This is a genomic window from Streptomyces sp. WM6386 (genome assembly GCF_000972385.1).
Lineage (GTDB): Bacteria > Actinomycetota > Actinomycetes > Streptomycetales > Streptomycetaceae > Streptomyces.
This window is the reverse complement of the sequence record NZ_JXTE01000060.1, coordinates 1-57,671: the sequence shown is the minus strand read 5'-3', so window position 1 is coordinate 57,671 and position 57,671 is coordinate 1. Positions and strand designations below refer to the sequence as shown.

General features: G+C 70.6%; 54 protein-coding genes (1 of these 54 running past the window's edge). 22 read left to right on the top strand and 32 right to left on the bottom strand.

Features of this window, described 5'->3' with window-relative positions; genetic code table 11:
• The coding region annotated (locus TN53_RS30290) for an acyl-CoA dehydrogenase family protein (RefSeq protein WP_046261913.1) crosses the window boundary (this coding region is incomplete at its 5' end): on the top strand, positions 1-101 show 101 of its 379 nt. Its footprint begins 278 nt before the window's first position.
• Here TN53_RS30290 and TN53_RS30285 read toward each other — a convergent pair.
• The gene (locus TN53_RS30285) at positions 79-1,713 is read right to left on the bottom strand and encodes a cytochrome b (protein ID WP_046261912.1); all 1,635 of its coding nucleotides are present in this window, start codon (positions 1,711-1,713) and stop codon (positions 79-81) included. The genes TN53_RS30290 and TN53_RS30285 overlap by 23 nt on opposite strands.
• Before the next feature lie 116 nt (positions 1,714-1,829).
• Positions 1,830-2,558, bottom strand: coding sequence for a vWA domain-containing protein (locus tag TN53_RS30280; RefSeq protein WP_046261911.1), 729 nt, complete (start codon positions 2,556-2,558; stop codon positions 1,830-1,832).
• A 145-nt stretch (positions 2,559-2,703) separates the two neighbouring features.
• On the opposite strand from TN53_RS30280, the gene TN53_RS30275 reads away from it, so the two are divergent.
• Both TN53_RS30275 and TN53_RS30270 read left to right on the top strand, forming a co-directional pair.
• Positions 2,704-3,618, top strand: coding sequence for a rhomboid family intramembrane serine protease (locus TN53_RS30275; RefSeq protein ID WP_046261910.1), 915 nt, complete (start codon positions 2,704-2,706; stop codon positions 3,616-3,618).
• A complete protein-coding gene (locus tag TN53_RS30270; protein ID WP_046261909.1) occupies positions 3,615-4,523 on the top strand; it encodes a chitosanase in 909 nt (302 codons plus the stop codon). Before TN53_RS30275 ends, TN53_RS30270 begins: the two co-directional genes overlap by 4 nt.
• A gap of 237 nt (positions 4,524-4,760) precedes the next feature.
• On the opposite strand, the gene TN53_RS30265 is transcribed toward TN53_RS30270, so the two are convergent.
• The 3 genes from TN53_RS30265 to TN53_RS30255 all read right to left on the bottom strand — a co-directional run bounded on the left by TN53_RS30265 (position 4,761) and on the right by TN53_RS30255 (position 11,915).
• Positions 4,761-6,221, bottom strand: a complete 1,461-nt coding sequence (locus TN53_RS30265; RefSeq protein ID WP_046261908.1) for a glutamate synthase subunit beta — start codon at positions 6,219-6,221, stop codon at positions 4,761-4,763.
• Complete coding sequence (gene gltB / locus TN53_RS30260) at positions 6,214-10,812, bottom strand: glutamate synthase large subunit (RefSeq protein ID WP_046261907.1); 4,599 nt, start codon at positions 10,810-10,812, stop codon at positions 6,214-6,216. Before gltB ends, TN53_RS30265 begins: the two co-directional genes overlap by 8 nt.
• Before the next feature lie 371 nt (positions 10,813-11,183).
• Positions 11,184-11,915, bottom strand: coding sequence for a VIT1/CCC1 transporter family protein (locus TN53_RS30255; RefSeq protein WP_046261906.1), 732 nt, complete (start codon positions 11,913-11,915; stop codon positions 11,184-11,186).
• A gap of 270 nt (positions 11,916-12,185) precedes the next feature.
• Here TN53_RS30255 and TN53_RS30250 point away from each other — a divergent pair, with 270 nt between their 5' ends.
• From TN53_RS30250 to TN53_RS30220, 7 genes are read left to right on the top strand one after another with little or no spacing between them, the layout of a single operon-like run.
• Positions 12,186-13,277, top strand: a complete 1,092-nt coding sequence (locus tag TN53_RS30250; protein WP_046261905.1) for an ADP-ribosylglycohydrolase family protein — start codon at positions 12,186-12,188, stop codon at positions 13,275-13,277.
• Positions 13,274-14,563: an ADP-ribosylglycohydrolase family protein gene (locus TN53_RS30245; RefSeq protein ID WP_234441727.1), complete on the top strand. Its 1,290-nt coding sequence runs from the start codon at positions 13,274-13,276 to the stop codon at positions 14,561-14,563. Before TN53_RS30250 ends, TN53_RS30245 begins: the two co-directional genes overlap by 4 nt.
• Positions 14,564-14,570: 7 nt before the next feature.
• Positions 14,571-15,737: an ADP-ribosylglycohydrolase family protein gene (locus TN53_RS30240; protein ID WP_046261903.1), complete on the top strand. Its 1,167-nt coding sequence runs from the start codon at positions 14,571-14,573 to the stop codon at positions 15,735-15,737.
• Positions 15,725-17,089, top strand: a complete 1,365-nt coding sequence (locus TN53_RS30235; protein WP_046261902.1) for an ADP-ribosylglycohydrolase family protein — start codon at positions 15,725-15,727, stop codon at positions 17,087-17,089. Before TN53_RS30240 ends, TN53_RS30235 begins: the two co-directional genes overlap by 13 nt.
• The gene (rbsK, locus tag TN53_RS30230; RefSeq protein ID WP_046261901.1) at positions 17,086-17,979 is read left to right on the top strand and encodes a ribokinase; all 894 of its coding nucleotides are present in this window, start codon (positions 17,086-17,088) and stop codon (positions 17,977-17,979) included. The genes TN53_RS30235 and rbsK overlap by 4 nt, the downstream gene beginning before the upstream one ends.
• Positions 17,976-19,178 (top strand): CaiB/BaiF CoA transferase family protein, encoded by a 1,203-nt coding sequence (locus tag TN53_RS30225; RefSeq protein ID WP_046261900.1) that lies wholly within the window; start codon positions 17,976-17,978, stop codon positions 19,176-19,178. The genes rbsK and TN53_RS30225 overlap by 4 nt, the downstream gene beginning before the upstream one ends.
• A complete protein-coding gene (locus TN53_RS30220; protein WP_046261899.1) occupies positions 19,175-19,999 on the top strand; it encodes an HpcH/HpaI aldolase/citrate lyase family protein in 825 nt (274 codons plus the stop codon). The genes TN53_RS30225 and TN53_RS30220 overlap by 4 nt, the downstream gene beginning before the upstream one ends.
• Positions 20,000-20,062: 63 nt before the next feature.
• Here TN53_RS30220 and lgt read toward each other — a convergent pair whose 3' ends face one another.
• From lgt to hisI, 11 genes are all read right to left on the bottom strand, one after another.
• Positions 20,063-21,013, bottom strand: a complete 951-nt coding sequence (gene lgt, locus TN53_RS30215; protein WP_095046812.1) for a prolipoprotein diacylglyceryl transferase — start codon at positions 21,011-21,013, stop codon at positions 20,063-20,065.
• A 101-nt stretch (positions 21,014-21,114) separates the two neighbouring features.
• Positions 21,115-21,888, bottom strand: coding sequence for a DsbA family protein (locus TN53_RS30210; RefSeq protein ID WP_046261897.1), 774 nt, complete (start codon positions 21,886-21,888; stop codon positions 21,115-21,117).
• 98 nt (positions 21,889-21,986) lie between these two features.
• Complete coding sequence (gene trpA / locus TN53_RS30205; protein ID WP_046261896.1) at positions 21,987-22,805, bottom strand: tryptophan synthase subunit alpha; 819 nt, start codon at positions 22,803-22,805, stop codon at positions 21,987-21,989.
• The gene (trpB, locus tag TN53_RS30200; protein ID WP_046261895.1) at positions 22,802-24,085 is read right to left on the bottom strand and encodes a tryptophan synthase subunit beta; all 1,284 of its coding nucleotides are present in this window, start codon (positions 24,083-24,085) and stop codon (positions 22,802-22,804) included. Before trpB ends, trpA begins: the two co-directional genes overlap by 4 nt.
• A 116-nt stretch (positions 24,086-24,201) precedes the next feature.
• Positions 24,202-24,393, bottom strand: coding sequence for a tryptophan biosynthesis modulator TrpM (trpM, locus tag TN53_RS49635; protein WP_095046811.1), 192 nt, complete (start codon positions 24,391-24,393; stop codon positions 24,202-24,204).
• Between the two features lie 22 nt (positions 24,394-24,415).
• Positions 24,416-25,225, bottom strand: coding sequence for an indole-3-glycerol phosphate synthase TrpC (gene trpC, locus TN53_RS30195; protein ID WP_046261894.1), 810 nt, complete (start codon positions 25,223-25,225; stop codon positions 24,416-24,418).
• 138 nt (positions 25,226-25,363) lie between these two features.
• A complete protein-coding gene (locus TN53_RS30190; RefSeq protein ID WP_046261893.1) occupies positions 25,364-25,804 on the bottom strand; it encodes a DUF2752 domain-containing protein in 441 nt (146 codons plus the stop codon).
• Between the two features lie 83 nt (positions 25,805-25,887).
• A complete protein-coding gene (locus TN53_RS30185) occupies positions 25,888-26,124 on the bottom strand; it encodes an HGxxPAAW family protein (protein ID WP_046261892.1) in 237 nt (78 codons plus the stop codon).
• 231 nt (positions 26,125-26,355) lie between these two features.
• On the bottom strand, positions 26,356-26,997 hold the full coding sequence (locus TN53_RS30180; RefSeq protein WP_046261891.1) for a TIGR02234 family membrane protein: 642 nt from the start codon (positions 26,995-26,997) through the stop codon (positions 26,356-26,358).
• A 52-nt stretch (positions 26,998-27,049) separates the two neighbouring features.
• On the bottom strand, positions 27,050-28,528 hold the full coding sequence (locus tag TN53_RS30175; RefSeq protein ID WP_046261890.1) for an anthranilate synthase component I: 1,479 nt from the start codon (positions 28,526-28,528) through the stop codon (positions 27,050-27,052).
• A gap of 11 nt (positions 28,529-28,539) precedes the next feature.
• On the bottom strand, positions 28,540-28,932 hold the full coding sequence (gene hisI, locus TN53_RS30170; protein ID WP_095046810.1) for a phosphoribosyl-AMP cyclohydrolase: 393 nt from the start codon (positions 28,930-28,932) through the stop codon (positions 28,540-28,542).
• Between the two features lie 83 nt (positions 28,933-29,015).
• Between hisI and TN53_RS30165 the strand changes: the two genes are divergently transcribed.
• Positions 29,016-29,651, top strand: coding sequence for a TIGR03085 family metal-binding protein (locus TN53_RS30165; RefSeq protein ID WP_046261888.1), 636 nt, complete (start codon positions 29,016-29,018; stop codon positions 29,649-29,651).
• A gap of 3 nt (positions 29,652-29,654) precedes the next feature.
• On the opposite strand, the gene TN53_RS30160 is transcribed toward TN53_RS30165, so the two are convergent.
• The 10 genes from TN53_RS30160 to hisD all read right to left on the bottom strand — a co-directional run bounded on the left by TN53_RS30160 (position 29,655) and on the right by hisD (position 37,351).
• Entirely contained in the window at positions 29,655-30,905 is a 1,251-nt protein-coding gene (locus tag TN53_RS30160; protein ID WP_046261887.1) for an MFS transporter, read from the bottom strand.
• Between the two features lie 14 nt (positions 30,906-30,919).
• Positions 30,920-31,510 carry an ArsR/SmtB family transcription factor gene (locus TN53_RS30155; RefSeq protein ID WP_046261886.1) on the bottom strand — a complete coding sequence of 197 codons (591 nt, stop codon included), beginning with the start codon at positions 31,508-31,510 and terminating at the stop codon, positions 30,920-30,922.
• A gap of 124 nt (positions 31,511-31,634) precedes the next feature.
• Positions 31,635-32,390, bottom strand: coding sequence for an imidazole glycerol phosphate synthase subunit HisF (gene hisF, locus TN53_RS30150; RefSeq protein ID WP_046261885.1), 756 nt, complete (start codon positions 32,388-32,390; stop codon positions 31,635-31,637).
• Positions 32,387-32,797, bottom strand: a complete 411-nt coding sequence (locus TN53_RS30145) for a RidA family protein (RefSeq protein ID WP_046261884.1) — start codon at positions 32,795-32,797, stop codon at positions 32,387-32,389. Before TN53_RS30145 ends, hisF begins: the two co-directional genes overlap by 4 nt.
• Entirely contained in the window at positions 32,794-33,531 is a 738-nt protein-coding gene (priA, locus tag TN53_RS30140; protein ID WP_046261883.1) for a bifunctional 1-(5-phosphoribosyl)-5-((5-phosphoribosylamino)methylideneamino)imidazole-4-carboxamide isomerase/phosphoribosylanthranilate isomerase PriA, read from the bottom strand. Before priA ends, TN53_RS30145 begins: the two co-directional genes overlap by 4 nt.
• On the bottom strand, positions 33,531-34,181 hold the full coding sequence (hisH, locus tag TN53_RS30135) for an imidazole glycerol phosphate synthase subunit HisH (RefSeq protein WP_046261882.1): 651 nt from the start codon (positions 34,179-34,181) through the stop codon (positions 33,531-33,533). Before hisH ends, priA begins: the two co-directional genes overlap by 1 nt.
• Positions 34,172-34,336: a hypothetical protein gene (locus tag TN53_RS47955; RefSeq protein ID WP_046261881.1), complete on the bottom strand. Its 165-nt coding sequence runs from the start codon at positions 34,334-34,336 to the stop codon at positions 34,172-34,174. Before TN53_RS47955 ends, hisH begins: the two co-directional genes overlap by 10 nt.
• Entirely contained in the window at positions 34,333-34,926 is a 594-nt protein-coding gene (hisB, locus tag TN53_RS30125) for an imidazoleglycerol-phosphate dehydratase HisB (RefSeq protein WP_046261880.1), read from the bottom strand. The genes TN53_RS47955 and hisB overlap by 4 nt, the downstream gene beginning before the upstream one ends.
• Positions 34,923-36,050 (bottom strand): histidinol-phosphate transaminase, encoded by a 1,128-nt coding sequence (locus TN53_RS30120; protein WP_046261879.1) that lies wholly within the window; start codon positions 36,048-36,050, stop codon positions 34,923-34,925. Before TN53_RS30120 ends, hisB begins: the two co-directional genes overlap by 4 nt.
• Positions 36,026-37,351 (bottom strand): histidinol dehydrogenase, encoded by a 1,326-nt coding sequence (hisD, locus tag TN53_RS30115; protein WP_046261878.1) that lies wholly within the window; start codon positions 37,349-37,351, stop codon positions 36,026-36,028. The genes TN53_RS30120 and hisD overlap by 25 nt, the downstream gene beginning before the upstream one ends.
• Before the next feature lie 158 nt (positions 37,352-37,509).
• Here hisD and TN53_RS30110 point away from each other — a divergent pair, with 158 nt between their 5' ends.
• The 4 genes from TN53_RS30110 to ybaK all read left to right on the top strand — a co-directional run bounded on the left by TN53_RS30110 (position 37,510) and on the right by ybaK (position 41,484).
• Positions 37,510-39,069 (top strand): hypothetical protein, encoded by a 1,560-nt coding sequence (locus TN53_RS30110; protein ID WP_046261877.1) that lies wholly within the window; start codon positions 37,510-37,512, stop codon positions 39,067-39,069.
• A gap of 126 nt (positions 39,070-39,195) precedes the next feature.
• Positions 39,196-40,221, top strand: coding sequence for a hypothetical protein (locus tag TN53_RS30105; RefSeq protein ID WP_046261876.1), 1,026 nt, complete (start codon positions 39,196-39,198; stop codon positions 40,219-40,221).
• A gap of 11 nt (positions 40,222-40,232) precedes the next feature.
• Positions 40,233-40,973, top strand: coding sequence for an LON peptidase substrate-binding domain-containing protein (locus TN53_RS30100; protein WP_046261875.1), 741 nt, complete (start codon positions 40,233-40,235; stop codon positions 40,971-40,973).
• Between the two features lie 13 nt (positions 40,974-40,986).
• Positions 40,987-41,484: a Cys-tRNA(Pro) deacylase gene (gene ybaK, locus TN53_RS30095; protein WP_046261874.1), complete on the top strand. Its 498-nt coding sequence runs from the start codon at positions 40,987-40,989 to the stop codon at positions 41,482-41,484.
• Between the two features lie 409 nt (positions 41,485-41,893).
• Here the strand turns inward: ybaK and TN53_RS30090 are convergent, their stop codons facing one another.
• From TN53_RS30090 to TN53_RS30075, 4 genes are all read right to left on the bottom strand, one after another.
• Positions 41,894-42,565: a hypothetical protein gene (locus TN53_RS30090; protein WP_046261873.1), complete on the bottom strand. Its 672-nt coding sequence runs from the start codon at positions 42,563-42,565 to the stop codon at positions 41,894-41,896.
• A gap of 34 nt (positions 42,566-42,599) precedes the next feature.
• Positions 42,600-43,421: an ABC transporter permease gene (locus TN53_RS30085; RefSeq protein WP_046261872.1), complete on the bottom strand. Its 822-nt coding sequence runs from the start codon at positions 43,419-43,421 to the stop codon at positions 42,600-42,602.
• A gap of 106 nt (positions 43,422-43,527) precedes the next feature.
• The gene (locus TN53_RS30080) at positions 43,528-44,502 is read right to left on the bottom strand and encodes an ABC transporter ATP-binding protein (protein WP_046261871.1); all 975 of its coding nucleotides are present in this window, start codon (positions 44,500-44,502) and stop codon (positions 43,528-43,530) included.
• A gap of 107 nt (positions 44,503-44,609) precedes the next feature.
• Positions 44,610-45,821 (bottom strand): NYN domain-containing protein, encoded by a 1,212-nt coding sequence (locus TN53_RS30075; RefSeq protein WP_046261870.1) that lies wholly within the window; start codon positions 45,819-45,821, stop codon positions 44,610-44,612.
• A gap of 224 nt (positions 45,822-46,045) precedes the next feature.
• On the opposite strand from TN53_RS30075, the gene TN53_RS47950 reads away from it, so the two are divergent.
• Positions 46,046-46,210, top strand: coding sequence for a hypothetical protein (locus TN53_RS47950; RefSeq protein ID WP_095046809.1), 165 nt, complete (start codon positions 46,046-46,048; stop codon positions 46,208-46,210).
• A 78-nt stretch (positions 46,211-46,288) separates the two neighbouring features.
• On the opposite strand, the gene dnaE is transcribed toward TN53_RS47950, so the two are convergent.
• On the bottom strand, positions 46,289-49,828 hold the full coding sequence (gene dnaE / locus TN53_RS30070; protein ID WP_046261869.1) for a DNA polymerase III subunit alpha: 3,540 nt from the start codon (positions 49,826-49,828) through the stop codon (positions 46,289-46,291).
• 201 nt (positions 49,829-50,029) lie between these two features.
• Here dnaE and TN53_RS30065 point away from each other — a divergent pair, with 201 nt between their 5' ends.
• The 5 genes from TN53_RS30065 to TN53_RS30045 all read left to right on the top strand — a co-directional run bounded on the left by TN53_RS30065 (position 50,030) and on the right by TN53_RS30045 (position 55,923).
• On the top strand, positions 50,030-51,355 hold the full coding sequence (locus TN53_RS30065; protein WP_046261868.1) for a DUF2252 domain-containing protein: 1,326 nt from the start codon (positions 50,030-50,032) through the stop codon (positions 51,353-51,355).
• 91 nt (positions 51,356-51,446) lie between these two features.
• Positions 51,447-52,139 carry a hypothetical protein gene (locus TN53_RS30060; RefSeq protein ID WP_046261867.1) on the top strand — a complete coding sequence of 231 codons (693 nt, stop codon included), beginning with the start codon at positions 51,447-51,449 and terminating at the stop codon, positions 52,137-52,139.
• Positions 52,140-52,218: 79 nt separating this feature from the next.
• Entirely contained in the window at positions 52,219-53,031 is an 813-nt protein-coding gene (locus TN53_RS30055) for a thioredoxin domain-containing protein (RefSeq protein WP_046261866.1), read from the top strand.
• A 79-nt stretch (positions 53,032-53,110) separates the two neighbouring features.
• Positions 53,111-54,766: an alkaline phosphatase D family protein gene (locus tag TN53_RS30050; protein WP_046261865.1), complete on the top strand. Its 1,656-nt coding sequence runs from the start codon at positions 53,111-53,113 to the stop codon at positions 54,764-54,766.
• 167 nt (positions 54,767-54,933) lie between these two features.
• The gene (locus TN53_RS30045; RefSeq protein ID WP_046261864.1) at positions 54,934-55,923 is read left to right on the top strand and encodes a zinc metalloprotease; all 990 of its coding nucleotides are present in this window, start codon (positions 54,934-54,936) and stop codon (positions 55,921-55,923) included.
• A gap of 2 nt (positions 55,924-55,925) precedes the next feature.
• Here TN53_RS30045 and TN53_RS30040 read toward each other — a convergent pair whose 3' ends face one another.
• A complete protein-coding gene (locus tag TN53_RS30040) occupies positions 55,926-56,495 on the bottom strand; it encodes a dienelactone hydrolase family protein (protein ID WP_046261914.1) in 570 nt (189 codons plus the stop codon).
• 107 nt (positions 56,496-56,602) lie between these two features.
• Here TN53_RS30040 and TN53_RS30035 point away from each other — a divergent pair.
• On the top strand, positions 56,603-57,671 hold a 1,069-nt coding region (locus TN53_RS30035), incomplete at its 3' end, for a mechanosensitive ion channel family protein (RefSeq protein WP_046261863.1).

Sequence of the window (57,671 nt, the reverse complement as noted above, 5' to 3'; positions counted from 1 at the left end):
TGTCGCTGTGGCTGACCAAGGCCCGCGCCCTGCGGACCGCCTGGGGCAGCCCGGACGAGTGCCGGGCCGCCGTCCTCCTCAGTGGGGGTCGCCGCTGCTGATCTGCCGGTACTCCTGCGCCGTCGGCTTGGGAATCCGCGTCTCGGGCCCGAACATCACATACGCCAGCCGCGCCCGCACCCGCTGGGAGACCGTGACCGGCCGCCGCACACCGTTCGCGTCGACGAGCGGTCCGATCTCGTACGGCGGGTTCTGCTCGTGCTGGGTGAGGGTGTGCAGCTGGTCCTGCGCGAGGGGTTCGTGGATCTCGACGTACTCCCCGTGCGGCAGCCGTTTGATGACGCCCGACTCCCGGCCGTGCAGCACCTTGTCCCGGTCCCGGCGCTGAAGCCCCAGACAGACCCGCTTCGTCACGATGAACGCGAGTACCGGCACGAGGAAGACGGAGATCCGCACGAACCAGGTGATCGCGTTGATGGACAGATGCAGATGGGTGGCCACGATGTCGTTGCCACCGCCGATCAGCAGGACGACGTACAGGCTCAGCCAGGCCACGCCGAGGCCGGTGCGCACGGGAACGTTGCGCGGCCGGTCCAGGATGTGGTGCTCGCGTCTGTCGCCGGTGATCCATGCCTCGACGAAGGGATAGACGCCGATGGCCAGCAGGATCAGCGGGAAGAGCGAGAAGGGGATGAGGACACCCAGCACCAGGGAGTGGCCCCAGGCGCTGATCTCCCATCCCGGCATCACCCGGATCAGGCCCTCGGAGAAGCCGAGATACCAGTCGGGCTGGGCGCCGGTGGTGACCAGGTCGGGACGGTAGGGGCCGAACGCCCACACGGGGTTGATCTGCGCGAGACCGCCCATGAGCGCCAGCACCCCGAAGACGAGGAAGAAGAAGCCGCCCGCCTTGGCCGTGTACACCGGCAGGAGCGGCATTCCCACGACCGTCCTCTCGTCGCGGCCGGGACCCGGGTACTGCGTGTGCTTGTGGTAGAAGACCAGGATCAGATGCGCGACCACCAGGCCCAGCATGATCCCGGGCAGCAGCAGGACATGGATCGGGAACAGTCTCGGGATGATGTCGTGGCCCGGGAACTCCCCGCCGAACAGGAAGAAGGAGAGATACGTCCCGATGATGGGGACCGACAGGATCGCGCCCTGGGCGAAGCGGATGCCGGTGCCGGACAGCAGGTCGTCGGGGAGGGAGTAGCCGGTCAGTCCGGTGAGGATGCCGAGCATCAACAGGGTCCAGCCGAACACCCAGTTGAGTTCGCGCGGCTTGCGGAACGCACCGGTGAAGAACACCCGCATCATGTGCACGAGCATCCCGGTGACGAAGACCAGTGCCGCCCAGTGGTGGATCTGGCGGATCAGCAGCCCGCCGCGCACATCGAAGCTGATGTCGAGCGTGGACTCGAACGCCCGGGTCATCACGATGCCGTTGAGGGGCTCGTAGGAGCCGCTGTAGACGACCTCGACGCCGCTGGGCTCGAAGAACAGGGTGAGATAGATGCCGGTGAGGATGATGACGAGGAAGCTGTAGAGGCAGATCTCGCCGAGCATGAAGGACCAGTGGTCGGGAAAGACCTTGCGCATATTGGCCTTGGCCAGCCCGTACAGGCCGAGCCGCCCGTCCGCCCAGTCGGCGATCCTCTCGCCCTTCGCGGGGGTCCGTCCCCGCGCCTCGTCCACCGATCGCGCGCCGTCCATAGGCCGTCGCCTCCGTCGTCGGATCACCTTCAGAGTGGCACGACGACGCGGCTAAGCCAACGGCGAGCGCAGCCCCGCGAGGGACTCCCGCGCACTCGCCCCGGCGGAGGGCCGGTTCAGGCGCCCGGCGGGATGATCCCCTGCGCTCGCGCGGCCACCAGCCACTTCGGGAACTCGCCGACGATCCGGTCGTACAGCTCGGTGTCGGACACCTTCCGCGGCTCCGCGCCGGCGTGGAAGAACCCGGCGTTGTCGACGGCCCGCTTGTCCGGGACGGCGAGTTCGTCGAGCTTGCGCAGATAGTCGAACTGCTTGCTCCTGGCGTCCCCGAAGCCGATGAACTGCCAGAACAGCGGGAGCCTGGCCGCCTTGCACAGGTACCGTTCCGCGGCGAGCTTGTTGATCGGGCCGCCGTCGGTCTGGAAGACGACGAGGGCGGGTTCGCGCGAGCCGCTGTCGAGGTAGTGGTCGATGACCGCGTCCATGGCCAGGTGGTAGCTGGTCTTGCCCATGTGCCCGAGCCCGGCCACGATCCGTTCGATCCGCCCCTGGTGGTCGGCGAGCGCGATCTCGGTCTCGGCGTCGACCTCGGTGGAGAAGAACACCACCGGCACGGTGCCGTCGTCGTCGAGGTGCGCGGACAGTCCCAGCACCCGGTCGGCGAGCGCCTGCACACTGCCGTCGTTGTAGTACGGCTTCATGGACCCGGAGTAGTCGACGACGAGGTAGACCGCGGCCCGCAGCCCGTCCAGGCCGTGCTTGCGCAGCGAGACCCCTGCGCTCTTGTAGAGGCTTACCAGCGCGGGCGCGGTCTCCTCGACCTTGGTGAGACTGATCGCGGACATCCGAGCTCCCCCTTGCCGTCCCTTCGAACGTGCCGAGCGTACGTCACCGGAGGCCCGCCGCTCGCCCTGTCCCCAGGTGTTCGCTATTTTGTTCGCCGCCGTACCAACCGGCTCATCGATCGTCCCTTGTCCCTAGGAGCCGGCCGTGGAACCCGAGTCCGCCGTCACCACCTGTTACCGCCATCCCCAGGTGGAGTCCCATGTCCGCTGCACCCGCTGCGAGCGGTACATCTGCCCGGACTGCATGCGCGAGGCGGCCGTCGGCCACCAGTGCGTGGAGTGCGTGAAGGAGGGCGCGCGATCCGTCCGCCAGGCCCGTACGGTCGTCGGCGGGCGGGTGTCGGCGGTGCCGCTGGTGACGTACGTCCTGATCGGGCTCAATGTCCTGGCGTACCTCGGTGAGGTGATCCGCCCGGAGATCGTGGACCGGTTCTCGATGCTGACCGCCGGTCTGGTGGGCCCGGACGGCGGCCACTACGTCTACCAGTCCTCCTACCCGTCGGACTTCCACGCCGAGGGCGTGGTGGCGGGGCAGTGGGAGCGGCTGCTGACCAGTGGCTTCCTGCATCTGGAGCCCACCGAGGGAACGTTCGGCCTGATGCACATCGTGATGAACATGTGGTCGCTGTGGCAGCTCGGCCGGGTCGTGGAGCCGATGCTGGGCCGGGCCCGTTATCTGGCGCTGTACCTGCTGTCGACGGTCGGCGGTTCGGTCGCGGTGCTCCTGCTCGCCGACGCGGGCGAGGGTGCCGTCGGCGCCTCGGGGGCGATCTTCGGCCTGGGGGCGGCGTACTACGTCCTGGCCCGCCGCGTGGGCGCGGACATGGGGGCGGTCAACCGCCTCATGGTCTTCCTGCTCGTGTGGCTCGTGGCCTCCGCGGCCTTCACCTCGTGGGAGGGCCACCTCGGCGGCCTGCTCACGGGCGGCGCCGTGACACTGGCGTACACGTATGCTCCCCGCGGACCACGGCGCGGGTTGATCCAGACGGTCGCCTGTGTGGCGCTGGTTGCGCTGCTCGTGGTCCTGGCGATCGCGAAGGTCTCGGAGCTGACCCGGTGAGACGAGCAAGGACTGTGGTGCTGTTCGCGGCCGTTCCCGTCGTCATCACGGCGGCGGCCTGGCTTCTCGCCCCCACGGACTCCGCCGACGCCCCGGGGCGGCCGCCGGTGTCCGCCTCGCAGCTGGCGCGCGAGGAGGCCAAGAGCCGTGCCGAGGAGGAACAGGCGGCGGACGACGAGGCGATCGCCGCCCTGCCGGCCGGGCTGTCCGCGCCCGCCAAGAAGGAGCTGGCCCAGCAGATCGTGGCGAGCGCCGAGAACTCCACCCTCGACTGGCGTTCCGCCTATGGCTACATCGAGGACATCGGGGACGGCCAGGGCTACACGGCCGGCATCATCGGCTTCTGCACCGGGACCAACGATCTGCTCACCCTGGTCGAGCGCTACACGAAGGCCCACCCGGACAACGGTCTGGCCCGCTATCTGCCCGCCCTGCGCGAGGTCGACGGCACGGACTCCCACGAGGGCCTGGACCCCGGCTTCACGAAGGCGTGGAAGGCGGAGGCCGAGGTGGCGGCCTTCCGCAGGGCCCAGGACGAGGAACGCGACCGCGCCTACTTCGACCCCGCGGTCCGCCTCGCCAAGCTCGACGGCCTGGGGACGCTGGGTCAGTTCATCTACTACGACGCCATGGTCTTCCACGGCCCCGGCACCAACTCCACCAGCTTCTACGGCCTGCGCGAACGCGCGATCCACGAGGCCGACCCGCCCTCCGAGGGCGGCTCCGAGAAGGCCTACCTCGACATCTTCCTCGACGTCCGCGAGGAGGCCATGCGCACCAGACACGGGGACATCGACACGTCCCGCGTCGACACCGCGCAGCGGCGGTTCCTGTACGACGGGAAGCTGGACCTGGGTACGCCGCTGACGTGGCAGGTGTACGGGGAGACGTTCGAGGTGCCTTAGGAGGCCCCCCTCGGGGACTTACCAGCTTCACCGACGCCGAACGCCCCCATCTCCAGGGCCGGGTGGGCGCCTGCGCCGAGGACGCCACCGTGGAGTTCGAGGGGCTCGACGCTTCCTGAGCATGCGACGGCGCCTGCCTTCCGTCCGGTCGGGGACTGGGAGGGCAGGCGCCGTCAGTGTTCCGCACGCCTTTGTACGGGACGTTCTATGAGCCGGTTAAGGCTTTTTGACGAACCGTCAGACCATCAGGGAACGGTCCGTCGGACGGATCGGGGCCGGCAGTTCGCTGACACCGGTCAGGAAGCGGTCGACGCCGCGGGCGGCCGAGCGGCCCTCCGCGATCGCCCACACGATGAGGGACTGGCCGCGGCCCGCGTCACCGGCGACGTACACACCGGGGACGTTGGTCTGGAAGTCGGCGTCGCGGGCGATGTTGCCGCGCTCGTCGAGCTCCAGGCCGAACTGCTCGACCAGACCGTTCTCCCGGTCGGTGCCGGTGAAGCCCATCGCGAGAGTGACCAGCTGGGCGGGGATCTTGCGCTCCGTGCCCGGCTTCGAGGTCAGCTTGCCGTCGATGAACTCGACCTCGCTGAGGTGAAGCCACTGGACGTTGCCGTCCTCGTCGCCCTCGAAGTGGGTGGTGGAGACGGAGTAGACCCGCTCGCCGCCCTCCTCGTGCGCGGACGTGACCTTGTAGAGCATCGGGAAGGTCGGCCACGGCTGGTTCGGCGCCCGGTCCTCGCCGGGGCGAGGCATGATCTCCAGCTGCGTGACGGAGGCCGCGCCCTGGCGGTGGGCGGTGCCCACGCAGTCGGCGCCGGTGTCGCCACCGCCGATGACCACGACGTGCTTGCCCTCGGCGGTGATGGGGGGCGCCACGAAGTCGCCCTCCTGCACCTTGTTGGCCAGGGGCAGGTACTCCATCGCCTGGTAGACGCCCTTGAGCTCGCGGCCGGGGACCGGGAGGTCACGGGCGGTCGTCGCACCGGCGGCGATGACGACGGCGTCGTACCGCTTGCGCAGGTCGGTCGCCTTGAGGTCGCGGCCGATCTCGATACCGGTACGGAAGCGGGTGCCCTCCGCGCGCATCTGCTCGATACGGCGGTTGATGTGCCGCTTCTCCATCTTGAACTCGGGGATCCCGTAGCGCAGCAGGCCGCCGACGCGGTCGGCGCGCTCGTAGACGGCGACGGTGTGGCCGGCCCGCGTGAGCTGCTGGGCGGCGGCCAGGCCCGCCGGGCCCGAGCCGATCACCGCGACGGTCTTGCCCGACAGCCGCTCGGGGGCCTGCGGCTCGACGTCACCGCTGTCCCACGCCTTGTCGATGATCGAGACCTCGACGTTCTTGATGGTCACGGCCGGCTGGTTGATGCCGAGCACACACGCCGACTCGCAGGGGGCCGGGCAGAGGCGACCGGTGAACTCCGGGAAGTTGTTGGTCGCGTGCAGACGCTCGCTCGCGGCCGCCCAGTCCTCGCGATAGGCGTAGTCGTTCCACTCGGGGATGAGGTTCCCCAGCGGACAGCCGTTGTGACAGAACGGGATACCGCAGTCCATGCAGCGGCTGGCCTGCTTGCTGATGATCGGCAGCAGGGAGCCGGCGACGTAGACCTCGTTCCAGTCCTTCAGGCGTACGTCGACGGGGCGGGACTTGGCGACCTCACGGCCGTGGTTCAGGAAGCCCTTCGGGTCAGCCATTGATCGCCGCCTCCATCATCTTCTCGGTGATCTCGGTCTCGGAGAGACCGGCCTGCTCGGCGGCGGCCTTGGCGGCGAGCACTGCCTTGTACGTGCTGGGGATGATCTTGCTGAAGCGCTCCACGGACGTCTCCCAGTCGACGAGCAGCTTCTCGGCGACCGTGGACCCCGTCTCCTCGGCGTGGCGGCGCACCACGTCGTGCAGCCACTGCTTGTCGGCCTCGTCCAGCGCCTCTACGGCGCTCACGTTGCCGGCGTTGACGTTGTCGCGGTCCAGGTCGATGACGTACGCGACACCACCGGACATACCGGCCGCGAAGTTACGGCCCGTCTCGCCCAGGACCACCGCGTGACCGCCGGTCATGTACTCGCAGCCGTGGTCGCCCACGCCCTCCGAGACCACCAGCGCACCGGAGTTGCGGACGCAGAAGCGCTCACCGGTACGGCCGCGCAGGAACAGCTCGCCGCCGGTCGCGCCGTAGGCGATCGTGTTGCCCGCGATCGTCGAGAACTCGGCGAGGTGGTCGGCGCCCCGGTCCGGGCGGACGACGACCCGGCCGCCGGAGAGGCCCTTGCCGACGTAGTCGTTGGCGTCGCCCTCCAGGCGCAGCGTGACACCGCGCGGCAGGAAGGCACCGAAGGACTGGCCCGCGGACCCGGTGAAGGTGATGTCGATGGTGTCCTCGGGCAGGCCCGCACCGCCGAACTTCTTCGTCACCTCGTGGCCGAGCATGGTGCCGACCGTGCGGTTGATGTTGCGGATGGCGACCTGGGCGCGCACCGGCTGGGCGTCGGTGGCGCTGGACGCGGCCAGGGCGTCGGCGGCGAGCTTGATGAGCTCGTTGTCGAGCGCCTTCTCCAGGCCGTGGTCCTGCTCGATCACCTGGTGCAGAGCGGAGCCCTCGGGCAGCTCGGGCACGTAGAAGAGCGGAGCCAGGTCGAGGCCCTGCGCCTTCCAGTGGTTGACCGCGCGGGTCACGTCGAGGGTCTCGGCGTGGCCGACGGCCTCCTCGATGGTGCGGAAGCCCAGCTCGGCGAGGATCTCGCGGACCTCTTCGGCGATGAACTGGAAGAAGTTCACGACGTACTCGGCCTTGCCCGTGAACCGGTCGCGCAGCGTCGGGTTCTGGGTGGCGATGCCGACCGGGCAGGTGTCCAGGTGGCAGACGCGCATCATGACGCAGCCGGAGACGACGAGCGGCGCGGTCGCGAAACCGAACTCCTCGGCACCGAGCAGCGCGGCGATGACGACGTCACGGCCGGTCTTGAGCTGGCCGTCGGTCTGGACGACGATGCGGTCGCGCAGGCCGTTGAGCAGCAGCGTCTGCTGGGTCTCGGCAAGGCCCAGCTCCCAGGGACCACCGGCGTGCTTGAGGGACGTCAGCGGCGACGCGCCCGTACCGCCGTCGTGACCCGAGATGAGGACGACGTCCGCATGCGCCTTGGAGACACCCGCGGCGACCGTGCCGACGCCGACCTCGGAGACCAGCTTCACGTGAATCCGCGCCTGCGGGTTCGCGTTCTTCAGGTCGTGGATCAGCTGGGCCAGGTCCTCGATGGAGTAGATGTCGTGGTGCGGCGGCGGGGAGATGAGGCCCACGCCCGGCGTCGAGTGACGCGTCTTGGCGACCCACGGGTAGACCTTGTGGCCGGGCAGCTGGCCGCCCTCGCCGGGCTTGGCGCCCTGGGCCATCTTGATCTGGATGTCGTCCGCGTTGACCAGGTACTCGGAGGTCACACCGAAGCGGCCGGAGGCGACCTGCTTGATGCTGGACCGCCGTGCCGGGTCGTACAGCCGGTCCGCGTCCTCGCCGCCCTCACCGGTGTTGGACTTGCCGCCCAACTGGTTCATGGCGATGGCGAGGGTCTCGTGCGCCTCCTTGGAGATGGAGCCGTACGACATGGCGCCGGTGGAGAAGCGCTTGACGATCTCGGAGACCGGCTCGACCTCGTCGACGGAGATCGAGGGGCGGTCCGACTTGAAGCCGAAGAGTCCACGGAGGGTCATCAGCCGCTCGGACTGCTCGTTCACGCGGTCCGTGTACTTCTTGAAGATGTCGTAGCGGTTGGTGCGCGTCGAGTGCTGGAGGCGGAAGACCGTCTCCGGGTCGAACAGGTGCGGCTCGCCCTCGCGGCGCCACTGGTACTCGCCGCCTATGTCCAGGGCGCGGTGGGCCGGCGCGATGCCGGACGCCGGGTACGCCTTGGCGTGCCGGGCGGCGACCTCCTTGGCGATGACGTCGATGCCGACGCCGCCGATCTTGGTGGCCGTGCCGTTGAAGTACTTCTCGACGAAGGCGGTGTCGAGACCGACGGCCTCGAAGACCTGGGCGCCGCGGTAGGAGGCGACGGTCGAGATGCCCATCTTGGACATGACCTTCAGAACGCCCTTGCCCAGCGCGTAGATCAGGTTGCGGATCGCCTGCTCGGGCTCCAGGCCGTCGAGGAAGGTGCCCGCGCGCAGCAGGTCCTCGACGGACTCCATGGCCAGGTACGGGTTGACCGCCGCGGCGCCGAAGCCGATGAGCAGGGCGACGTGGTGGACCTCGCGGACGTCGCCGGCCTCGACCAGCAGGCCCACCTCGGTGCGCTGCTTGGTGCGGATGAGGTGGTGGTGGACGGCCGCGGTGAGCAGCAGCGACGGGATCGGCGCGTGCTCGGCGTCGGAGTGCCGGTCCGACAGGACGATCAGTCGGGCGCCGTTGTCGATGGCGGCGTCGGCCTCGGCGCAGATCTCGTCGATGCGTGCGGCGAGGGAGTCGCCGCCGCCGGAGACGCGGTAGAGGCCGGAGAGCGTCGCGGCCTTCATGCCGGGCATGTCGCCGTCGGCGTTGATGTGTATGAGCTTGGCCAGCTCGTCGTTGTCGATGACCGGGAAGGGCAGGGTGACGGTCCGGCAGGACGCGGCGGTCGGCTCCAGCAGGTTGCCCTGCGGGCCCAGCGAGGAACGCAGCGAGGTGACGAGCTCCTCGCGGATGGCGTCCAGCGGCGGGTTGGTGACCTGCGCGAACAGCTGGGTGAAGTAGTCGAAGAGGAGACGCGGGCGCTCGCTCAGCGCGGCGATCGGCGAGTCCGTGCCCATCGAACCGAGCGGCTCGCCGGCGGTCTTGGCCATCGGCGCGAGGATGATGCGCAGCTCTTCCTCGGTGTAACCGAAGGTCTGCTGGCGGCGGGTGACCGAGGCGTGGGTGTGCACGATGTGCTCGCGCTCGGGCAGGTCGGAGAGCTCGATCTCGCCGGCCTCCAGCCACTCCGCGTAGGGGGCCTCGGCGGCGAGCTGCGCCTTGATCTCGTCGTCCTCGATGATGCGGTGCTCGGCGGTGTCGACGAGGAACATCCTGCCGGGCTGGAGGCGGCCCTTTCGGACGACCTTGGCGGGGTCGATGTCCAGGACGCCGACCTCGGAGCCGAGGACGACGAGGCCGTCGTCGGTGACCCAGTAGCGGCCGGGGCGCAGGCCGTTGCGGTCGAGCACCGCGCCGACCTGGACGCCGTCGGTGAAGGTGACACAGGCCGGGCCGTCCCAGGGCTCCATCATCGTGGAGTGGAACTGGTAGAACGCGCGCCGGGCCGGGTCCATGGAGTCGTGGTTCTCCCACGCCTCCGGGATCATCATCAGCACGGAGTGCGGCAGCGAACGCCCACCGAGGTGGAGCAGTTCGAGCACCTCGTCGAAGGACGCCGAGTCGGAGGCGTCCGGCGTACACACCGGGAAGACGCGCTCGAGGGCCTTGTCGTCGTTGCCGAACAGGCTGGAGACGAGCTGCGACTCGCGGGCGACCATCCAGTTGCGGTTGCCCTTGACGGTGTTGATCTCACCGTTGTGCGCGACGAAGCGGTACGGGTGCGCGAGGGGCCACGACGGGAAGGTGTTCGTGGAGAAGCGCGAGTGGACGAGGGCGACGGCCGAGGCGAAGCGGCGGTCGGACAGGTCCGGGAAGAAGGGCTCGAGCTGGCCGGTGGTCAGCATGCCCTTGTAGACGATGGTGCGCGCGGAGAGCGACGGGAAGTAGACGTCGACCTCGCGCTCGGCGCGCTTGCGCAGCACGAACGCCTTGCGGTCGAGGTCGATGCCGCTGCTGGTGCCGTCGGCGACGAAGAGCTGGCGGAAGGCGGGCATCGTCGAACGCGCGGTGGCGCCGAGGAGCCCGGGTGCGACCGGGACCTCGCGCCAGCCGAGGACGGTGAGTCCCTCTTCGGCGGCGATGGCGTCGATCTGCGCGGTGGCGTCCTCGGTGCCGTCCTCCGGCAGGAAGGCGATACCGACGGCGTACGCACCGGCCTCGGGCAGCTCGAATTCGGCCACCTCGCGGAAGAACGCGTCCGGGACCTGGGTCAGGATGCCCGCGCCGTCACCCGAGTCGGGCTCGGAGCCGGTGGCACCGCGGTGCTCCAGGTTGCGCAGAACGGTCAGCGCCTGCTCGACCAGCGCATGGCTCGCCTCGCCGGTGAGGGTGGCCACGAAACCGACGCCACAGGCGTCCTTTTCGTTGCGGGGGTCGTACATACCCTGCGCAGCAGGGCGAGCATCCATGAAGGACCACTTCTGGCCATTCGCGGAGTGCTGGGACGGCTGGCGCGGCGTACGCATCGGCTCTCCCGTCGTCGTCTCAAGTGGCATATCTGCGTGCCGAGGGACGACGTTGGCCCTCTGCGTGTGCGCAAAATTTCGTGCAGGTTACATGATGGAGCGGATCTCGGGAACCGGATACCCCGTTCCAACATGCGGACGCCACGAGCTCGCGAAGCGGGTGTCGCGGACGTGGCTTGAAGTATGTGGGACCGAACAGGACAGATCAGTGTCCATCGGCCCAGGGGGCGAGGGGAGCGGCGTCGCCCACCTCGCGGATGCGCGGCAGGCGTCATTGCCCACAGCGCTTACGGCTCATGCCCAGTGGTTAAGCATTCGAAACCAGTGAGTAACGGCTACTTATGCGGCCCAACGCATAAGTTCCAGTCGACCTATCCTACGGCCGTTCCGAACAAACTGCCCAGGGCGTATGTCACACCCGCCGCGGCACCACCGAGGACGAGCTGTCGCAGTCCGCTGAACCACCAGCTCCGCGCGGTCACCTTGGCCACAACGGCACCGCAGGCGAAGAGCCCGACCAGCGCGAGCAGCAGGGCGGGCCACAGCGTGGTCGCGCCGAGCAGATAAGGCAGTACGGGAAGCAGGGCCCCCAGCGCGAACGCGCCGAATGACGACACGGCGGCGACGAGCGGCGACGGCAGATCCCCGGGGTCGATCCCGAGCTCCTCGCGCGCGTGTATCTCCAGGGCCTGCTCGGGATCCCGCGACAGCTGCCTGGCCACCTCACGGGAGAGCAAGGGCTCGACGCCCCGGGCCTCGTAGAGAGCCGCGAGTTCGGCCTCTTCGTCCTGCGGATGCTTGCGGAGCTCGCGCCGCTCGACATCCAGCTCGGCCTCGACGAGCTCGCGCTGCGAGGCGACGGAGGTGTACTCACCGGCGGCCATGGAGAAGGCGCCGGCGGCGAGCCCGGCAAGGCCCGTCAGCACGATGGCCTGCTGCCCGACGGCCCCACCGGCGACGCCGGTCATGAGGGCGAGGTTCGAGACGAGTCCGTCCATCGCCCCGAAGACGGCGGGCCGCAGCCACCCCCCGTTCACATCCCGGTGCGTGTGGTTGTCACGGTGCGCCTCGTGCAGCGGCGCCTCGGTCTCGATGATGGCCATGCGGGGTCCCCCAGTAAGCTGAGCCAAAGCTAAGTTTGGACTGATTCTAATTATTGACAACGAGACTCTATGTGCTGGAATTCCCGCCCGCCACCAAGGAAAGGCTGGGCTAACCTGCGGCTTTACCGTCGAATGCGCATACGATCGCATGGCCGCTCAGATGTCGACCGGGTGACGCTGGGCCCCCTGACGCTCTGGTGACGTGTGCCGGTGGGACACATCTGCAAAGGCCCCGCGCCCTGTGCGGAGCCTCTGTAGGAGAGGCCGCGTATGGCATCCATCGCCTGCATTCCCTCGGTCCCGGCGCCCGGGGACGCCGCCGGACTCCGCGAGCGGGGACGCGGCGCCCTGCTGGGCCTGGCCGTGGGCGACGCCCTGGGCGCCCCGGCGGAGAACATGAAGCCCTCGGAGATCCGGGCCCGCTGGGGCCGCATCACGGGATACGTGGCCAAGACCCCGGCGGGCACGGACGACACGGAGTACGCGATCTTCTCGGGGCTGCTCCTGGCCCGCCACGGCTCGGCGCTGACGCCGTCCCATGTGGAGGCGGCGTGGCACGAATGGATCGCGGACCGGGACGAGGGCCCCTTCCGGGGCGCCGGTTTCAGCGAACGCGGCACCCTGGAGAACCTCCGCAGGGGTCTGGCAGCGCCCATCTCGGCCCAGCACCGCCACGCCTGGAGCGACGGACTGGCCATGAGGGCGGCCCCCTTCGGCGTCTTCGCGGCGGGGCGCCCGGCGGAGGCGGCACGGCTGGTGGCGATCGACGGCTCGGTGAGCCACGAGGGCGAGGGCATCTACGGCGGCCAGGCGGTCGCGGCGGGCGTGGCGGCGGCGATGGCGGGCGCCCCCACGATCGCGGTGGTGGCTTCGGCGCTGGCCGTGGTCCCGGACGACTCCTGGACGGCGAGGTCGTTGCGCCGAGCGGTGGCGGTGGCCCACCGGGGCGAACGCGCGGTCCGCTCGGCCGTGGTGATCGGCGGCTACCCCTGGACCGACCTGGCCCCCGAGGCGGTCGCCCTGGCCTTCGGCGCGTACGCGGCAGCCGACGGCGACTTCGTGGACGCGGTCCTGACCGCGGTGAACATGGGCAGGGACGCGGACACGACAGCAGCGGTGGCCGGGGCCCTGGCCGGCGCGACGAAGGGCGTGTCCTCGATCCCGGCTGACTGGGCAGCGGCGATCGGCCCGGCGAGGGGCAGCTGCCTCCCGGCGATGGCGGGCCATCACGTACTGGACGTGGCGGACCGCCTGACGGAGACGGTACGAGGCACGGCTCCCGCACCCGAGACCCCCTGGCCGCCCCCGGACCCGACGGCGTTCACGCTGGCGGCGGACGACGAGCCGGGGGCGACCCGATGAGCACACATCCTTCAGCCCGTCCGGCGTTTGAGGACGAGGCCCCTTCAGGGCCGACGGGGGTCCAGGGGGCGGAGCCCCCTGGGGGCGGGGTCGAAGGGGCGGCAGCCCCTGGAGGACGGGAACGGGTAGGGGCGGCGGGGGCGACTACATCCGTCAGCGACCCCGCCACGGGCCCCCGGCGTATCGAAGGCCTCCTCCTCGGACTCGCCGCAGGCGACCCCGCCGGCTGGCCCGCCGCCAGACACCGCGCCGCCCGCATGCCCGACTGGACCCGCCGCCTGACCCGCGAACTCGACACCTTCGCCGAACAGAACGCGACGACGACCCTCCCCGTCCCCATCGCCCTGAACCAACCCCCGGAGCCCCTCCGCCTGGGCCCCTCGGACGACGCGGAATGGGCGGCCTTCGCCGCGGAGGCCCTCCTCCGAGCCGGCGACGACACCGCCCTGGGCGACCTCAGCCGAGAACGCCGCGCAAGAGCCGCGATCGACCTCACCTGGAACGCCCTCGCCAGCGAGGTCGCCGCCGCGGCGGACCGCGCCCCCGAGATCGAATCCGCCGTACTCCCCCTGCGCGCCCGCATCTCGGTGAGAGCGGGCCTCGGCAACCTCGCCACCGGCCTGCGCCCGCCCGCCACCGGCCACGACAATCCCCACTACTTCGACGACGCGGCCTGCATCCGTGCCTGCGTCCTCGCCGCAGCCCACCCCGGCAACCCCCGACTCGCCGCGGACCTGGCCGAGTTCGACGCCCGCTACACCCAGGACGGCGACGGCGTGCACGGCGCGCGAGCCATGGCCGCAGCCCTCTCCCTCGCCCTCACCGGCGCCGACATCCACACCTGCACCACAGCCGCCCTCACCGAACTCCCCGAGGAGACCGAGATCGGCCGCAACGCCCGCCACGCCCTCAAGCTGGCCCAGGACGCCGAGAACGCCTTCGCCCTGATCCCTCTCCTGGAACACCAGATCGTCGACCACGTCTACAGCTACGGCATCGCGGCAGCCGAGACGGTCCCGGTAGCCCTGGCCCTGGCCACCGCGGCGAACGGCCGGATCGCGGAAGCCGTACCGGCGGCGGCCTGCCTCTCCCGGGTCGCCGACTCGGCCCCCGCCCTGACCGGCGCCCTCACCGGCGCACTGGGCGGCGGGCAGGCGATCCCCTCCACCTGGCGGGACACCTGCCGCACCCTCTCCGGCTGCGCCCTCCCCCGGCTCACCGGCACCGACCTCGTAGAACTCGCCGAACTCCTGGAAGCCACGCAACCGGCCACACCAGGAGGATGATTCGGGCATGACGCCCAAAGAATCAGAAACCAGCCTTGAGGACCGGATCACCGGCGCCCTCGTGGGCGCGGCCGTCGGCGACGCCCTGGGCGGCCCGGTGGAGGGCTACTCCCCCGACCAGATCCTCGAACGTCACGCCGGCCGCGTCCACGGCGTCGTCGGCCCCTGGAACGGCGACGCCTGGCGCACCGCCCGCCCCATCGCCCCGTACCACAAGGGCGACGGCCACGTCACCGACGACACCTTGATGACGCACGCCCTGGTCAGGGTCTACGCCAAGGTCCGCGACCACCTGGACGCGTACGCGATCGCGGACCACCTGGTCCCGGACCTGATGACCGTTCCCCGCTGGATCCCGGAGCTCGAACAGGAGGCTCTCCCCCTCCACCGCGTCTTCCTGGCGGAGAAGTGGCTGGTGACCCGCCTCCACTACGGCCACGTAGACCCCCGCGAGGCAGGCGTGGGCAACATCGTCAACTGTGGCGCCGCGATGTACATGGCCCCGGCCGGCCTGGTCAACGCGGCCGACCCCCGGGCCGCCTACGCCGAGGCCCTGGACATCGCGGGCGCCCACCAGTCGTCGTACGGCCGTGAGGCGGCGGCAGTTTTCGCGGCGGCGGTGGCGGCGGCCTGCGCCCCGAACGCGACCCCGGAGTCGGTCGTGACCACCTGTCTGTCCCTGGCGAAGGACGGCACCCGGACGGCGATCCTGAAGGTCTGCGAAGCAGCCCAGGGCCACACGGAGTTCGAGTCGGCCCTGAAGCCGCTCAGGGAGGCGATCGCGCCGTACGACACGGTGGGTCCCGACTACCGCGCCCCCTCCCTCGGCGCCCGCCGCCCCTCCCGTCTGCACGCGATCGAGGAACTCCCCATCGCGCTGGGCATGTTGCTGGTGGCCGGCGGGGACTACCGCCACGCGGTCCTGGGCGCGGTGAACTACGGCCGCGACTGCGACTCGACCGCGACCATGGCGGGCGCGATCGCGGGCGCCCTCGGCTCGCCGCCCCCGGACGACTGGGCGAAGCAGGTCGCGGAGGCCAGCCGCCTGGACCTCTGGGACCCGGCGACCGCGCTCACCGAGGTGACCCGAGAGATCTTCGAACGGGACGTACGCCGCCGCCGCGCCCACGAGTCCGCCTTCGCCGAGATCGAAGGCCCGAGATGCTCCGACTGACCTGGGTCCAACCCGAAGACCTCCTGGGCCACGAACTCCGCCAGGCGGCACTGGACGGCCGCGAGGCGTCGGTGATCGCGGCGCGATGGAAGGCAGCGGGCGGCGAGGAGGCCCCCCTCAGCGCAGGCGCCTCCCCGGAACCCCCGTCCAGGTATCTCCGGCAACTGGCAAAGGACCTGCTGGACGAACTGGCGGACCTGCCGGGCAGGTTGGAGGACCACGAACCGACGGACCTGACAAAGATCAAACGACTGTGCCCCGACTGGCCGTCCGGCACCGGCGCCGTACCCCTCGTTCCCTGCCCCCGCTTCGAAGCAGCCTGGCTGGGCCGAGCCGTCGGCTGCCTTCTGGGCAAACCCGTCGAAAAGCTCCCTCTGGAAGCCATCCGTGACCTGGCCAGGTCCACCGGCAACTGGCCCCTGAACACCTACTTCACTGCCCGGGGAGTCCCCTCCGACCTCCTGCGAGCCCACCCCTGGAACCGCCGCTCGGCCCCCACCTCCCTCGCCGAGAACATCGACGGCATGCCCGAGGACGACGACCTCAACTACCCCCTCCTCAATCTCCTCCTGCTCCAACGCCACGGCAGGGACTTCACCCCCACGGACGTGGCCGGCCTCTGGCTGGACGAACTCCCCGCCGGCCGCACCTTCACCGCCGAACGCATCGCCTACCGCAACCTCCTCCTCGGCCTGAACCCCCCTCACACGGCCCGCCACCGCAACCCCTTCCGCGAATGGATCGGCGCCCTGATCCGAGCCGACGTCCACGGCTGGACCAACCCCGGCGACCCGGCATCCGCGGCGCAGCAGGCCCACCGGGACGCCACCCTCACCCACACCGCCAACGGCGTCTACGCGGCGATGTTCACGGCGGCCACCATCGCCACCGCGACCACCGGCACCCACGACATCCACTCCTGCCTGCGCACCGGCCTGACCGTGATCCCCCCGGCCTCCCGCCTCTCCCGGGCCGTCCACCACGCGATCCGGCTGGCCCGGCACACCGACGACTTCGACGAGGTCGTGGACGAACTCCACGCCACCTACGCCGGCACCCACCACTGGGTCCACGCCATCCCCAACACCGCCCTCATCGCCGCCGCCCTCACCCACGCCGACGGCGACTTCACCGGCTCCATCTGCCGGGCGGTGAGCGGCGGTTGGGACACCGACTCCAACGGCGCCACCGCGGGCAGCATCGCCGGCCTCCTCACCGGCGCCCCCGAGCGGCTCCCCGACCGCTGGACCGCCCCCCTCAAGAACCGCCTCGCCACCTCCGTCGCCGACTTCGACGGCACCGGCTTCGACGCCCTCGCCCACCTCACCCGCCTGGAGGCTTCCCGCCCATGACGCACATCGCCGTACTCGGCAGCTCGAACATGGACCTCGTCGCCTACGTCGCCAAGGCCCCGCAGCGCGGAGAGACCGTGACGGGACGGGAGTTCCGCACGATCCCCGGCGGCAAGGGCGCCAACCAGGCGATCGCCGCGGCCCGCGCGGGCGCCACCGTCTCGATGATCGGCGCGGTCGGCAACGACGCCCACGGCACCCAGCTGCGCTCCACCCTCGAACACTCCGGTGTCGACACCGACCACCTCCGCACCGTGGAGGGCCCGTCCGGCACCGCCCACATCGTCGTCGACGACGAGGGCGGCAACGCGATCGTCGTGATCCCCGCCGCGAACGGCACGGTCGACCACCTCGCCCCCGGCGACGACGGCCTCATCGCCAGCGCCGACGCCCTGCTCCTCCAACTGGAGATCCCCCTGGCCGCGGCCATCGCCGGCGCCGAGGCGGCCCGCGCCCACCGTGTCCGCACCATCCTCACCCCGGCTCCCGCCCAGCCCCTGCCCATCGAACTCCTCGCCGCCACCGACCTGTTGATCCCCAACGAGCACGAGGCGTCCACCCTCACCGGCCGCGCCGACCCGCACGCCGCGGCGATCGCCCTCCTCGACGAGGTGCCGGAGGTGGTCGTCACCCTGGGCTCCGCGGGCAGCCTCTACGTGTCCCGCTACGCCGAGCCGCTCAGCGTCCCCGCCCCCCAGGTCACCGCCGTGGACTCGACCGGTGCGGGCGACACCTTCGCCGGCGCCCTCGCGGTGGCACTCGGCGAGGGCCGGCCCATGCGCGAGGCCCTGAAGTGGGCGGCCGCGGCGGCGGCCATCTCGGTCCAGCGGGCGGGCGCCTCGGCGTCGATGCCGTACCGCCCCGAGATCGACAAGCAGTGCACGGTATGAAGGTCCCGCACGGCACCGCCCCCCTCACCGGCCTCCGCGTCCTCGACCTCGCCACCCTCTTCGCCGGCCCCGTCGCCGCCACGATGCTCGGCGACTTCGGCGCGGAGGTCATCAAGGTCGAGCACCCGTCCAAGCCCGACCCCTCCCGTGGCCACGGTCCGTCGAAGGACGGCATCGGCCTGTGGTGGAAACTCCTCGGCCGCAACAAGCGCACGATCACCCTGGACCTCTCCAGGCCGGGCGGCCGGGCGACCCTCCTGCGCCTCGCCGCGACCGCGGACGTCGTCATCGAGAACTTCCGCCCCGGCACCCTGGAGAAGTGGGACCTGGGCTGGGACGAACTCTGCGCGGCCAACCCCCGGCTGATCCTCACCCGTGTGACCGCCTTCGGTCAGTTCGGCCCCTACGCCCATCGCCCCGGCTTCGGCACCCTCGCCGAGGCGATGAGCGGCTTCGCCGCGATCACCGGCGAACCGGACGCACCCCCGACGCTCCCGCCCTTCGGCCTCGCCGACTCCATCGCGGGCCTCGCGACGGCGTACGCGGTGATGACGGCGCTCGCCGCCCGCGACCGCACCGGCGAGGGCCAGGTCGTGGACATGGCGATCATCGAGCCGATCCTCCTGGCCCTGGGCCCGCAGCCGACCTGGTACGACCAGCTGGGCTACGTCCAGGAACGCTCAGGCAACCGCTCCGCCAACAACGCCCCGCGCAACACCTACCGCACCGCGGACGGCAGTTGGGTCGCCGTCTCCACCTCGGCCCAGTCGGTCGCGGAACGCGTGCTGTGTCTGGTGGGCCGCGAGGACCTGACCGCCGAGCCGTGGTTCGCCACGGGCGCCGACCGGGCCCGCCACGCCGATGTCCTCGACGAGGCGGTCGGCACCTGGATCGCCGAGCGCACCCGCACGGAGGTCCTGGCCGCCTTCGAGAAGGCGGAGGCGGCGGTGGCCCCGATCCAGGACGTCCGGGACGTGATGACGGACCCCCAGTACGCGGCCCTGGACACCATCACCACGGTCGCCGACCCCGACCTGGGCCCCCTCCGTATGCAGAACGTCCTCTTCCGCCTCTCCGACACCCCCGGCGCGATCCGCTGGACAGGCCGCCCGCACGGCGCGGACACCAAGGAGGTCCTGGCGGAACTGGGCCTGACGGAGAGCGAGTTGGCGAGGCTGCGTGAGGAGGGCGCGGTATGACACCACTCACCTGGCTGTACGTCCCGGGCGACCGCCCCCCTGTGGTGGCCAAGGCCCTGACAGCCGGCGCCGACGTCGTGGTGATCGACCTCGAGGACGCGGTGGCCCCCGACCGCAAGGCCTACGCCCGTGACGCCACCGCGGAACTCCTCGCCCAGCCGCAGCCGCAGCCCGTCCACGTCCGGGTCAACGCCCTGGACGGTCCCCTCGCGGCCGCCGACCTGAAAGCCCTGGCCGCCCTCCCCGGCCTGACCGGCCTGCGTCTCCCCAAGGTGACCTCCCCGGCGCAGATCACCCGCATCGCCGCACACACGGCCCCTGCCGCCGGAGGCGCCCTCGCCCTGTACGCCCTCCTCGAGACAGCCCTCGGTGTGGAGCGCGCCTACGAGATCGCCGCCGCCCACCCGTCCCTGCGCGGCATCGCCCTGGGCGAGACGGACCTACGGGCCGACCTGGGCTTGCGGGACGACCCGGGCCTCGACTGGTCCCGCTCCCGAGTGATCGTGGCGGCCAGAGCGGCGTCCCTCCCTCCACCACCCCAGTCCGTCCACCCCGACATCCGCGACCTGGAGGGCCTGGCAGCCTCCTGCGCCCATGGCCGCACCCTGGGCTTCCTGGGCCGGGCCGCCATCCACCCCCGCCAGCTCCCGGTGATCGAACAGGCCTACCTCCCCACGGCATGGGAGATCGAACAGGCGGAAACGATCGTGAAGGCGGCAGCGGTGGAACGGGGCGCACAGGCATTGCCCGACGGCCGGTTCATCGACGCGGCGGTGGTGGCAACAGCACAACGCACCCTGTCCCTGGCCCACCGGATCTGAGCCCGTACGACGATGAGGGGCGCCCTGGATCCAGGGCGCCCCTCATCGTCGTACGACCGGTTCTCAGCTCTTCTTCGCGGACTCCGCCTCGTCCTTGGCGTCGTCGTCCTTGGCGTCGTCGTTCGCCTCTTCCGCGGCCTCGGCGGAGTCGGCGTCCTCGGTCTTCTCCTCAGCCGCGGTCTCTCCGTCGGAACCGTCGACGTCGGGTTCCACGACCTCTTCCCGGCCCGGCCGCTTCTTCGCCGACACCACGATGTAGACCACCGCGAGCAGGAACACGACCAGCGCGGTCCAGTTGTTCAGGCGCAGGCCCAGGATGTGGTGGGCGTCGTCGACGCGGAGGTACTCGATCCAGAACCGGCCCACGCAGTACGAGGCGACGTACAGCGCGAACGCCCGCCCGTGCCCGAGCTTGAAGCGCCGGTCGGCCCAGATGACGAGGACGGCGACGCCGACGCACCACAGGGACTCGTACAGGAAGGTCGGGTGGTAGTAGCCCGGCACCCGGCCGTCCGTCGAGGACGTGATGTGCAGGGCCCACGGAAGGTCCGTCTCCCGCCCGTACAGCTCCTGGTTGAACCAGTTGCCCCAGCGGCCGATCGCCTGGGCGAGGGCGATGCCGGGGGCGATGGCGTCGGCGTAGGCCGGCAGCGGGATGCCCCGGCGGCGGCAGCCGATCCAGGCGCCCAGGGCACCGAGCGCGATCGCGCCCCAGATGCCGAGACCGCCCTCCCAGATCTTGAAGGCGTCCACCCAGTCGCGGCCCTCGCTGAAGTACAGCTCGTAGTCCGTGATCACGTGGTAGAGCCGGCCGCCGAGCAGACCGAACGGCACGGCCCAGACGGAGATGTCGGCCACCGTGCCGACTCGCCCGCCCCGGGCGATCCAGCGCTTGTTGCCGAGCCAGACTGCGACGAAGACACCGATGATGATGCAGAACGCGTAGCCGCGCAGCGGAATGGGGCCGAGGTGGATCACCCCGCGCGACGGGCTGGGAATGTAGGCAAGTTCCATGGCAGGTCCGACGCTACCGTGCCGGGCGCCACCCACGGCAGGCAGCCCGGCTACGGGTCCATAACGGGAGGGTCGGAAGACTCTTACCCCTAGGGCCTGCCCTAGTTCGCCTCCAGCACCTGCTGCTTCAGCTTCGCCGGGGTCATGGTCTGGTCCTGATAGATGTTCTTGCCGTCGAGGAGGACGGTCGGGGTGCCGGAGAATCCGCCGTTTCGGAAGGCCGCCGCGGACTTGGCTACCCAGGTGTCGTGGGTGCCGTCCTCGACACAGGTACGGAACGTGGTCGTGTCCAGGCCGTCGACCTTCTTCGCCAGCTCGATGAGCTTGCTGTCCTTGGCGAAGGCGTCGTCGGTCTCCTGCGGCTGGTTCTCGTACAGCACGTCGTGGTACGCGGTGAACCTGCCCGCGTCCTGGGCGCAGGCCGCCGCGTTGGCCGCCTTGCGGGAGCCGGAGCCGCCCATGTTGCCGTCGATGATCGTCGCGAGGTGGTACTGCACCTTCAGCCGGCCGGAGTCCGTCAGCTCATGGATCGTCGAGCGGTAGGCGTCCTCGAAGGACTTGCAGGCCGGGCAGCGGAAGTCCTCCCAGATCGTGAGCGTGGACTTGGCATTCGCCTTTCCGACCGGGATGGCGAGGTTGTCGTCGCCGTTGGCCCCCGAGGGCGCCACGACCGGGCCGTCCGCCGAGTCGCCGGTGTCGTCCTTGCCCGCGTTGGCGGCGACCACTCCGATCACCGCCGCGAGGCCCAGGACACAGACGACGCTCGCACCCACGATCAGCGTTCGCCGTCGCTTCTCCGCGGTCTTCTGCTTCTCTCGCTCGACCGCCAGCCGCTCGCGGGCGGTGCGCTTTCCCTCACGGTTCTTCTCGCTCACACCCGCAGAACGAACCGGGGAGGCGCACCGCGCCTCCCCGGTCCCAGGTCCACCCGTTCGAGTGACCCGTACGAAATGTCCCGCCTACCTACGGGATGTCACACCTGCTTGCGCACGCCCTTCGCCAGCTCACCGGCGAGCTCGCGGACGGCCTCGACCCCCGCCTTGTCGTCCGGCGCGTCCAGCATCCGCTTCACGAAGGCCGAACCGACGATCACGCCGTCCGCGAAGCCGGCCACCTCGGCGGCCTGCGCGGCGTCGGAGACCCCGAGCCCGACACAGACGGCCAGGCCGCTGCCGGTGGCACGGGTGCGCTCGACCAGTTCCTGCGCCTGTGCGCCCACCGACGCACGGGTGCCGGTGACGCCCATGAGCGAGGCGGCGTACACGAACCCGCTGCCCGCCGCGGTGATCTCGGCGAGCCGCGCGTCCTTGCTGCTGGGCGCGACCACGAAGACCGTGGCCAGCCCGTGCTTCTGCGCGTGCTCCCTCCACAGCGCCGACTCCTGCACGGGCAGGTCCGGCAGGATGCACCCGGCCCCACCCGCCTCGGCGAGCTCGGCGGTGAAGCGCTCGACGCCGTAGCGGTCGATCGGGTTCCAGTACGTCATCACGAGCACCGGCTTCCCGGTCGCCTCGTACGCCTCACGCACCGTCCGCATGACGTCGGCGATCTTGACACCGCCGCGCAGGGCGATGTCGTCGGCGGTCTGGATGACCGGGCCGTCGAGGACGGGGTCGCTGTGCGGCAGACCCACCTCGACGACATCGGCACCGCCGTCGAAGGCGGCCTTGATCGCCTCGATGCCGCCGTCCACGGTCGGGAACCCGGCCGGGAGGTAGGCGATGAGCGCGGAGCGGCCCTCGGCCTTGGCACCGGCGAGGGTGTCCGTCAACAGCTGGATGTTCCCGCTCACTTGGCGTCCCCCTCGATCTCGGCGAGGTCGGCGGCGTCGGCCGCGACCTCGGCGTCGGTGTCGTACAGGCCGAAGTAACGCGCGGCCGTGTCCATGTCCTTGTCGCCCCGCCCGGACAGGTTGACGATGATCAGCCCGTCCTTGCCCAGCTCCCTGCCGACCTCCAGCGCACCGGCCAGCGCGTGGGCGCTCTCGATGGCCGGGATGATGCCCTCGGTGCGCGAGAGCAGGCGCAGGGCCTGCATGGCCGCGTCGTCGGTGACCGCGCGGTACTCGCCGCGGCCGCTGTCCTTGAGGTAGGAGTGCTCGGGACCGATGCCCGGGTAGTCCAGACCGGCCGAGATCGAGTACGGCTCGGTGATCTGGCCCTCCTCGTCCTGCAGGACGTAGGAGCGCGAACCGTGCAGGATGCCGGGCTCGCCCTCGGTCAGGGTCGCCGCGTGCTCGCCGGTCTCCACGCCGTGCCCGGCGGGCTCGCAGCCGATGAGGCGTACGTCCGCGTCCGGGATGAAGGCGTGGAAGAGACCGATGGCGTTGGAGCCGCCGCCGACGCAGGCGACGGCCGCGTCGGGGAGCCGGCCGGCCCGCTCCAGGATCTGCCGGCGGGCCTCGACGCCGATGACACGGTGGAAGTCACGGACCATGGCCGGGAAGGGGTGCGGTCCCGCCACCGTGCCGAAGAGGTAGTGCGTGCGGTCGACGTTGGCGACCCAGTCGCGGAACGCCTCGTTGATCGCATCCTTGAGGGTGCGCGATCCCGACTTCACGGCGATGACCTCGGCGCCGAGCATGCGCATCCGGGCCACGTTGAGGGCCTGGCGCTGGGTGTCGATCTCACCCATGTAGATCGTGCACTCGAGGCCGAACAGCGCGCAGGCCGTCGCCGTCGCCACGCCGTGCTGACCGGCGCCGGTCTCGGCGATGACACGGGTCTTGCCCATGCGCCTGGTGAGCAGGGCCTGGCCGAGCACGTTGTTGATCTTGTGCGAGCCGGTGTGGTTGAGGTCTTCCCGCTTCAGGAAGATCCGTGCGCCACCCGCTTCCGCGGCGAAACGGGGGACCTCGGTGAGCGACGACGGGCGGCCCGTGTAGTTGAGCAGCAGGTCGTCGAGCTCGCGGGCGAACTCGGGGTCGTGCTTGGCCTTGTCGTACTCGACGGCGACCTCGTCCACGGCGGCGACGAGGGCCTCCGGGATGAACTTGCCGCCGAACGCGCCGAAGTAGCCTTCGGCGCTGGGGACTTGACCCTCGGGGTCGGGGATGAAGAACTCGCTGGGCATGCGGAAACCTCACGGTGAGTTTGGGAAATGCCTAATCGCCGTGGGGCGTGGGGTTGTCAGTCGACTGCGGGCCGTCAGTGGCTGGTCGCGCCCGCGCGGCGGTAGCCGCAAATCACCTACAGCCCCGCGCCCCTGAAGGGGCGCTGCTGCCATCGCATGCCATTGACTTGCCCTGGCTCATCTCCGATCACGTACCGCACCCGGCGGCCGTGCACCCGGCGTGCGGGGGCGCGGCAGCCGCGCGGACGGCAGCCGCGCGCGAGGCGGGCGTAGCGGTCCGTAGCAGCGGCAGAGGCGGTCGGAGTCATCGTCGGCAAGCCTATCGAATGATCAGCTGCGTCCGTGCCGCAATGCGGGGTGCTCGCCCGCCGCGACCAGGTCGGAGACCGCGGACTTCGGGTCCTTGCCCGTGACCAGGGACTCGCCGACCAGGACCGCGTCGGCGCCGGCGTTGGCGTAGGCGATGAGGTCGTGGGGGCCGCGGACGCCGGACTCGGCGATCTTGACGATGTGGTCCGGGATCTCGGGGGCGACGCGCTCGAAGGTGCCGCGGTCGACCTCGAGGGTCTTGAGGTTGCGGGCGTTGACGCCGATGACCTTGGCGCCGGCGTCCACCGCGCGCTCGACCTCGTCCTCGTCGTGGACCTCGACGATCGGCGTGAGTCCGATGGACACCGCGCGCTCGATGAGGGATTCCAGGGCGGGCTGGTCGAGGGCCGCCACGATCAGCAGGACGAGGTCGGCGCCGTACGCGCGGGCCTCCCACAGCTGGTACGAGGTGACGATGAAGTCCTTGCGCAGGATGGGGATGTCCACCCGCGCGCGGACCGCCTCCAGGTCGGCCAGCGAGCCGCCGAAGCGGCGCTGTTCGGTGAGGACGGAGATGACGGCCGCGCCGCCCGCCTCGTAGTCCGCGGCGAGCCCGGCCGGGTCGGCGATCGCGGCCAGCGCGCCCTTGGAGGGGCTGGAGCGCTTGACCTCGCAGATGACCTTGACGCCGTCGCCGCGCAGTGCGGCCAGTCCGTCCTTGGCCGCGGGAGCCTTCGCCGCGCGCTCCTTGAGCTCGTCGAGGCTGACGCGCGCCTGCCGCTCCGCGAGGTCGGCACGGACTCCGTCGATGATCTCGTCGAGCACACTCACGCGAGCGGCCCCCTTCCAGACGGTTGACAGTTCCAGCGACCAGAGAAAAGAGGTGGTCACTGCGATGGTATCCGGAGGAAGGCGTAGGCATCGCATCCGGTTGACGCCGGTCCCACTACCTGGACGTTCGCCAATTGATCAAGGGTGCAGCCAGCCACCGAACGGCAGGTTCCGGACAACCGTGAAGACCAGCAGCAATGCGCCGACGGCCCAGAGGTGCACGGGCCCGAGATCGAGCCGCAGAGGTCGCCCGCGCGCGGCACGGACCACCCAGACGGTCCACAGCACGGCGAAGCCCAGATAGCCGAGCACGGCGGGCGCGTTGGCCTGGAGCGCGGTCAGGAAGTCCCCGTGGATGAACGCGTGCGCGCTGCGCAGTCCCCCGCAGCCGGGGCAGTACAGGCCTGTGAGGCGCAGGAGCGGACAGACGGGGTAGTGGCCCGGCTCGTTGGGATCCACGGCGGCGACGTACGCGAAAGCCCCCGCGACGGCCGCGAGGATCCCCGCGGGCACGGCCAGCCGTCCCGCCCTCGCCGCGTACGGCGTCACCCTGTGGCTGTCGGCGTTCACGCCTTGCATTGTGCCTCGCCCGGGCCCGGACACGCCTGAGGGGCGGCACGGGGCCGCCCCTCAGGAAATCGTATGTGACTGCCGTACAGCGATCAGCTCTCGGTCTGCGCCGAGGTCACGAGCGCCTTGTGCGCATCCTTCGGCATGCCCAGACCCATGGCGCTCATGATCCAGCCGATGATGCCGCCGGCGACCACGATCACCATGCCCGCCCAGAATCCCAGCGGCTCGGCCAGCACCATGAAGGCGCCCGCGACGCAGAAACCGATGAAGGCGATAGTGACACCGGTCCAGGCGGCCGGGGTGTGACCGTGGCTGCTGCCCGCCATGACTTGCTCCTCGTTGCTGTAAACGTGTCTGAGCCGGACGCTCAGGGCCTATTGTCCCGCACGGGTGCGGGTGAGGGACGCAGGGGTAGCCCTAGCGGCTCAACACCGGGAGTGCACCCGCCCAGGGGCGCGGGGCTGTATTGAATCTGCGGCTACCGCCGCGTGGGCGCGACGAGCCACGACGGCGCCGCGGCCTCCTGACGGCCGAACGCGGCACTTCCGGCGGAGCGCCTACGCCCCTGTGGGGTCTTCCCCTCGATCCAGGGCCTTCCACATCTCCTCGGGCCGGTCGGGGTCGGCCGCCTTCGGCCGGCGGACGGGACGCGGCGCGCCACTGCGCTCGTACCGACCGGACATCGCAGGCCACATCCGCCCGTACCGCAGTGCGAGCAACCCGGCCAGCAGAATCAACGCCCCGCCGACCGCAGCGACATACGGCCAAGCGGTGTGGCTCAGCGCGGCAACCGTCGCAGACGCGTCACCGGACGCCTTCGCGGCCTGCTCGTCCAGCGCGGACGAGTCGTCCGCACCGAGCAACGACGCGGCGACGATCCCCGCGCCGGAGAGCGCGAGCAGCGCGGCGACCGCGAAACGGCCTGCCTTGCGGACGGCGAAGACGGCGACGAGCGCGGCGAGGCCCACTATGGCGAGGGCCGCGGGCACGCCCGTGACGTCGCTGCCTCTGGCGGTCAGCGGGAAGTCGCCGCCGGCCACGGTCGCGGTGCCCTGCGACCACTGCTGACGGGTCGCGAGCAGCGCCACGGCTGCGCCGAGCGCGCCGGAGAGCAGGGCTACGGCGAGGCTGAGCCGGCCGGCCCTGGCGGGTCCGGCGGCTTCGGAACGGGGGGGAGGAACAGCAGTCACGTAGTCCACTATCGCCCGAACCCCGGGCGAAGCGTCACCCGGGGTTCGTATGAGAAGCGCCCTATTGCCCGAGTCGGTTCGCCGTGTGCACCGCGCGGAGCACCGCGGCCGCCTTGTTTCGGCACTCCTGGTCCTCGGCGACCGGGTCGGAGTCGGCGACGATGCCGGCGCCGGCCTGGACGTAGGCCGTGCCGTTGCGCAGGAGGGCCGTGCGGATGGCGATGGCCGTGTCGGAGTCGCCCGCGAAGTCGAGGTAGCCGACGCAGCCGCCGTACAGCCCGCGCCGGGACGGTTCGAGTTCGTCGATGATCTGCATCGCGCGCGGCTTGGGGGCGCCGGAGAGGGTGCCCGCCGGGAAGCATGCCGTCAGGACGTCGAAGGCGGTGCGGCCCTGGGCGACCTTGCCGGTCACCGTCGAGACGATGTGCATCACGTGCGAGTACCGCTCGATGGACATGAAGTCCATGACCTCCACCGAGCCCGGCTCGCAGACGCGCCCCAGGTCGTTGCGGCCCAGGTCGACCAGCATCAGGTGCTCGGCGCGCTCCTTGGGGTCGGCGAGCAGTTCGTCGGCGAGAGCCTGGTCCTCCTGTGGGGTGGCCCCGCGCCACCGGGTGCCGGCGATGGGGTGGACCATGGCCCGCCCGTCCTCGACCTTCACCAGGGCTTCGGGGGAGGAGCCGACGACGTCGAAGCCGTCGAAGCGGAACAGGTACATGTACGGGGAGGGGTTGGTGGCCCTCAGGACCCGGTAGACGTCCAACGCGCTTGCGGTGCACGGTGTTTCGAAGCGCTGCGAGGGGACGACCTGGAAGGCCTCGCCCGCGCGGATGCGCTCCTTGATGTCCTCGACGGCCTCGCGGAAGTCCTCGCCGCCCCACAGCGCGGTGTACTCGGGGACCTCGGAGGGCGGGAGCACGGCGGGTGGCTGGGCCACCGCGCGGGACAGGTCCGTCTGCATGGCGTCCAGGCGGGCCACCGCGTCCGCGTAGGCCTCGTCGACGCCTGTGTCGAGGTCGTTGTGGTTGATCGCGTTGGCGATCAGCAGGACCGAGCCCTCCCAGTGGTCCATCACCGCGAGGTCGCTGGTGAGGAGCATGGTCAGCTCGGGCAGCTTGAGGTCGTCGCGCTCGCCGGGGCCGATCTTCTCCAGGCGGCGCACGATGTCGTAGCCGAGGTAGCCGACCATGCCTCCGGTGAAGGGCGGCATGCCCTCCTGGTGGGGGGTGTGCAGGGCCTCGATGGTGGCGCGCAGGGCGGCGAGGGGGTCGCCGTCGACGGGGACGCCGACGGGCGGGGCGCCGAGCCAGTGGGCCTGGCCGTCGCGCGCGGTGAGGGTGGCTGCCGAGCGGACGCCCACGAAGGAGTAGCGGGACCAGGAGCGGCCGTTCTCCGCGGACTCCAGCAGGAAGGTGCCGGGGCGCTCGGCGGCGAGCTTGCGGTAGAGGGCGACCGGGGTGTCGCCGTCGGCGAGGAGCTTGCGCGTGACCGGGATGACGCGCCGGTCGGTGGCGAGCTTGCGGAAGGTCTCGAGGTCCATGGCGGCTGACCTTACTGATCCGAGGCGGACACGCCGGAATCGGCGTCCTTGAGCAGCACGTCGACGTCGAAGCAGGTGCGCGCGCCGGTGTGGCAGGCGGCGCCGACCTGGTCGACCTTGACCAGCACGGTGTCGGCGTCGCAGTCGAGCGCGACCGACTTGACCCACTGGAAGTGGCCGGAGGTGTCGCCCTTGACCCAGTACTCCTGGCGGCTGCGCGACCAGTACGTGCAGCGGCCGGTGGTCAGCGTGCGGTGCAGCGCCTCGTCGTCCATCCAGCCGAGCATCAGTACCTCACCGGTGTCGTACTGCTGGGCGATGGCGGGGACGAGCCCGTCGGCGGCGCGCTTGAGGCGGGCGGCGATCTCGGGGTCGAGGTTGCTGGGCGGGGGCGTGCTGGTCATGGTTGCCATTGTGCCGCGCGCCGATGACAGCTCAGGTGTGGCGTCCACTGTGCGGACCTTCGGCGCGGTCGTAGGCTGACGGCATGTCGACTTTCGCCAAGCGTGAACGACTTCTGCTCGCCGATCTTCTGGAGACCGCCGGTCCCGAGGCCCCGACCCTGTGCGAGGGCTGGCAGACCCGGGACCTGGCCGCGCACGTGGTGGTGCGTGAGCGCCGCCCCGACGCCGCCGGGGGTCTGCTCATCAAGCAGCTCGCCTCCCGCCTGGACAAGGCGATGGAGGAGTTCACGGCCAAGCCGTACGAGGAACTGATCCAGCTGATCCGTACCGGCCCGCCGCGCTTCTCGCCCTTCAACCTCAAGCAGCTCGACGAGGCGTCCAACACGATCGAGTTCTACGTCCACACCGAGGACGTCCGCCGCGCCCAGCCCGACTGGACCCCGCGCGAACTCGACCCGGTCTTCCAGGACGCCCTCTGGACCCGTCTGGAGCGCACCGCCCGCCTGATGGGCCGCAGCGCTCCCACGGGCCTCGTCCTGCGCCGCCCGGACGGCCAGACGGCGGTGGCCCACCGCGGTGCCCCGGTCGTGACGGTGACCGGCGAGCCCTCGGAACTCCTGCTGTTCCTGTACGGCCGGCACAGCGCCGCGCAGGTGGAGCTGGACGGCGACAAGGACGCGATCGCCAAACTGCACGAGGCGAAGGAGCTGGGGATCTAGGAGCTACTTCGGGAGCTCGGCGCGGCGCAGATCCCTTACGCACAGGGCCACGACCCCGCCGAGCCCGCAGACCGCCGCGCTGACGACGAACACCGGGCCGGTCCCCCACGCCCCGATGGCCGCGGCGGACAGCGGCATGCTCAGCGGGGCGAAGCCCAGGCTCACCAGACTGGCCACGGCGGTGACCCGGCCCAGGTAGGCGGGGTCGGCCTGGGTCTGCAGCAGGGCCCCGCACATCGCGCCGCTGAGTCCGGCGAGCAGCCCGACCAGCAGGGCCGTGCCGACGGCGACGGCGATGCTCGGCGCCTGGGCAAGGGCCCCGATCGCGACCGAGCCCGCGATGATCGCGCACGCCGCCACCCGTCCCGCCTGCGGCAGCCGCCCGCGGACGGTGAGCAGCAGGGACGCGGCACCCGCGCCGACACCGAATCCGGCGAGCATCCAGCCCATCCCCGCGGCGCCCCAGCCGCGCTCGTCGGCGAGGAGGGTCAGACCGACGTTGAGGGGGCCGACGAAGCCGAGGTCGCCCAGGGCGATGGCCAGCATCAGCGGGGCGAGGACACGGTGGCCGCGGATGTAGCGCAGTCCGGCCGTCAGGTCGCTCCAGGCGGTGCCCTGGGCCCCGGGTGTCCCGTCGTCGGCGGGCACCTCCCTGATGCGTACGGAGACCAGCAGCGGCACGGACACGGCGATCAGCAGCCCCGCGAGGCCGAACGCCGCCGCCGAGCCGCCGACGGCCACGCCGAACCCGCCGAGCGGTCCGCCGACGACACTCGCGAAGCGGATGCCCAGACCTCGCATGCCCTGCACGCGCGCGAGCTGGTCGCGTGACGTCACGCGCGCGGGAAGGGCGCCGACGGCCGGCACGAACACGGCGTCGACGGCGCCGAAGACCAGGGCGAGCACGGCCAGCGGCCACAGGCCCGGGCTGGTGAGGAACAGCAGCGCCGCCACCGCCAGCACCGCCGCGCAGCGCACCACGTCGCTCCCGATGACGACCCTGCGCGGCCCGAGCCGGTCGGCGATCACTCCCCCGCCCAGCATCAGGACCGCCCGCGGCAGTGCGCTCGCCGACATGACGAGGCCGGCCTGCGAGGGGCTGCCGGCCTGTACGGCGGCCCAGGACAGGGCGATGTAGTACACGCTGTCGCCGACCATCGAGGAGGTGTAGGCGGCGAGCCAGCGCAGGACGTTGCCGTCGCGGTGGGCGGGCCGGGGGGTGAGGTCGGGCGCGGATATGAGCGTGGCGGGCACGGAACCGGGTCCTCTCAGGCGCGGAAGGGGAACGCGTACGTGTGCACCGCGACGTTCTCGCGGCCCTCGGTGTCGCCGGCGGCGTCGGCGGCCCGGCCCTGCTCGTCGTACTTGTGCAGGAGCGCGAGCATCTCCTTGTTCAGCTCGCCCAGTTCGTCCGCGGTGAGGCGGAGTGCGGCCTCGGAGGACTCGGCCGTCCGGTTCCACTCGTGGTTCCAGTGGGCGCGTTCGTCGAGCCAGCGGCGGTACATGTCCATGCGCTGCTCGGCGAAGAGCCTGCTGGCCGCCGTGTGTGCGGCCGCCCCCTCAGGGGCCTCGCGGAAGTCCTCGTCGCGGATGCTCACGCCGTCCGAGGCGGGCTGCCACCAGCGCTCCCGGCCGTCCGCGCGCTGCGGCCGGGCCTCTTCGATCAGGCCGTGCTCGGCGAGCTTGCGCAGGTGGTAGCTGACCAGCGAGACGGCTTCGTCGACCGCCTCGGCCAGCTGCGAGGCGGTGGCGACGCGGGCCAGGGTCAGATTCCGGTACAGCCTCATCCGCAGCGGATGCGCGAGCGCCTTGAGGGTGCCCACGTCCGTGATCCGCCGGTCCCGTTCCTTGCCTGTCATGCCTCCACCGTAGATAGGAAAGAAAAGTTGCGCAATAAATTTTGCGCAACTTTCCTTTCCCATCGACCCACAGGTAAGCCCCGACCACCAGGTGCCCGGGGCTTACCTCAACGCCTCACACACGTCACCGCACGGGGTGTCCGGCCCCCCGCAACGCGTCCTTCACCTCGCCGATCCGCAGATCCCCGAAGTGGAAGACCGAAGCCGCCAGCACCGCGTCCGCCCCCGCCTCGATGGCCGGAGCGAAGTCGGCGAGCTTGCCCGCACCGCCGGAGGCGATCACCGGAACCGTCACGTGCCCCCGGACGGCGGCGATCATCTCCAGGTCGTAGCCGTCCTTCGTGCCGTCCGCGTCCATCGAGTTGAGCAGGATCTCGCCCGCGCCCAGCTCGGCGGCCCGGTGCGCCCACTCGACGGCGTCGATGCCGGTGCCCTTGCGGCCGCCGTGGGTGGTGACCTCGAAGGTGCCCTCGGGCGTGCGCCGCGCGTCCACCGACAGCACCAGGACCTGGCGCCCGAACCGCTCCGCGATCTCCTTGATCAGCTCGGGGCGGGCGATGGCGGCCGTGTTCACGCCCACCTTGTCCGCGCCCGCCCGCAGCAGCTTGTCCACGTCCTCGGCGGTGCGCACACCGCCGCCGACGGTCAGCGGGATGAAGACCTGCTCGGCGGTGCGGCGCACCACGTCGTACGTGGTCTCGCGGTTGCCCGACGAGGCGGTGATGTCCAGGAACGTCAGCTCGTCGGCGCCCTCGGCGTCGTACACCTTGGCCATCTCGACGGGGTCGCCCGCGTCGCGCAGGTTCTGGAAGTTGACGCCCTTGACGACCCGGCCGTTGTCCACGTCCAGGCAGGGGATGACTCGTACGGCGAGGGTCATGCGGACACTCCGGGTTCTCCGCCGGGGCGGAATGCCTCCACCTCGACCTCGACGACCAGGCTGGGGTCCACGAAGCCGGAGACGATGATCATGGATGCGGCGGGCCGGACGGCGTCGAACAGCTCCTTGTGAGCGCGTCCGACCTCGTCCACGTCCCGGCCATGGGTGAGGTACATGCGCGTCCGCACGACGTCCGCCGGGCCGAGTCCCAGCTGCTCCAGCGCCGCGAACGCGACGTTGAAGGAGTTGACCGTCTGCTCGTACGGACCGCCCGCGGCGATCTCACCGTCCACGATCGACGTGCAGCCGGAGACCAGCACCAGGCCGTTGGGCAGCTCCACCGCGCGGGAGTACCCGAAGGCCTCTTCCCAGGGCGCGCCGGTCGAGACGCGTCGCAGATCGCTCACTCGGCCACCGCCTCCAGTGCCTCTTCCAGCGTGAACGCCTTCGCGTAGAGGGCCTTGCCGACGATGGAGCCCTCGACACCGAGGGGTACCAGCTCGGCGATGGCCCGCAGGTCGTCCAGCGACGACACCCCGCCGGAGGCCACGACCGGCCGGTCCGTGGCCGCGCAGACGTTGCGGAGCAGCTCCAGGTTCGGGCCCTGGAGCGTGCCGTCCTTCGCGATGTCCGTGACGACATACCGCGCGCAGCCCTCCTTGTCGAGGCGCTCCAGCGTCTCGTAGAGGTCGCCGCCGTCCCGGGTCCAGCCGCGGCCCTTGAGCGTGGTCCCGCGCACGTCCAGGCCCACCGCGATCCGGTCGCCGTGCTCGGCGATGATCTTGGCGACCCACTCGGGGGTCTCCAGCGCGGCGGTGCCGAGGTTCACCCGGGTGCAGCCGGTGGCGAGGGCCGCCGCGAGGGAGGCGTCGTCACGGATGCCGCCGGACAGCTCCACCTTGATGTCCATCGCCTCGGTGACCTGGCGGACCAGGTCCCGGTTGTCGCCGGTGCCGAACGCGGCGTCCAGGTCGACGAGGTGCAGCCACTCGGCGCCCGCCCGCTGCCACGCGAGGGCGGCCTCCAGCGGGGAGCCGTACGAGGTCTCCGTGCCGGACTCGCCGTGCACGAGACGGACGGCCTGGCCGTCACGGACGTCGACGGCGGGCAGGAGTTCGAGCCGTGAGGGGTTCGAGGGCATCAGAGGGTTCCGATCCAGTTGTTCAGCAGCTGCGCACCGGCGTCGCCGGACTTCTCGGGGTGGAACTGCGTGGCCCACAGGGCGCCGTTCTCCACGGCGGCCACGAAGGGCTTGCCGTGCGTGGACCAGGTCACGAGCGGTGCCCGCATCGCCGGGTTCGAGGTCTCCAGGGTCCAGTCGTGGACGGCGTAGGAGTGCACGAAGTAGAAGCGGGCGTCCGCGTCCAGGCCGGCGAACAGCTGGGAGCCGGCCGGTGCGTCCACGGTGTTCCAGCCCATGTGGGGCACGATGTCGGCCTGCAGCGGCTCGACCGAGCCGGGCCACTCGTCGACGCCCTCGGTCTCCACGCCGTGCTCGATGCCGCGCGCGAAGAGGATCTGCATGCCGACGCAGATGCCCATGACCGGGCGCCCGCCGGAGAGCCGGCGGTCGATGATCCAGTCGCCGCGCGCCTCCTTGAGGCCCTTCATGCAGCTGGCGAAGGCGCCGACACCCGGCACCAGCAGGCCGTCGGCGTTCATGGCCTTGTCGAAGTCACGCGTTATCTCGACCTCGGCCCCGGTGCGCGCGAGGGCGCGCTCGGCGGAGCGGACATTGCCGAAGCCGTAGTCGAAGACGACTACCTTCTTGGCGGACGCGCTCAATTCCACACCTCCAGCCTCATGACGCCGGCGACGAGACACATCGCGGCACCGATGGAGAGCAGCACGATGAGCTGCTTCGGCATCCCCTGCTTGACGAAGGAGTAGATCCCGCCGGCCAGGAAGAGACCGACGACGATCAGGACGGTCGACAGCCCGTTCACAGCGCGCCCTTCGTGGAGGGGAGGATGCCGGCCGCGCGCGGGTCACGCTCGGAGGCGTAGCGCAGGGCCCGGGCCAGCGCCTTGAACTGGCATTCCACGATGTGGTGCGCGTTGCGACCGTACGGCACGTGCACGTGCAGCGCGATCTGGGCCTGGGCGACGAAGGACTCCAGGATGTGCCGGGTCATCGTGGTGTCGTACTCGCCGATCATCGGCGCCATCTTCTCGGGCTCGGTGTGCACGAGGTAGGGGCGGCCGGACAGGTCGACGGTGACCTGGGCGAGGGACTCGTCCAGCGGGACCGTGCAGTTGCCGAAGCGGTAGATGCCGACCTTGTCGCCGAGCGCCTGCTTGAAGGCGGCGCCGAGGGCGAGAGCGCTGTCCTCGATGGTGTGGTGCGAGTCGATGTGCAGATCGCCCTCGGTCTTCACCGTCAGGTCGAACAGACCGTGGCGGCCGAGCTGGTCGAGCATGTGGTCGTAGAAACCGACGCCTGTCGACACGTCGACCTTGCCGCTGCCGTCGAGATCGATCTCGACGAGCACGGAGGTCTCCTTCGTGACTCGCTCCACACGTCCAACGCGGCTCATGCGCTCTGCTCCTTCTTGATGTCACGGACCGCGTCCAGGAACGCGTCGTTCTCTTCGGGGGTCCCGGCGGTGACCCGCAGCCAGCCCGGCACTCCGTTGTCCCGGACCAGGACACCCCGGTCGAGGATCCGCTGCCACACGGTGTGGGAGTCGTCGAACCGCCCGAACTGCACGAAGTTGGCGTCCGACGCCGTGACCTCGTACCCGATCGCCAGCAGCTCGGTGACCAGCCGGTCCCGCTCCGACTTCAGCTGCTCGACGTACTTCAGCAGCGTATCGGTGTGCTCCAGGGCGGCCAGGGCGGTCGCCTGGGTGATCGCCGACAGGTGGTAGGGCAGTCGTACGAGCTGTACGGCGTCGACGACCGCCGGGTGCGCGGCGAGGTAGCCGAGGCGCAGGCCGGCCGCACCGAATGCCTTCGACATCGTCCGGGAGACGACGAGATTCGGCCGACCTTGGATCAGCGGCAGCAGCGAGGCGCCGTGGCTGAACTCGATGTACGCCTCGTCCACCACGACCAGCGAGGGCTTGGCGGCCTGCGCGGCCTCGTACAGCGCGAGGACCGTCTCGGCCGGGACCGCGGTGCCGGTGGGGTTGTTGGGCGTGGTGACGAAGACGACGTCCGGCCGGTTCTCGGCGATCGCCTTCTCGGCGGCGGCGAGGTCGATCGTGAAGTCCTCGTTGCGCGGACCGGAGATCCAGCCGGTGCCCGTGCCGCGCGAGATCAGCCCGTGCATCGAGTACGACGGCTCGAAGCCGATCGCCGTACGGCCCGGTCCGCCGAAGGTCTGCAGCAGCTGCTGGATGACCTCGTTGGAGCCGTTGGCGGCCCAGACATTGGCCAGGCCCACCTCGTGACCGGACGTGTCCGTCAGGTACTTGGCGAGCTGTGTGCGCAGTTCTACGGCGTCCCGGTCCGGGTAGCGGTTGAGGTTCCGGGCCGCCTCGCGCACCCGCTCGGCGATGCGCTCGACCAGCGGCTCGGGCAGGGGGTAGGGGTTCTCGTTGGTGTTCAGCCGTACGGGGACGTCCAACTGGGGCGCGCCGTAAGGGGACTTGCCGCGCAGCTCGTCCCGTACGGGGAGATCGTCGATGCCGGTCACTTGCTCTCGGGAACCTTCCATCCGAACCGCGCCTTGATCGCCGCCCCGTGGGCCGGCAGGTCCTCCGCCTCCGCCAGCGTCACCACGTGATGCGCCACGTCGGCCAGCGCGTCCTTCGAGTAGTCGACGATGTGGATGCCCCGGAGGAAGGACTGCACCGACAGCCCGGAGGAGTGGCAGGCGCAGCCGCCGGTGGGCAGGACGTGGTTGGACCCCGCGGCGTAGTCGCCGAGGGACACGGGCGCCCAGGGGCCGACGAAGATCGCACCGGCGTTGCGGACCCGCTCGGCGACCGCGGTGGCCTCGGCCGTCTGGATCTCCAGGTGCTCGGCGCCGTACGCGTTGACCACCCGCAGCCCCTCGTCGATGCCGTCGACGAGGACGATCGCGGACTGCCGGCCCCTGAGGGCGGGGACGATCCGGTCGTCGATGTGCTTGCTGGCCGCGACCTGCGGCTCCAGTTCCTTCTCGACCGCGTCCGCGAGCGCGACGGAGTCGGTGACCAGGACGGCCGCCGCGAGCGGGTCGTGCTCGGCCTGGCTGATCAGGTCGGAGGCGACGTGCACCGGGTCGGCCGTGTCGTCCGCGAGGATCGCGATCTCGGTCGGCCCGGCTTCGGCGTCGATACCGATCCTGCCGGTGAAGTAGCGCTTGGCCGCGGCGACCCAGATGTTGCCGGGCCCGGTGACCATGGTGGTGGGCGCGCAGGACTCGGTGCCGTACGCGAACATCGCGACGGCGGTCGCGCCGCCGGCGGCGTACACCTCGTCGACGCCGAGCAGCGCGCACGCGGCGAGGATCGTCGGGTGCGGGAGGCCGCCGAAGTCGGCCTGCGCCGGGGAGGCGAGGGCGAGGGACTCGACGCCGGCCTCCTGGGCCGGGACGACGTTCATGATCACGGAGGACGGGTAGACGGCCCGCCCGCCGGGCGCGTACAGCCCGACCCGGTCGACCGGGACCCACTTCTCGGTGACGGAACCGCCGGGCACGACCTGGGTCGTGTGGGTGCTGCGACGCTGCTCGCGGTGGACGAGTCGGGCGCGCCGGATGGACTCCTCGAGGGCCGCGCGCACGGCCGGGTCGAGTTCCTCGAGCGCCCTGGTGATCGCCTCCGCCGGGACCCGAACGGATTCCAGCCGTACCCCGTCGAACTTCTCCGCGAAGTCGATCAGCGCCGCGTCGCCCCGATGATGCACGGCCTCGCAGATCGGACGCACCTTCTCCAGGGCGGCCGAGACGTCGAAGTCGGCTCGGGGCAGCAGGTCGCGCAGGGCGGGGCCCTCGGGGAGGGCGTCGCCGCGCAGGTCGATTCGGGAGATCACGAGAACAATTCTCTCAGACCGCGGTTCGGCGTCGTTCGGGCATTCCAGTGGCTGATACGCGGCCTGGTACGCAACCCGGAAGATCTCCTTCACGTCCTGCGCTTCGGGTGTGACGGAACGGGCATCACCGGTGGTGCGAGAACACGGATGGAGGAGCAGTGACCGAGGGGGACCTGCCGGACGATCTGACGCCCGCCGAGGCCGGGATGTGGCAGGCCTTCCGCAACGGCAGCGTGTACGACCTGAGCAGCGGCGACTCGGTCGTCGACGATCCGCACGGCGGGCATCCATGGGGACCTGAGCGGACCGTGCGGGCCCGCATCGTGTGCTGGCTGCTCCTCGACGGACCGCCCGCGCTCGCGGGCCGGGTGTCGTCCCTCAAGCTCAGCGGCGTGCAGATCAGCGGCACGCTGGAGTTGGCCGGCGGCATCGTGGTGCCGTACGTGGAGCTGCGGGGCTGCCGTTTCGAGCGGGACGTCCTGCTGCCGGAGGCGCGCTTCACGACCATGCGGATGGTGGACTGCTCGGTGCCGCGTCTGGAGGCGGCCCGCATCCACACGGAGGGCGACCTGCACCTCCCCCGGTGCCGCTTCCACAACGGCGTACGGCTGACCGACGCGCACATCGGCACGGATCTGCTGCTCAACCAGGCGATCGTCTACCGGGACCGCAGCGGCCGCTCGATCGCCGCCGACGGCATGACCGTCGGGCAGGACCTCCAGGCCGAGCTCCTGGAGTCGCACGGCGAGCTGAGCCTGCGCAGCGCCAAGATCGGCGTCTCGCTGAGCCTGCGCGGCGCGAAGCTGGCCAACCCGTACACACGGCTCGCGCTCAACGCGCCGCAGCTGACCGTCGAGCGCTCCATGTACCTGACCCCGGCCGGCCTCGGCAGCCCGCTGCTGAGCGGGGCGACTCCGGCGCACGGGACGCGTATCCAGCGGTTCACGTGCGAGGGCGGACTGCGCCTGGACGACGGGCGGTTCGGGGACGCCCTCGACTTCGAGCGGGCGCGGTTCACGCTCACCGACGACCAGGAGGTGTCGCTGCGCCGCATCCAGACGCCCGAGCTGCGCTTCCTCGGGGAGCGGCCGGCACGCGGCACGGTCGCGCTGTCGGGGGCGCGCGTGGTGAACCTGATGGACCGTACGGACAGCTGGCCGGGTCCGGGGCGGCTGCACATGGGCGGCTTCAGCTACGAGAACCTGGTGCCGAGGGGCCCGTTCCCGCTGGCCGAGCGGCTGGAGTGGGTGACCGCGGCGACCGCCGAGTACAACCCGGAGCCGTACGAGCGGCTGGCCGCTGTGCTGCGGTCCGGCGGCGAGGACGAGGACGCGCGCGAGGTGCTGCTCGCCAAGCAGCGCCGGCGCCGCGAGACGCTGCCGCCGGCCGCCAAGCTGTGGGGGTACGCGCAGGACTGGACGGTCGCCTACGGGTACCGGCCGGGGCGGGCCCTGGTGTGGATGGCGGTGCTGTGGGCGGCGGCCTCGCTGGCCTTCGCGCACGCGAGCCATCCGCCGATCAAGAGCGGCGAGGCGCCGTACTGGAACCCGGCTCTGTTCGCCCTCGACCTGCTCCTGCCGGTCATCGACCTGGGCCAGGTCGGGTTCTGGCAGCTCAGGGGCGGCTGGCAGTGGCTGGCCGCGGCGATGATCCTGCTGGGCTGGATCCTGGCGACGACGGTGGCGGCCGGGGCGACGAGGCTGCTGCGGCGGAGCTAGGCCGCCGGGCACAGCGGTCGAACAGTTGTTGAACAGTAAACGCTTTACCGATTCTTGACCTACCGCCGTACAACTTTCCACCCTTTGCCCGAAACCTCTGGCGCATCCCCGACCAGCGGCTTTTCAATGGTCGACACCATGGCTCTGCTGCCTCCTTTCGTCCGCTCCTCAAGGGTGACCAGGACCCTCGTCCAGCATCCCGCCGTCGCGCTCCCCGCCGACGACGAGGTGCTCCTCGACGCGCCGGACGACCGCCTGGGCCCCGCCCTCGTGGCCGCCGGGCAGGGCACCTGGCAAACCGCGTCCCAGCTGCTCGCCGCGACCCGCGAGAACGCCGCGTGGGAGAACCGCGACCGGTACGCCGTACGTCTGGCGTCCTTCGCGCAGTCGCGTGCCGAGTGGTTCGAGGACTGGCGTACGGCCGCCCCGCACGACCCGGACATGCTGCTGGTCGGCGCCCAGCTCGCGGTGGCCCGCGCCTGGCAGTCGCCGGCCAGGGCAGAGCTGCTGCGCGAGGTGAGCCCGCTGATCACGGCCGCCGCGCGCGGCGACGACCGCGATCCGGTGCCGTGGCGGATCGCGCTGGACCACGCGCACGGCTCGAACGCCGGGCACAAGTACTTCGAGGAGCTGTGGGAGGCGGCGATCCGCCGCGCCCCGCACCATTACGGCTGCCATGCCGCCGCCCTGCGCTACCTCGCCGACAGCTGGCACGGCTCCCACCGCGAGTGCTTCGACTTCGCGGAGACGGCCGCGCAGGACGCCCCCGCGGACTCCCTCGTCCAGGCGCTGCCGACGCGCGCCGCCTTCGCCTATCTGACCGACGACTGCGGACCCGACGTACCGCACGAGCGACTGGACGCGGCGGCGGACCGGGCGATCGCGCTGTCGGCCCGTTTCCCGGCGGCCGACCCGTGGCCGGCGGAGATGCGGAACAAGCTGACCTACGTCCTGTCCCGCCTGGGCCGCTGGACGGACGCGCTCGAACAGGTGAGGCTCATCGGCCCGTACGCCACGTCGTTCCCCTGGGACCAGCTCTCCGACGATCCGCTGGGCCGGTTCCTGGAACTGCGCGAAGAGGTCCGCCGCCACGCGGCCTCCGGACATCCACGGAGTGGGCACGCCGGACGTGCACACTCCGGCGACCATTAGGCTTCTGCGCCGTGACCACCGTCCGTCTTCCCCTCTTCCCCCTGAACTCGGTTCTGTTCCCGGGGCTGGTGCTGCCGCTGAACGTCTTCGAGGAGCGCTATCGCGCGATGATGCGCGAACTGCTCAAAACTCCCGAGGACGAATCGCGCCGCTTCGCCGTCGTGGCGATCCGTGACGGCCTCGAGGTCGCCACGAGCTCCCCGGGCATGCCCGACCCGACCGCCGTGCCCGAACGGGGGCCCGCGGCGGGCTTCGGCGCGGACCCGATCAAGGCGTTCCACGGCACCGGGTGTGTGGCCGACGCGGCGACGATCCGGGAGCGGGAGGACGGCACGTTCGAGGTGCTGGCGACGGGCACCAGGCGCGTGCGTCTGCTGTCGGTGGACGCCTCGGGCCCGTTTCTGACGGCGGAGCTGGAAGAGCTCCCGGAGGAGCCGGGCGAGGGGGCGGGCGCGCTGGCGGAGGGCGTCCTCAGGGCCTTCCGCCAGTACCAGAAGCGTCTGGCGGGCGCCCGTGAGCGCTCGCTCACGACGGGCTCGGAGCTGCCGGACGAACCCTCGGTGGTGTCCTACCTGGTGGCCGCGGCGATGATGCTGGACACCCCGACCAGGCAGCGCCTGCTCCAGGCTCCCGACTCCGCGTCCCGCCTGCGCGACGAGCTCAAACTCCTTCGCTCGGAGACGTCCATCATCCGTAACCTGCCGTCGTTGCCCGCGTCGGAACTGACGCGCGGTCCGACAAGTCTGAACTGAGCCGGGACCCTCAATGGCGAAGAAGTCCAAGAAGCAGTCGGGCGGCACGCCCGCGACGGTGGCGCTGACGGCGGCGGGCGTGGAGTACACGGTCCACGCCTACGACCACGATCCCGCGCACCCCTCGTACGGCGAGGAGGCGGCCGAGGCGATGGGCGTCTCCCCGGAGCGCGTCTTCAAGACCCTGGTGGCCGACGTCGACGGCGCCCTGACGGTGGCGGTGGTCCCGGTCGCCGGCCAGCTGGACCTGAAGGCGCTGGCCACGGCCGTCGGCGGCAAGCGCGCCGCCATGGCCGACCCGGCCCTGGCCGAACGCACCACGGGCTACGTCCGGGGCGGTATCTCCCCGCTGGGCCAGCGCAAGAAGCTCCCGACGGTCCTGGACGCCTCGGCCTCGGCCCACCCCACGATCTGCGTCTCGGCGGGCCGCAGAGGCCTGGAGGTCGAACTCACCCCCGAGTCCCTCTCCGAACTGACCGCGGCGATCCTGGCCCCCATCGGCCGCGCCTGACCCCTCGACGCGGCCGAGTTCCTCGGCTAAGCACGAGGGGCATGTCGAAGAAAACGCGAAAGCGAAAGTGGCGCGTCAAAAAGGGCCGGGCAAACCACGGCAGGCGACCGGCATAGACCTCGTTCCGGTCGCGTGCGCTTCTCAAGACCGGTCCAGGCAATCTCAGCCCGTCCGCCGTGTGAGGACGGGGTTTGCCGTCCCCATCCCCCACCCACCCGCTGAAGGCTTCGCCTCTCAACACCGGTCGAGGCATCTCAGCCCGTCCGGCGTCTGAGGACGAGGCCCGTTGAGGGCCGACAGCGGGGGTCTGGGGGCGCAGCCCCCAGTGGGGGTCCCCCCTCTGGGGGAGGGACGGGTAGGGGCGGCGGGGGCGAAGAAACCCCCGCCGCGACCACCGCCCACCGAAGCCCTACACCGACGGCGCCCCATGAGGCCCGTACGGCCCCTGCTGCGGATACGGCTCAGGATCCCGCGGCCCGAACAGCCCCGTGAGCCCCAGATGCACCACCAGCGCCGCGAGCGGCCACGCCAGCCACGCCCCCTTCGCCTCCAGCTTCAACGGCGCCGAGAAGGTGACCCCCTTGCCCACGGACTTCGCATGGGCGATCACATCCTGCGCGGGCCCGAGCCAGATCCCGACCCGCCAGGCCAGCAGCGACCCGAGGAACGCCCCGACACCCAGCGCCACGACCAGCGGCACACCACCGCGCCGCCGCACCAGGAACACCACGAGCGCGCTCACGAGGCCGAACGCCAGCCCCAGCAGAGTGAACGTTCCGTCGACCCCGATCGCCTGCTCCCCCTCGGTGTCCCCGAGGTAGACGACCCAGCTCTTGTCGACGACGTCCCCGACCAGCGGCACATGCGGCGCCAGCCACCACCACAACACCCCGAGCAGCACCCCACCGAGCGCCACGGCGAGGGCGACGACAACGGCCTCGCGCACTTCGGTCGCCATTCCGGGACCGTCGTAGGCGGCCTCATGGGACGCGGGAGCCACGTACCCGGCGGCAGGCGACTGCCACGCGGCGTGCGGGGGCTGTTCGTGCGGCGGCGGGGGCGGAGTCAACGGTGCGGTCACCCTGACATCGTGCCAGGCCCGCCTGTGCGGCGCGTCACCGGACGGCCGCCCGACGGTACGCCCAGGTGGCGACGGCCAGCGACACGACCCCCACGACCCCGCACACGGCGAGGTCACCGAGCACGAACGCCCAGTCGGGATGCGGCCCGAACGTCCGCGCGAACGCCTCCACGCCGTACGTCGACGGCAGCAGATCCCGCAGGAACCGCACCGCCTCCGGCATCCGGTCGGCCGGCAGCACCCCGAGCAGCAGTGCCGCGGACATCCCCAACTGCCCGAGCACCGTGGCCAGTTCCGGCCGCGGCGCGAGCAGCCCGAAGGCCGCCCCCAGCCCCGCGAGTGCGGCACCCGCCAGCGGGATCACGGCGACGAGCACCCACAGATGCGCCAGCGGCAGCCCGAACAGCACACACCCGAACACCGCGGTCACCGCGGTCCCCGGCACAGTGAAGGAGGCGTACGCCCCCGCGGCCCCTAGCACCACGGCGGCCGGCGGCACCGGCAGCGTGGCGTAGTGGTCGAGCCCACCGCTGGCCCGCAGCTGTCCGAAGTACTGCGCGAGCAGGTTCAGCGCGACGAAGGCCACGACGAGCACCGACGACCCCGCGACCACGGCCTGTGCCTCGGCCCCGCCGTCCACGACCCCGCGCATGAGGACCATGATCCCGACCGACTGGAAGGTCGCCACGAACAGCAGCGGGATGCGCGCCACCCGCGCACGGGACAGCTGCGCCCGGTACACGGCTACGAGCGACGGCCACAGCCGCGCACGCGGCCCGAGCTCGGCCGCGCCGCGGGACGTCTCCTCGACGGCCCGGGCGCTGCCGGGCAGAACCTCGGCGGGTACGACACTCACGTGGCGCTGCTCCCTCTCACAGACGGGTTCACTCCGGCGTTCGTCCTGTTCCGTACGGATGCTACGACCCGCGCGCTCAAGCCCGGCTCAAGGTCCCGCATCGTGCTCACGCCTTCACCAGCCCCTGCTGCGCCGCCCCGCCGAGCGCCAGATAGACGTCCTCCAGGCTCGGCGTGGCCAGGGTGAAGTCGTCGAGGGCGGCGAAGGCCGCTCCCCCGGTCACCGTCGCGACGACCGCCCGCGCCTCCTCGGGCGCGAGCCGCAGCGTCCAGCGGCGCCCGGAGGCGACGGCCCGGTCCTGGAGCGCGGCGACCTCGGGGACGTGCAGCGGAGCGGCCTCGCGCCATACGAGGTCGACCCGGACCTCCCCGGCGACCTGCTCCTTGAGTCCGACGGGGGTGTCGCAGGCGATCACCTTGCCCTGGTCGAGGACGGCGACCCGGTCGAGGACGGTCTCGGCCTCGATGACGTTGTGGGTGACGAGCAGCACGGTCGTCCCGCGCTCGGCCCGCCGCCGGTCCACGGCGGACCAGACGGCCCGCCGCGCGACGGGGTCCATCGCGGTGGTCGGCTCGTCGAGCACCAGCAGCGGCCGCTCTCCGACCAGCGCGGAGGCGAAGCACGCCAGCCGCCGCTGGCCACCGGAGAGCTTGTTGATGGCCCGTCCGGCGAGCGGTGTGAGCCCCAGTTCATCGAGTACGGCGTCCCGCTCGGCCCGCGCCGCCCGCGCCTCGAGTCCGCGCAGTCGCCCGGTGGTCTCGGCGGCGAGCGAGACGGTCAGTTCGTCCAGGGCGGTGGACTCCTGGCCGAGGTAGGCGAGGATCCGCGCGGCCCGCTCCGGGTGCCGCACGATGTCGTGGCCGAGGATCTCGACGCTGCCGCGGTCGGGCCGCATCAGCCCGGTGAGCTGCCGTACGAGGGTGGACTTGCCGGCGCCGTTCGGCCCAAGGAGTCCGAAGATCTCGCCGCGCCGGATGTCGAGCCGCACATCGTCGGTGGCACGCACCTCGGGGGTCGCGGGAACCCCGCGCCGGCCGCGTACCGCCCGATAGGTCTTGGTCAGCCCGCGCACCGCGCACACGACATCGTCACCGTGCCGAAGTGCCTGTGCCGCGCGCGTACTCACAAGGGACGAGAGTACGGGGTCGACAAGCTCCGCTCGCCCTTGGGGGCGGCGTATGTGCCGTTTCACTCCCCCGCGGGAGCGTGCTCGGCGGCGGTCCGTACGTCGATCTCGCGCCAGAACCCGGCACGGATGGCGTAGCGGTCGTGCTCGTCGATCTGGTCGTCCTTGTGGGCGAGCAGTCCGAACCGGGCGGCGTACCGCAGCAGCTCACCGTCGATCCGGTGCGGGACGCGCGGATACATGCCCGAGAGCTTCTGCAGATGGCCCTGGTCGCCCAGCCGCTCCATCCAGCGCCGCGCGAAGACCTGCCCCACCTCGTAGGGATCGCCGCCGACGGTGGTGATGTCCTCCTCGCGGTCCGCCCATCGCTGCTCGGCGCTCGTCAGCTGGGCGAGGGTGGGCATGGAGGCGACCTCGGGCGGCTCGGCGACGCCGCCGGGGCGGTCGACCCAGCCCTTGTCGGAGGACCAGCGCAGGGTCGCGTTCGCGGGTTGCTGCGGCTGGGCACCGGGACCGCGCAGGGCGGCCAGGTCCTTGGGGGTGGGCACGCCCTTGGGCGCTGGCACTCGCTCCTGGGTGCCGTTCTCCGAGGCGGCGGGGGCGTGGTCGCTGTCGTCGGCGGATCGTTCGGCCGCCGCGGCGAGTGCGGAGTCGGGCAGCGGCGCGGACAGGATCGCGGCGATCTCGGGACGCGGCGCGGGCGGTGGCGCGCAGATCCCGCCGAGGTCCTTGGCGCGTACGGCCTTGGTGATCCACGTACGGTCCAGGACGCGCCGTTCGTCGGCCTCGGCGACGAGGTCCTCGGACTGGTTGTAGTCCCCGTCGGCGGCCTGGACGGCCCACAGGTGTACGGCGACGCCGTGCTCCTTGGCGGCCATCATGCCCGGCAGCAGGTCACCGTCGCCGGTGACGAGGACGATGTCGGAGCAGGCGCGGTTGCGGGCCAGCTCGGTGAGTTCGGCGTGCATGGCCGCATCGACGCCCTTCTGCGCCCAGCGTCCGTCGCTGCGGGTCAGGGCGCCCAGCCGGACGGTGACGCGGGGCATCACACGCAGCCTGCGGTGCTCGGGCTGGGGGACGCGGTCGGGGGCGCCGTCGAACCAGTAGATGCGCAGCAGGGGCCGCTCGGTGTCCGACTCGGCGCGTTCGCGCAGGCCCTGGATGAGGGCGGTGTGATCGACGGTGATCCGGGATCGCGAGGGTTCCCCGGCAAGGAGGGAGGCGGCGGCGCCCAGCAGATACCCGGCGTCCACCAGGACGATGCATCGGTCCACGCGACTCACCCTCTTCCGAGGCGGTTTACTTCGGACTTCCTTCGAGTCTGCCCGACCGCGCGGAGGTTAACGGCCGGAACTCGATCTTCGGCGTGGCGTTTCGGAACATCACAGGGCGACAAGCCCTGTCACAGACGGTAATTATCCGAAATGCGTTCTTTGTCAGCGTATGTGAATCTGGTCCCGGCCCTGGCCCCTAGATCCCCCTCAGGAGGCAGATCACCATGGCCAAGAACAAGAACCGTGACCGCAAGCAGCCGCAGTCCGAGCGTGGTCAGCAGGAGGCCCAGCAGTCCTCGATGGAGGCGCAGGCCGAGCAGCGCATGACCCAGGCGACTCCGGGTGACATGGCCCGCAAGGGCAAGCAGAAGCGCTTCGGTCACAACTGACATCTTCATAACGGGTCGTTGAGACCCAGGCACACAGAGAGGGCGTACCCGTGCACGGGTACGCCCTCTCGACATGTCCTATCCCGCCAGGCAGGACGGGCCGAGCAGCACCTTCAAGTCGCCGAAGAGCGCCGGGTCCGGCTTCACCCGGTGCCGGTCGAGGCGCAGGACCGTGGTCTTCGTCGGGCCCTGGAGTTTGATCCGGACCTCGCTCTCGCCCTTGTGGTGAGTGAGGATCTCGCCGAGGCGGCTGATCATCGGCGGGGTGACCCTGGTGGCCGGGATGGTGAGGATCACGGGCGCGTTGGTGCCCGCGTTGGACAGGTCAGGGACCTGGAGTTCCATCGCCACCAGCCGGGGCACGTCCTCGCGCTTGTCGAGGCGGCCCTTGACGAACACCACGGCGTCCTCGACGAGTTGGGTCGAGACGAGCTGGTAGGTCGCCGGGAAGAACATGCACTCGATGGAGCCGGCGAGGTCCTCGACGGTGGCGATCGCCCAGGCGTTGCCCTGCTTGGTCATCTTGCGCTGCAGGCCCGAGATGATGCCGCCGATGGTGACGACCGCGCCGTCCGCGTGCTCACCTCCGGTGAGCTGGGCGATGCCCGCGTCGGCCTTGTCGGACAGCACGTGCTCCAGGCCGAAGAGCGGGTGGTCGGAGACGTACAGGCCGAGCATCTCCCGCTCCTGGGCGAGCAGATACGCCTTGTCCCACTCGTCGGTGGTGAACTCCACGTCGAGTCCGAAGCCGGGCTCGCTGGTCTCCTCCTCGCCCATCCCGCCGAAGAGGTCGAACTGGCCCTCGGCCTCCTTGCGCTTGACCTGCACGACGTTGTCGATCATCGGCTCGAAGTGTGCGGTGAGGCCCTTGCGGGTGTGCCCCATGGTGTCGAAGGCGCCCGCCTTGATCAGCGACTCCGTGGTGCGCTTGTTGCAGGCGACCGCCTCGACCTTGTCGAGGTAGTCGGGGAAGGAGGCGTACTTCCCCTTGGCCTTGCGGCTCCTGATGATCGACTCGACCACGTTCGTACCGACGTTGCGCACGGCTTCGAGGCCGAAGAGGATCACGTCGTCGCCCTGGGCGGCGAAGTTGTGCACCGACTCGTTCACGTTCGGCGGGAGCACCTTGATGCCCATGCGTCGGCACTCGTTGAGGTAGACGGCCGACTTGTCCTTGTCGTCCTTGACGGAGGTGAGCAGTCCGGCCATGTACTCGGCGGGGTGGTTGGCCTTGAGGTAGGCGGTCCAGTACGAAACCAGGCCGTACGCGGCCGAGTGCGCCTTGTTGAAGGCGTAGCCGGCGAAGGGGACAAGGACGTCCCACAGGGCCTGGATGGCCTCGTCGCTGTAGCCGTTCTTCCGGGCGCCCTGCTGGAAGAGGACGAAGTTCTTCGCCAGTTCGTCGGGCTTCTTCTTGCCCATCACCCGGCGCAGGATGTCGGCCTCGCCGAGCGAGTACCCGGCGATGATCTGGGCGGCCTTCTGCACCTGCTCCTGGTAGACGATCAGGCCGTAGGTGACCGCGAGGACCTCTTCGAGGGGCTCCTCGAGCTCCTTGTGGATCGGGGTGATCTCCTGGAGCTTGTTCTTGCGCAGCGCGTAGTTGGTGTGCGAGTCCATGCCCATCGGGCCCGGACGGTAGAGCGCCGAGACGGCGGAGATGTCCTCGAAGTTGTCGGGCTTCATCAGACGCAGCAGCGAGCGCATGGGGCCGCCGTCGAACTGGAAGACGCCGAGGGTCTCACCGCGCTGGAGCAGTTCGAAGGTCTTGGGGTCGTCGAGCGGCAGGGCCAGCAGGTCGAGGTCGATGCCCTTGTTGGACTTCACCATCTTGACGGCGTCGTCCATGATCGTCAGGTTGCGCAGGCCGAGGAAGTCCATCTTCAGCAGGCCGAGCGACTCGCACTGCGGGTAGTCCCACTGCGTGATGGTCACACCGTCCGTGTGCCGCACCCAGATCGGGGCGTGGTCGACGATGGGCTCGCTGGACATGATCACGCCGGCGGCGTGCACGCCCATCTGCCGGACCAGGCCCTCGACGCCCTTGGCGGTGTCGATGACCTTCTTCACGTCCGGCTCGTTCTCGTACATCGCCCGGATCTCGCCGGCCTCGCTGTAGCGCGGGTGCGAGGGATCGGTGATGCCGTTGAGGTCGATGCCCTTGCCGAGGACGTCGGCGGGCATGGCCTTGGTGAGGCGGTCGCCCATGGCGTACGGGTAGCCCAGCACGCGCGCGGAGTCCTTGATCGCGTTCTTCGCCTTGATCTTGCCGTAGGTGCCGATCATGGCGACCTTGTCGGCGCCGTACTTCTCCGTCACGTACCTGATCACCTCGACGCGCCTGCGCTCGTCGAAGTCGATGTCGACATCGGGCATGGAGACACGCTCGGGGTTGAGGAACCGCTCGAAGATCAGGCCGTGCGGGATCGGGTCGAGGTCGGTGATGCCCATGGCGTAGGCGACGATCGAGCCGGCCGCGGAGCCTCGGCCCGGGCCGACCGCGATGCCGTTCTTCTTGGCCCACATGATGAAGTCGGCGACCACGAGGAAGTAGCCGGGGAACCCCATCTGGATGATGACGTCCATCTCGTACTCGACCTGCTTCTGCCGGTCGTCGGGGACGCCGCCCGGGAAGCGGCGGTCCATCCCCCGGCGGACCTCCTCCTTGAACCAGGTGACCTCGGTGAAGCCCTCGGGGATGTCGAACTTCGGCATGAGGTTCCTCGCCTCGAACATGCCGGAGGTGTCGATCTGCTCGGCGACCAGGAGCGTGTTGGCGCAGCCCTGCTGCCAGGCGTCCGAGGAGTCGACGGCGTACATCTCGTCCGTGGACTTCAGGTAGTAGCCGGTGCCGTCGAAGCGGAAGCGGTCCGGGTCGGAGAGGTTCTTGCCGGTCTGGATGCACAGCAGGGCGTCGTGCGCGGTCGCCTCGTGCGCGTACGTGTAGTGCGAGTCGTTCGTCACCAGCGGCGGGATGCCGAGCTTCTTGCCGATGTCGAGGAGGCCGTCGCGGACCCGGCGCTCGATCTCGATGCCGTGGTCCATCAGCTCCAGGAAGTAGCGGTCCTTGCCGAAGATGTCCTGGTACTCGGAGGCCGCCTTCAGCGCCTCGTCGAACTGGCCCAGGCGCAGGCGGGTCTGGAGCTCGCCGGAGGGGCAGCCGGTGGAGGCGATGAGGCCCTCGGACCACTGGGAGATGGTCTCCTTGTCCATCCGGGGCCACTTCTGCAGCCAGCCCTCGGCGTACGCGTCCGAGGACAGCTTGAAGAGGTTGTGCAGGCCGGTCGAGTTGGCCGCCCAGATCGTCTTGTGGGTGTAACCACCCGAACCGGAGACGTCGTCCCGCTTCTGGTGCGGCTGGCCCCACTGGATCTTGCGCTTGTTGCGCCGGGACTCGGGGGCGACATAGGCCTCGATACCGATGATCGGGGTGACCCCGGCCTTCTTCGCGGTGTGGAAGAAGTCGTACGCCCCGTGGAGGTTGCCGTGGTCGGACATGGCGATATGGGTCATGCCCATCTCGTTGCACGCGTTGAACATGTCCTTGAGCCGCGCGGCACCGTCCAGCAGCGAGTACTGGGTGTGGACGTGCAGGTGCGTGAACGGCGGCTTTGACACGGTTCGGCCTCCAAGGAAAACGGTCGGCGACAGGCTGGCGGACAGTCTGGGGGACAGCGCCGAAGTCTATGCCTCGGCACTGACACTCCGGGGCCTGCCCCGCGTACCTTCACAGCGAGGGACCGCGGGCACTTTCGTGCGGCCCCGCCCGTTGAGACGACAGAAACGCTGTCGTACACATGCACCAGGAGGCACCCAGCGATGTCGGTACCGCAGCTCAACGACGAGCCTCGCGGCGAGGAGATTCTCGCTGTCTTCGACACCGCCTTCGGCGAGCTCCTGGCCGCCGACCCGGCCGCGTTCCGGGTGAAGTTCCGGAAGATGGCGGCCTCGGCGTTCGCGTTCTACCGGGGTACGGCCTGCCTGTTCTACAACGACCTCGACTCGGACAAGCGGGGCGGCCCGTACCTGGACGAGCGCACCTCGCGCGTGTGGATCCACGGCGACCTGCACGCCGAGAACTTCGGCACGTACATGGACTCCACCGGCCGGCTGATCTTCAACGTCAACGACTTCGACGAGGCGTACGTCGGCCCCTTCACCTGGGACCTCAAGCGCTTCTCCGCCTCGATCGCCCTCATCGGGTACGCGAAGGCGCTCAGCGACGATCAGATCACCGAGCTCGTCAAGGTCTACGCGGCCGCCTACCGCGAGCGGATCCACGCCCTGGCCACCGGCGCGAAGAGCGACGAGGTGCCGCCCTTCACCCTGGACACCGCCGAGGGCCCGCTCCTGGACGCGCTGCGCGACGCCCGCTCGCTGACCCGCTTCAGCCTGCTGGACTCGATGACCGAGATCCGCGACTTCGAGCGCCGCTTCGCGCCGGGCGGCGGCTCCATCGAGCTGGACGCGGCCACCCGCTACAAGGTGCTCGCCGCCTTCGACGGCTACCTGGAGACGCTGCCGGAGACCTCGCTGACCCGCCCGGACTCGTACCGGGTGAAGGACGTGGTCGGCCGCCGCGGCATCGGCATCGGCTCGGCCGGTCTGCCGTCGTACAACATCCTCCTGGAGGGCCACAGCGACGCCCTCGAGAACGATGTGGTGATCTACATCAAGCAGGCCCAGACCCCGGCCGTCTCCCGGCACATCACCGACCCGGCGATCCGTGACTACTTCCAGCACGAGGGCCACCGCACGGTGCTCTCGCAGCGCGCCCTGCAGCAGCACGCCGACCCGTGGCTGGGCTGGACCGAGCTGGACGGCTCGGGTCAGCTGGTCGCGGAGGTCTCGCCGTACGCCGTCGACCTGGACTGGGGCGACATCGACGACCCGGAGGAGATCGCGGCGGTCGTCGCCGACCTCGGCCGGGCCACCGCCACCATGCACGGGGCGGCGGACGACCAGTCCGGCGAGTCCCTGGTGCCCTTCTCGACCGAGCGGGCCATCGACGCGGCCATCGCGGCCGACGAGGACGGCTTCGCGGACCTGCTAGTCTCCTTCGCCCACGACTACGGCGCACGCGCCCGTACCGACCACCAGATCTTCGTGGACCTGTTCCGCAACGGCCGCATTCCGGGCCTGTAGCCCGGATTCCTGTGGGATCCATAACGATGGGGTCGCTCACAGGGACCTTTTAGGGGTCCCTTACAGGGCCGCGTGACAGACTCTCTGCGCTATGGACATATCCGGGACCCGACTGCGAGCGCTCCGCGCGGCGCTGTTCACGGCACTCGTCGTGACACTCAGCACCGCGTCGCACGTGCTGCTGTCCCGGGTCCCGCTGCCGCTGAACACGGTGGCCCTCGTCGCGGCCGCCGTGTTCGTCCTCGCCTACGCCCTGGCCGGCCGCGAGCGGAGCTTCGGGCGGATCGCCGCCCTGCTGGTGCCGCTGGAGCTGGCCGCCGACACCGTCTTCACCGCCGGCCAGCACGTCTGTTACGGCGCGGCGGGCGGACCGGTCACCGGTCCGCTGCGCTCGGTCGGCTGGGACGTGTTCTGCGGTGACGGCAGCAGCGTCGGCAGCCCGCTGGCCCGTGTGACCGGCGCCGACACCGACCGCCTCGCGGGCGCTCTCGCCCACGCCGACCCGCAGGCCGCCTGGCTGCTGCTCGGCGCGCACATCGGCGTCGGCCTCCTCGCCGCCGCCTGGCTGCGCCGCGGCGAGCGCGCCCTGGCCCAGCTGGTCGGCGCGGTGACGGCGACCTCGTTCCGGCCGCTCCTGCTGGCCGTAGCCGCGGTGGCGGTACGACGGACCCCGGCGACCCGCGCCCCGCGGCACCCCGGTCGTCGTACGGCCGTCGTCCGCGACCGGATTCTCGTGCACTCCCTGGGACGGCGTGGACCGCCGTGCTCGGTCGCTTTCGCCTGACCGAACAGCACCCGAGCACCACCAGTCCCCCATGCATCCCCGCACACGAGGTGTGCGCGTCCTCTTACGGAGATCACCCATGAGCAAGCGGAACAGCCAGGCGTCGAAGACGGCGGCCCGTGAGCGGCTGCGCCAGGAGCGCGAGCGCCAAGCCAAGCGCGACAAGGTCAAGCGGCAGGTCATCGTCGCCTGTTCCCTCGTCGGCGTCCTCGCGATAGCCGGCGGCATCAGCTACGCGGTCGTCCAGGGCAACAAGCCGGACTACTGGGAGGCCGCGAAGGACGACAAGCTCGTCGAGCCGGCCAACACCACCGGCACGAACGGCACGACCGTCACCATCGGCAAGAGCACCGCCAAGAAGACCCTCGTCATGTACGAGGACCCGCGCTGCCCCGTCTGCGCCTCGTTCGAGCAGACCGTCGGCTCGACCGTGGACAAGGACGTCGAGGACGGCAAGTTCAAGATCCAGTACGTCGGCGCCACCTTCCTCGACAACGGCCTGGGCGGCGAGGGCTCGAAGAACGGGCTCAGCGCGCTCGGCGCGGCGCTCAATGTCAGCCCCGAGGCCTTCCTCGAGTACAAGACCGCGATGTACTCGACGAAGTGGCACCCGGAGGAGTCCGACGACAAGTTCAAGGACGACGCCTACCTCATCGAGATCGCGAACACGGTCGACGCCCTGAAGAACAACAAGACGTTCCAGAACGCCGTGAAGAACGGCACCTACGACAAGTGGGCGCTGGAGATGTCCAAGACGTTCGACGACAGCGGGGTGACCGGCACCCCGACGCTGAAGATGGACGGCAAGGCGCTGACCGGTTCCGACGGCAAGAACGCGCCGATGACGGTGGCCGACTTCAACACGGCGCTCGAGGCGGCCCTCAAGGCCTGACCGACCGTCATCCGAAGAGCGGGCGAACTTTTACCGGTTCGCCCGCTCTCGTTCATACCGATCAGTAACCTGATCGGTCGTGACCAGTAGATTCAGAGCATCCGAGCATCTCAACTCCCTGTCACCGCGCCGCCGTACGGTGGTCAAAGCCGCCGCCGGCGCGGTACTGGCCGGCCCCCTCGCCGCCGCGATCCCGGCCCGCGCCGCCGAGGCCCCCGCCTTCCTGCACGGTCTCGCCTCCGGCGACCCGCTCCCGAACGGCGTCCTGCTGTGGACCCGGGTGACGCCCACCGCCGAGGCGATACCCGGCTCCGGGCTCGGCCCGGACACCGAGGTCGGCTGGGTCGTCGCCAAGGACAAGGCGTTCACGAACGTCGTCGCCAAGGGCACCACGACCGCGACCGCCGCCACCGACCACACCGTCAAGGCCGACATCCGCGGCCTGGAACCGGCCACCGACTACTGGTTCCGCTTCTCCGCGGGCGGCGCCGACTCCCCGGCGGCGCGCACCCGCACCGCGCCGGCGGCGGACGCGGCCGTGACGAACCTCCGCTTCGGCGTGGTCTCCTGCGCCAACTGGGAGGCCGGCTACTTCTCCTCGTACCGCCATCTCGCGGCCCGCGGCGACCTGGACGCCTGGCTGCACCTGGGCGACTACATCTACGAGTACGGCACCGGCGAGTACGGGACGCGCGATACCGTCGTCCGCCCGCACGCGCCGACCCACGAGATCCTCTCGCTGGCCGACTACCGCACCCGGCACGGCCGTTACAAGACCGACCCGGACCTTCAGGCGCTCCACGCGGCCGCTCCGGTCATCGCCATCTGGGACGACCACGAGTTCGCCAACGACGCCTGGTCGGGCGGCGCCGAGAACCACACCGAGGGCACGGAGGGCGCCTGGGCCGCGCGTCAGGCCGCCGCCAAGCAGGCCTACTTCGAGTGGATGCCGGTGCGCACGGCGATCGCCGGCACCACTTACCGGCGGCTGCGCTTCGGCAAGCTCGTCGACCTGTCGCTCCTCGACCTGCGCTCGTTCCGCTCGCAGCAGGTGGCCGTCGGCAACGGCTCGGTCGACGACCCGGACCGTACGCTCACCGGGCGCGCCCAGCTCGAATGGCTGAAGGCGGGGCTGAAGTCCTCCGACACCACCTGGCGGCTGGTCGGCAACTCCGTGATGATCTCGCCGTTCGCGATCGGCTCGCTCTCCGCGGACCTCCTCAAACCGCTCGCCGAGCTGCTGGGCCTGCCGAAGGAGGGACTCGCCCTCAACACCGACCAGTGGGACGGCTACACGGACGACCGCCGCGAGCTCCTCGCCCATCTGCGCTCCCACGCGATCCGCAACACCGTGTTCCTGACCGGCGACATCCACATGGCGTGGGCCAACGACGTGCCGGTGAACGCCGGGACGTACCCGCTGTCCGCCTCGGCCGCCACGGAGTTCGTCGTCACCTCGGTGACCTCCGACAACCTCGACGACATCCTCAAGGTCCCCGAGGGCACGGTCACCGCGCTCGCGGCGCCGATCATCCAGCTCGCCAACCGACACGTCCACTGGGTCGACACGGACCGCCACGGATACGGCGTCCTGGACATCACCGCCGAGCGGGCGCAGATGGACTACTACGTGGTGTCCGACAGGACGAAGGCGAACGCGACCTCGTCCTGGGCCCGTTCGTACCGCACGCGCAGCGGCACGCAGAAGGTCGAGCGGACGTACGACCCCGTGTAAGTCACCTTTTGGCCAACGGCGGGTGGTGCGGGCCGCGTTCGTCCACGCGAGCGCCACTCGCCCGGTCAGAAGGCATTTACAGGCTGAGCATGTACACGTAATCTCCCGGGCGGCGGCCAGGAAGACCCCTGCGTCCGCTCTCCCCGACGCATCAGCTAGGAGCCAGCATGCGTGTGCTTGCCCGGATATCTCCCCTTATGCGCAGACGCCTTCTCGGCACGGCCGTTGTGGCCGGAACCCTGATGCTCACTCCCCTGTCGGCACCCACCGGAGTCGCGGCGGCCCAGGCTCCGGCCGCCGACTGCGCCGACACGGACACCCACACCGCGGCCCGCGAGGCCCGCCCCGCGCACGGCGGGACCGTCGCCGAACCCAACGAGATCAGCGCCGCGAAGGCCCAGTCGATGGACGCCGACCTCAGGCAGAAGCTCGACAAGCTGCCGTCCTCCGGCAGCCGCAGCCTCGCCGCGGCCGCCTCGACGACCATCCCGGTGTACTTCCACGTCATCCACGACGGGGCGACCGGCCGGCTCAGCTCCTCCGACATCAGCGCCCAGCTGAACGTCCTGAACGCGGCCTACGCCGGCCAGGGCACCGGGAACGTCGACTCCGGCTACCGGTTCACGCTGGCCGGCACCGACTACAGCGACAACGCGACCTGGTACAACGTCGGTTACGGCTCCACGGCGGAGAAGGCGATGAAGACCGCCCTGCGCAAGGGCGGCGCGAACGCGCTCAACGTCTACACCGCCAACCTCGGCGACGACCTCCTCGGCTGGGCCACCTTCCCCAGCTCCTACAAGTCCAGCCCCTCCATGGACGGCGTCGTCCTCCTCGACGAGTCCCTGCCCGGCGGTTCGGCCACCCACTACGACAAGGGCGACACCGCGACCCACGAGGTCGGCCACTGGATGGGGCTGTACCACACCTTCCAGGGCGGCTGTAACGGCAAGGGCGACTACGTCGACGACACCCCGGCCGAGAAGAGCGCCGCCTACGAGTGCCCGGTCGGCCGCGACACCTGCACCAACAAGACGGGTGTCGACCCGATCCACAACTTCATGGACTACACGTACGACGACTGCATGTACCAGTTCACCTCGGGTCAGGTGACGCGGATGCAGCAGAACTGGGCCGCCTACCGCGCCGCGGGCTGACCCTAGAGGGATTCCAGGAAGCCGAGCGCCACCCGCCACGTGGCCTCGGCGGCCTCCTCGTCGTAGTCCGGAAGGTCGGGGTCGGTGTAGAGGTGGCCGGCCCCGGCGTATCTGTACACCTCGACGTCCGCGCCGACCCGGCCCATCTGCAGATACCAGGAGCTCAGCCAGTCGTCGGTCTCGAACTGGTCGGGCTCGGCCACATGCAGCTGGACGGGCAGGTCGTCCGCGGACGCGTTGGCCGCGATGTCCGAGGTCCCGTGCAGAAGCAGCAGCCCGCGCGCCTTGTCGTCACCGAGCGCGAGGGTCTGCGCGACGGAGGCGCCGAACGAGAAGCCGGCGTACACCAGGCCCCGCTCCGAGTAGGGCGCGGCGGCCAGCACGGCCCGCTTGAGCAGCTCGTCCTTGCCGATCCGCTCCTTGAACTCCATGCCCTCCTCGACCGTCTCGAACGTATGCCCCTCGAAGAGGTCCGGCGTCCACACCGCGTGCCCGGCGGAGCGCAGCCGGTCGGCGGCCTGGCGCACCGCGGGCCTCAGGCCGTAGGTCGAGTGAAAGAGCATGATGTTCATGAGGCCATGGTGCCAGCCGGGTACGACAGTGCCGTTCCACGGCCGTACCCACATCGCCGCCGAAGTCACATGTTCATGTCCGCCCCGGGCCGGTTAGGTTCGGGGACATGGAGAACGTACTCCGCCCGCTGATCGTGATCGGTGGCTCGGTTCTGCTCACGCTGGTCATCGGCTGGGCCACGGACCTGCTGCTGCGCAAGGCCGACGCGCGACACCACGAGACCCCGATGTGGGGTCTGCTGCGCCGTGGCCGCATCCCCTACCAACTGGTGATCTGCGCGGCCCTGCTCAGAGGCTCGTACGACGAGGCACGGCTGCTGCGGGAGCACCGGGTCGGCATCGGACAGGCGCTGACGCTGGTACTGATCGGGGCGACGGCCTGGCTGGTGATCCGGATCGCGAGCGCGGTCGTCGAGACGACGTACACGCGCTACGCGCGCGCCAGCCGTGACCCCGCCCGGGTCCGCCGGGTGCGCACCCAGGTGACGCTGATCACGCGGGTGGTCGCCGCGGTCGTCGGTGTGGTCGCGGTCGCCGCGATGCTGCTGACGTTCCCGCCGATGCGCGCGGCCGGCGCCTCGCTGCTGGCCTCGGCCGGCATCCTCGGCATCGTCGCCGGTGTCGCGGCGCAGTCCACGCTGAGCAACATGTTCGCGGGTCTGCAGATCGCGTTCGGCGACATGGTGCGTATAGGGGACACGGTCGTGGTGGACGGCGAGTGGGGCACGGTCGAGGAGATCACGCTGACCTTCCTGACCGTGCGGACGTGGGACGAGCGCCGGATCACGATGCCCGTCTCCTACTTCACGTCCAAGCCGTTCGAGAACTGGTCGCGCGGCGGTGCCCAGATGACCGGCATCGTCTACTGGCATCTGGACCACTCGGCGCCGATGGAGGCGATGCGCGAGAAACTCCGCGACATCCTCCGCGAATGCCCCGCCTGGGACGGCCGCGCCTGCGACCTGACCGTCACGGACTCCACCCCGAACACCATGCAGGTGCGGGCCCTGGTGACCGCCAAGGACGCGGACGACATCTGGACGGTCCGGGTCACGGTCCGCGAGCACATGATCCAGTGGCTGTCCGAACAGCACCCGCACGCCCTGCCCCGCGTCAACACGGCGGACGCGTCCCTGCCACCGGGCACCAACGGCAGCCGCCCGCCCCCCTCCCCGG

Coding starts and splice junctions, on each gene's coding strand:
- TN53_RS30285 (WP_046261912.1), bottom strand. CDS start 1,713: ATGGACGGCGCGCGATCGGTGGACGAGGCGCGGGGACGGACCCCCGCG.
- TN53_RS30280 (WP_046261911.1), bottom strand. CDS start 2,558: ATGTCCGCGATCAGTCTCACCAAGGTCGAGGAGACCGCGCCCGCGCTG.
- TN53_RS30265 (WP_046261908.1), bottom strand. CDS start 6,221: ATGGCTGACCCGAAGGGCTTCCTGAACCACGGCCGTGAGGTCGCCAAG.
- gltB (WP_046261907.1), bottom strand. CDS start 10,812: ATGCGTACGCCGCGCCAGCCGTCCCAGCACTCCGCGAATGGCCAGAAG.
- TN53_RS30255 (WP_046261906.1), bottom strand. CDS start 11,915: ATGGCCATCATCGAGACCGAGGCGCCGCTGCACGAGGCGCACCGTGAC.
- TN53_RS30250 (WP_046261905.1), top strand. CDS start 12,186: ATGGCATCCATCGCCTGCATTCCCTCGGTCCCGGCGCCCGGGGACGCC.
- TN53_RS30245 (WP_234441727.1), top strand. CDS start 13,274: ATGAGCACACATCCTTCAGCCCGTCCGGCGTTTGAGGACGAGGCCCCT.
- TN53_RS30240 (WP_046261903.1), top strand. CDS start 14,571: ATGACGCCCAAAGAATCAGAAACCAGCCTTGAGGACCGGATCACCGGC.
- TN53_RS30235 (WP_046261902.1), top strand. CDS start 15,725: ATGCTCCGACTGACCTGGGTCCAACCCGAAGACCTCCTGGGCCACGAA.
- rbsK (WP_046261901.1), top strand. CDS start 17,086: ATGACGCACATCGCCGTACTCGGCAGCTCGAACATGGACCTCGTCGCC.
- TN53_RS30225 (WP_046261900.1), top strand. CDS start 17,976: ATGAAGGTCCCGCACGGCACCGCCCCCCTCACCGGCCTCCGCGTCCTC.
- TN53_RS30220 (WP_046261899.1), top strand. CDS start 19,175: ATGACACCACTCACCTGGCTGTACGTCCCGGGCGACCGCCCCCCTGTG.
- lgt (WP_095046812.1), bottom strand. CDS start 21,013: ATGGAACTTGCCTACATTCCCAGCCCGTCGCGCGGGGTGATCCACCTC.
- trpB (WP_046261895.1), bottom strand. CDS start 24,085: ATGCCCAGCGAGTTCTTCATCCCCGACCCCGAGGGTCAAGTCCCCAGC.
- trpM (WP_095046811.1), bottom strand. CDS start 24,393: ATGACTCCGACCGCCTCTGCCGCTGCTACGGACCGCTACGCCCGCCTC.
- TN53_RS30190 (WP_046261893.1), bottom strand. CDS start 25,804: ATGCAAGGCGTGAACGCCGACAGCCACAGGGTGACGCCGTACGCGGCG.
- TN53_RS30185 (WP_046261892.1), bottom strand. CDS start 26,124: ATGGCGGGCAGCAGCCACGGTCACACCCCGGCCGCCTGGACCGGTGTC.
- TN53_RS30175 (WP_046261890.1), bottom strand. CDS start 28,528: ATGGACCTCGAGACCTTCCGCAAGCTCGCCACCGACCGGCGCGTCATC.
- hisI (WP_095046810.1), bottom strand. CDS start 28,932: ATGACCAGCACGCCCCCGCCCAGCAACCTCGACCCCGAGATCGCCGCC.
- TN53_RS30165 (WP_046261888.1), top strand. CDS start 29,016: ATGTCGACTTTCGCCAAGCGTGAACGACTTCTGCTCGCCGATCTTCTG.
- TN53_RS30155 (WP_046261886.1), bottom strand. CDS start 31,510: ATGACAGGCAAGGAACGGGACCGGCGGATCACGGACGTGGGCACCCTC.
- hisF (WP_046261885.1), bottom strand. CDS start 32,390: ATGACCCTCGCCGTACGAGTCATCCCCTGCCTGGACGTGGACAACGGC.
- priA (WP_046261883.1), bottom strand. CDS start 33,531: ATGCCCTCGAACCCCTCACGGCTCGAACTCCTGCCCGCCGTCGACGTC.
- hisB (WP_046261880.1), bottom strand. CDS start 34,926: ATGAGCCGCGTTGGACGTGTGGAGCGAGTCACGAAGGAGACCTCCGTG.
- TN53_RS30120 (WP_046261879.1), bottom strand. CDS start 36,050: ATGGAAGGTTCCCGAGAGCAAGTGACCGGCATCGACGATCTCCCCGTA.
- TN53_RS30105 (WP_046261876.1), top strand. CDS start 39,196: ATGGTCGACACCATGGCTCTGCTGCCTCCTTTCGTCCGCTCCTCAAGG.
- ybaK (WP_046261874.1), top strand. CDS start 40,987: ATGGCGAAGAAGTCCAAGAAGCAGTCGGGCGGCACGCCCGCGACGGTG.
- TN53_RS47950 (WP_095046809.1), top strand. CDS start 46,046: ATGGCCAAGAACAAGAACCGTGACCGCAAGCAGCCGCAGTCCGAGCGT.
- TN53_RS30065 (WP_046261868.1), top strand. CDS start 50,030: ATGTCGGTACCGCAGCTCAACGACGAGCCTCGCGGCGAGGAGATTCTC.
- TN53_RS30060 (WP_046261867.1), top strand. CDS start 51,447: ATGGACATATCCGGGACCCGACTGCGAGCGCTCCGCGCGGCGCTGTTC.
- TN53_RS30055 (WP_046261866.1), top strand. CDS start 52,219: ATGAGCAAGCGGAACAGCCAGGCGTCGAAGACGGCGGCCCGTGAGCGG.
- TN53_RS30045 (WP_046261864.1), top strand. CDS start 54,934: ATGCGTGTGCTTGCCCGGATATCTCCCCTTATGCGCAGACGCCTTCTC.
- TN53_RS30040 (WP_046261914.1), bottom strand. CDS start 56,495: ATGAACATCATGCTCTTTCACTCGACCTACGGCCTGAGGCCCGCGGTG.